Genomic DNA, 56,695 nt, shown 5'->3' on the forward strand with positions numbered 1-56,695 from the left:
GTCAAAAATCTCACCCGCTCAACAAACCCGCGATCATCACTCAACCCGAAGGTCAAATCCTCATCAGCGCCTCGTCTGCGGTGCCGGGCTTCTAGATCAGTCAAACCAACCTGTCAACCACTTTTTTAGAAGAAAATCACAAACTTAATCGAAGCTCTTTTCTTCCAACATCAACAGAACTTCCGCCCCGTCAACGCCGCCAGCCTACTCAAATCAAACATCGCTGCCCAACTCTTTCAACCAACCCCAAGGACGCATCAGCCTGCCGCTTGCGGCGCCGCCGCCCTCGTTGTGGCGCCATATAGACCCCACCAATCAAAACTGTCAACGACCAATCATGACTTTTTTCAAAATTTCTTTCCACAGGCATCTAATGAAAAGGACCGATCAAAGAGGCTCTATATAAGTGTCACTCCCGCCTCACGCGGAGAGCCAACCCATGCGGTCCGCCACGTCATTGGCAAGTGCACGCACGCGTCTGCCCATGTCTTCTATAATGTCGGGCCGCGCCTCCGCTGCCATCATCGATAGCGCAATACCGGCAATAGGATGAAACGGCCTGTCGCAGATCGCAGCGCCGATGCAGAACATGCCCTCGCGCAACTGGCCATTATCCAGCGAATAGCCCCTTGCCTTCACGTCCGCCATCTCCGCCTCCAACACTTCAAGCGAAGGGGCGCTGGCTGGGGTAATCAGTTTAGGCCATTCAGACGGCAGATGACGGGCCAGTTCCTGCGGCGACATCGCGGCCAGCATGGCCTTGCCGGTCGCGGTAAAGACAGCCGGAACCCGCATGCCGATGCGAAATGTGATACCGAGCGGTGCGGTCGAGTTGCGGCAGGACAGATAAATGACATCCGGACCTTCCAGATGTGAAAGCGTCAATGTGTGCGCGCCAAGGCCATCGGCCTCCGCCACGGCCTCATGAAACGCATCGACAATATCGCTGCCTGCCATGAACACATTGGCCCAACGCACCGATTGCGATCCCATCGTGAAGCTGCCGTCACTGTTGAGCTTCAACAGCTTGAGATGCACCAGCGTCTGGCAAAGCCCGTGCACACTGCTTTTCGGCAAGCCGGTCCGGCGCGCAAGATCGGAAAGCTTGAGCCCGTCGGCAGTTCCCTTGCCGCCTTCCTGCGCGGATTTCGCGATCTGATCGAGAATTTGCGCCGCGCGCATGACCGCCGGAACCAGTTTCTGGGAACTCTCTTCGTCGCTCGCCGTTTTCGTCATGACTTTCACCTGATCGACCGCCTGATTAACCGTTTGACTTTGGCAACGGCGGCCTGTTTAATTCAAAATACCGTAAGCTGTTCAATATATCGAACAAGCTTTCTCTGCAAGACTGGGATGGAAAACCAATATGCTCGCTTTGAAAGACCCTTCGCTGCTCAAATCGCAATGCCTTGTTGACGGGCGCTGGATAGACGCCACGGACGGCGCCAAGATCGACGTGACCAACCCGGCAGACGGTTCGGTCATCGCCACGGTTCCTTCCCTTTCTGTCGCGACCATCAAGGAAGCCATCGACGCTTCCGCCAAGGCTTTCCCGGCATGGGCCGCCAGGACGGCCAAGGAACGCGCGGCAGTCTTGCGCAAATGGTTTGACCTTATCGTTGCCAATGCGGACGACATCGCTCTTATCATGACATCCGAACAGGGCAAGCCGCTTGCTGAAGCGCGCGGCGAGGTTCTTTATGCGGCATCCTTCATTGAGTGGTTCGCTGAAGAGGCAAAGCGCGTCTATGGCGACACCATCCCTGCCCCGCAGTCCGGGCAGCGCCTGACCGTCATCCGCCAGCCGGTCGGCGTGACGGCAGCCATTACCCCCTGGAACTTCCCGGCTGCGATGATAACCCGCAAGGCAGCGCCTGCTCTTGCCGCCGGCTGCACCATGATCGTTCGCCCTGCGGATCTGACGCCACTCACTGCCCTTGCGCTCGGCGTTCTCGCCGAAAAGGCCGGCATCCCGGCAGGCGTCCTGCAGATCGTCACCGGCAAGGCCCGCGAAATCGGCGCGGAGCTGACGAGCAATGAAACCGTACGCAAGCTCTCCTTCACCGGATCGACGGAAGTTGGCCGCTTGCTGATGGCGCAGTGCGCCCCGACTATCAAGCGCATCTCGTTGGAACTCGGCGGCAACGCGCCGTTCATCGTGTTCGACGATGCCGATCTCGATGCCGCCGTTGATGGCGCCATGATTTCCAAATACCGCAATGCGGGCCAGACCTGTGTCTGCGCCAACCGCATCTATGTGCAGCGCGGAATTTACGACAAGTTTGCCGAAAAGCTCGCGGCCAAGGTCAAGGAACTCAAGGTCGGCAAGGGCACCAAACCGGGTGTCGTCATCGGCCCGATGATCGAGGCGAAAGCCATCACGAAGGTCAAGGCACATATTGACGATGCCGTTTCCAAGGGCGCGAAGCTTATCACCGGCGGCAAGGAACTGGGCGGCCTGTTCTTTGAACCCGGCGTGCTTACGGGCGTGACCCCGGACATGATCGTGGCCAAGGAAGAGACTTTTGGCCCGCTGGCTCCGCTCTTTGCCTTCGATACGGAAGAAGAAGTCATTGCCATGGCCAATGACACGATCTTCGGTCTGGCCGCTTATTTCTATACGGAGAATTTCAGCCGCGCGATTCGTGTCAGCGAAGGGCTGGAATACGGGATGGTCGGCCACAATACCGGCCTGATCTCGAACGAAGTCGCGCCTTTTGGCGGCGTGAAACAGTCGGGCCTCGGCCGTGAAGGTTCCAAATACGGCATCGAGGAATATCTCGAAACCAAATATATTTGCAGCGCCTACAAGCGCTAGCAACACTGCTTTCCATACCGTTCCCCCGAAAGCAGTATCAAAGAAGGCGGCGCGCATTGTTCGCGCCGTCTTTTTTATTTATAGACGGTCCAACCGCAAATAGGGCTTGGGCCAAGGAATTCCGGAAAATATATGCTGCGCCGCCTTTACGACTGGACGATTTCGCTTGCCGCAAGAAAATCCGCCGAATGGTGGCTTGCCATCATTGCCTTTGTGGAAAGCTCGGTCTTCCTTGTTCCCGCCGACGTCCTCTTCCTGCCTATGGCGCTTGCCCGCCCCAAACGCGCCTGGCGCTATGCTTTCATCGCGACGGTTTCTTCCGTCCTCGGGGGCATTGCGGGCTGGTATCTCGGCTATCACGCCTATGAGCAGATCGCCAAGCCGGTGCTCGAAATGTATGGCAAGCTGGACACGTTCGAGCAATTGCGCGGCACGACCAGCGCCGATGCGATCCTGCTGATGCTGATTACCTCCGGCCTCGCCCATCTGCCGCCGATCAAGGTGGTGACGATCCTGTCGGGTGCGGCCGGCATCAATATCTGGCTGTTCATTGCATCGGCCATCGTTGCGCGCGGAGCGCGTTTCTATTTTCTGGCCTGGCTGCTGCGCCGTTACGGCGAACCGATCCGCGACTTCATCGAAAAGCGCCTCGGCCTGATCGCAAGTCTCGTCGCTGTGGCCTTGATCGCGCTCTTCTTTGCTGTGAAATATCTTCATGCCTGAGCGGTTCGCCCAATCCCGGTCAAAATAAATTGCTTGGAGACAAGCCAGCTGTTTGCCTTAAGAATAAGAGAGCCTTTCCAAGGAATCCCATATGGCGTTTGCACTCAATAATCCGGTCGGCAAGGTACAGGCATGGACCGCAGGCATAATGGCCATTGGCCTTGCCGCAACCGTCGGTACGGCACTGGGCTTCGAGCATCTGGCTGGCTTCATGCCCTGCAAGCTCTGCCTCGAACAACGCACGCCTTATTATATCGGCGTCCCAGTTCTGGCGGCGGCGTGGATCTCCTGTGGCCTGAAATGGCCTGCGATCCTGACGCGCGGCCTGATCCTGATCGGCGCTCTGCTGATGACCTACGGTCTGGCGCTCGCTGCCTATCATACCGGCGTCGAGCTGAAATACTGGCCCGGCCCGATCGATTGCAGCGCCGCGACGATGAAGGTCACGCTCGATGCGGGCAACCTCCTTAGCGATCTCAATTCCACGCGCCCACCCGCATGTGACAGCGCGCCGGGCTACTTCCTCGGCCTGTCCTTTGCCGGATGGAACGTCGTCGCAAGCCTGTTCTTTGCAGCTATCGGCTACTACGGCGCTTTTGCAAAAAGTGGGAAGTGAGAGCGGGAACTGTAGGGGCTGTTTCTTCTTTTATCGCACGTGGTTATCGCAAAACCGCTGCGCATTTTTGCGCAACATGCTTTACGGCTCCAGTTCGACGTCCCAGTAAAGGAAGTCGAGCCAGCTGTCGTGCAGATGGTTGGGCGGAAAGAGGCGACCATTATTGTGCAGGTCCTGCACGGTCGGCATGACCGGCTTCTGGCGCGGCCACATATGCGCGACGGCGGGCATCATGCCGCCCTTGCGCAGATTGCATGGTGAGCAGGCGGCGACCACATTTTCCCACGTCGTCTCGCCGCCATGGCAACGCGGGGTGACGTGATCGAAGGTCAGGTCATGCGGCGAGCCGCAATACTGGCACTCGAAACGATCACGCAGGAAGACGTTGAAGCGCGTGAAAGCCGGATAGCGCGGCGGCTTCACATAATCCTTCAGGCAGATGACGCTTGGAACGCGCATCGAGAACGAGGGCGAGGATACGATGTGATCATATTCCGCCACGATATTCACGCGTTCGAGAAACACCGCCTTGATCGCATCCTGCCAGGACCAGAGCGACAGGGGATAATAGCTGAGCGGTCGGTAATCCGCATTCAGAACCAGCGCGGGCAAGCCACTGGTCGAGACGGTTCTGGGCGAGACGGCAACAGTCAAGGGCGCACCTCCTTCAGAGCAACTCCGAAAAAGGGCGAAATGGCTCTCCATGCGGAATTGCGCTTCATCGAAGCGCCGCGCGTCCATTTTGGGCGCAACAACGACGCTCCAACCTCGCGAGGACGGGACTGCAATCAGCAGAAAATCAAGCTTCTGCGAATCGAAATTCCATCATCAGCTGATGCAGATAATGTAAGCCCGACGTGACAGGATTGTGAAGCGGAAACGCATTTACGCTTCTGGAAACACGCAAGATTTACAGAAGCGGCGCGGCTTCGCGGCCCTTGATGGCGGCATAATAGGCCCAGAACAATCGCGCCGCCACGCCGCGCCACGGCGCCCAGTCTTCCGCCAGCTTGCGAAGGGCTGCAGCATCGGGCCGGGACGCATGGGCGAAGGCGTGGCCGACAGCCGTCTGCAACGCCACATCGCCAGCCGGAAATATGTCCGGATGACCGGCGGAAAACAGAAGATAGACTTCCGCCGTCCACGGGCCGATGCCCTTGATCGCCGTCATTGCGGCAATCGCTTCCTCAGCCGGCAGATCACAAAGTTCGTGCAGGTCCAGAGCACCTTCGGCAAGTGCCTGGCTCACGGCCAGAAGCGTTCTTTGCTTCGGACGCGACAGGCCGGCAAAGCGCCACGCCTCCTCCCCGCCCGCAATATAGGCTTCGGGCGTCAGCGGATCGATTGCCTGTTTCAGCCGCGCCCAGATTGCGGCAGCACTAACGGTCGAAACCTGCTGCGCGACAATGATGGAGGCGAGGCTTTCAAATCCGGGTTCGGACCGGCGCAGCGGCACCGCATGGGAGCGGGCGCGAATATCGGCGAGCCGCGTGTCAGCAAGAACCAGCGCCTCCAGTCCCGCCTCGATATCGCCCAATGTATCGATCCGCCGCATCCCATGACCTTTCATTCTCCCGGCGCACAACGTACCAATGGAATCAGATGACATTCAACTGACAATAAGCTTGCCATGACCGTACCCATCTTCCGCTTTGCTCCCAGTCCCAATGGCCAGTTGCATCTCGGTCATGCCTATTCTGCCCTCCTCAATGCGGACATGGCGGCAAGGAGCAACGGACGATTCCTGCTGCGCATGGAAGATATCGACACGGCGCGCTGCACGCCTGCGCTGGAACAGGGCATTTATGACGATCTCGGCTGGCTTGGCCTGACCTGGGAAACCCCTGTGCGCCGCCAGTCGGAACATTTTGGCGAATATCGCAACGCCCTCACCAAACTTGCCGACAAGGGCCTTGTCTATCCGGCTTTCCTTAGCCGGGGTGAGGTTCGCGAGCGGATTGGCGAAGCGCTCGCCAAGGGCGAGGAATGGCCGTCCGACCCGGACGGCACGCCGCTCTATCCGCAGGGCGAACGCGACCTGACCGAAAAGGAACAGATGGAGCGTATCGCCTCGGGCGTGCCTTATGCCTGGCGGCTCAACATGGACAAGGCGCTGGAAGCCGCAGGCGAACCGCTGGCATGGAACGACAGCGGTGCGGGTCCGGATGGCGAAACGGGAAAGATCGCTGCCGATCCGTCCCGATGGGGCGACGTGGTGATTGCGCGCAAGGACACGCCAACCAGCTATCATCTCTCCGTTGTGGTGGACGATGCCCTGCAAGGCATCACCCATGTCGTGCGCGGGCGCGATCTGTTTCACGCGACCTCCGTGCACCGGCTTCTGCAGAAGCTTCTCGGCCTGCCGGAGCCGCTCTATCACCACCACGATCTGGTGCTGGGCGACGATGGATTGAAGCTGTCAAAGAGCCGGAAGGATACGGCGCTCGCATCGCTGAGGGAGCAGGGCTTTACGCCTGACGACATTCGCGCCAAGCTCAAGCTCTGAAATGATTTTCGCCGCAGCGTCACAGATGATGTGCCCGCGCGCCGATTGACGAAAGCGCCCTGAAACGGTTGATAGGCGGCATGGAGCCGCATTGAAAAATGCGGCAGTGCATTCGTTTTTCTGAAGGAGGCCGAGCAATGAGCAATTACGTCGAAATCGAAGGTTTGCGTGTTGCCCCCGAACTGGTGGAATTTCTGGCCAATGAGGCCGCGCCCGGCACCGGCGTGGAACCGGAAAAGTTCTGGAAGGGCCTTGCCGCCATCATCCGCGATCTCGCGCCGAAGAACCGCGCCCTCCTTGCCAAGCGCGACGACCTGCAAGCCAAGATTGACGCCTGGTACAAGCAGCACCGCGACACGGGCTACAGCCAGGCTGACTATCAGCAGTTCCTGAAGGACATCGGCTATCTCCTGCCGGAAGGCGGGGAGTTCAAGGTTTCGACCGCCAATGTCGATCCGGAAATCACCCATATCGCCGGTCCGCAGCTCGTCGTTCCGGTCATGAACGCCCGCTATGCGCTGAACGCCGCCAATGCGCGCTGGGGCTCCCTCTACGATGCGCTCTATGGCACCGATGCCATTTCCGAAGCCGATGGCGCGGAAAAGGGCAAGGGCTACAATCCGAAGCGCGGCGAGAAGGTCATCGCCTGGGCAAAGAACTTCCTCGACGAAAGCGCGCCGCTCGCCGCCGGCAAGTGGGCCAATGTCGCCGGTCTCGCAATCAAGGACGGCAAGCTTGAAATCAGGCTCGCCGACGGTTCGGCAACCGCGTTGAAGGATGAAAGCCAGTTCAAGGGCTATAATGGCGATGCCGCCCGCCCGACAAACGTGCTTCTTGCCAAGAACAACATGCATGTCGATATCGTCGTCAATGCCGACCATCCGATCGGCAAGACCGATCCGGCGCATATTGCCGACATGGTTCTGGAATCGGCCATCAGCACGATCCAGGATTGCGAGGATTCGATTGCTGCCGTCGACGCCGAAGACAAGGTTGCCGTCTATCGCAACTGGCTCGGCCTGATGAACGGCAAGCTGGAAGATACGTTCGAGAAGAACGGCAAGCAGATGACGCGCCGCCTCAACGGCGATCGCACTTACAAGGCCGCCGACGGTTCCGACCTGACGCTCAAGGGCCGTTCGCTGATGCTGGTGCGCAATGTCGGCCACCTGATGACCAACCCGGCCATTCTCGACGCCGAAGGCAATGAAGTGCCGGAAGGCATCATGGATGCGGCCTTCACCAGCCTCATCGCGCTGCATGATATCGGCCCCAATGGCCGCCACATGAATTCGCGCGAAGGCTCCGTCTATATCGTCAAGCCAAAGATGCACGGTCCGGAAGAAGTGGCTTTCGCCAACGAGCTTTTCACCCGCACGGAAGAAATGCTCGGCATGGAGCCGAACACCCTCAAGATGGGTGTGATGGATGAAGAACGCCGCACGACCGTCAATCTCAAGGAAGCAATCCGCGCTGCCAAGGATCGGGTCGTCTTCATCAATACCGGCTTCCTCGACCGCACCGGCGACGAAATCCACACCTCCATGGAAGCAGGCCCGATGATCCGCAAGGGCGACATGAAGCAGGCCGCATGGATCGGCGCCTACGAACAGTGGAACGTCGATATCGGTCTGGAATGCGGCCTTTCCGGCCATGCGCAGATTGGCAAGGGCATGTGGGCGATGCCAGACATGATGGCCGCGATGCTGGAACAGAAGATCGCGCATCCGAAGGCTGGCGCCAATACCGCATGGGTGCCGTCGCCGACCGCCGCCACGCTGCATGCGACCCACTACCACCAGATCGACGTTGCCGCCGTTCAGGAAAAGCTGAAAAGCCGGCCGCGCGCCAAGCTCGACGATATCCTGTCGGTGCCGGTTGCCGTGCGCCCGAACTGGACGCCGGAAGACATCCAGAAGGAAATCGACAACAACGCTCAAGGGATTCTGGGCTATGTCGTGCGCTGGGTCGATCAGGGCGTCGGCTGCTCCAAGGTGCCGGACATCAACAATGTCGGCCTGATGGAAGACCGCGCAACGCTGCGCATTTCCGCGCAGCACATCGCCAACTGGCTCTATCACGGTGTTGTCACGGAAGCGCAGGTGATGGAAACCATGAAGCGCATGGCCGCTGTCGTCGACAAGCAGAATGAAGGCGACCCGCTTTATCGCCCGATGGCCGCCGATTTCGACAAGTCGATTGCGTTTCAGGCTGCCTGCGATCTGGTCTTCAAGGGCCGCGAGCAGCCGAACGGCTATACCGAGCCGGTCCTGCATCGTCGCCGCCTGGAGCTGAAGGCACAGGGCTGATTTTTTCCACTTGCAAGTGATGGAAAACGGCGGGAGAAAATCCCGCCGTTTTTCTGTTCAATAAGGCCCCTGAAATGCCCCTTCTTATCCGCCATGCGACGGAAGCCGATCTCCCCGCCCTGCTCGCCATTTATAATGATGCCGTCGAAAACACGCTCGCCATCTGGAACGAAACGCTTGTCGATCTGGAAAACCGGCGCGAATGGCTGAAAGCCCGCAACCACGACGGCTTTCCGGTGCTGGTCGCCGAGCGTGAAGGCCGGGTCGTCGGCTATGCCAGCTATGGCCCGTTCCGCCCGTTCGAGGGTTTCCGCCATTCCTCCGAGCTTTCGATCTATGTGGCAAGCGATGCGCGCGGCGGCGGCATCGGGCGCGCCCTTCTGTCCGAGCTGGTCGAGGAAGCGCGCGAACGCAAGGTGCATGTGCTGGTCGCAGGCATCGAGGCAGGCAATGCCGCCTCCATCGCCTTGCATCAATCGCAGGGCTTCGAGGATTGCGGCACCTTGAAACAGGTCGGCCAGAAATTCGGGCGCTGGCTCGACCTCACCTTCATGCAGAAGATTCTCTGATCGCAACAACAACGCCGCGTTCTCTTGCCTCGCGGCGTTGTTTTTGTTTATACAAGCGCATTCGCAAGGACCCGGTGAAAGCCCGGGTGGCTCTTCTGGCCGCCTATCCGCCAGACAACGCAACAACATCCCCCATTCTTTACAATCGGCCATGTTGATACGGGCATTCCTGTCCGTTTTCTATTTGCGGAAAATTCAATGACACGTCTTGCTGCCTACCGCCGCGAGTGGTTCTCCAATATTCGCGGCGATATTCTTTCCGGCATCGTTGTGGCGCTTGCGCTTATTCCCGAAGCTATCGGCTTTTCGGTCATCGCGGGCGTCGACCCCAAGGTCGGCCTCTTCGCCTCCTTCGCCATTGCCTGTGTTTCGGCCTTCACGGGCGGACGTCCCGGCATGATCTCGGCCGCGACCGCCGCAACTGCGGTGGTGATGGTCTCGCTCGTCAAGGAACACGGGCTGCAATATCTCTTTGCTGCCACGATCCTGATGGGCATTTTGCAGATCATCGCAGGCTTCCTCAAACTCGGTCGCCTGATGCGCTTCGTGTCGCGCTCGGTCATCACCGGCTTCGTCAATGCGCTGGCGATCCTCATCTTCATGGCGCAGTTGCCCGAACTTATCCATGTTCCCGTCGAGACTTATTGGATGATTGCGGGCGGTCTCGCCATCATCTATCTCTTTCCGCGCGTGACGAAGGTGATCCCCTCGCCGCTTGTCGCGATTGCAGTGCTGACCACGCTTGCCTGGACAACCGGCATGGATTTGCGCACGGTCGGCGATCTCGGCGAATTGCCCTCCGCACTGCCGGTCTTCGCATTGCCGCAAGTGCCGCTGACGCTCGAAACCTTGCAGGTCATCCTGCCCTATTCGGTCACGCTTGCGGCGGTCGGCCTGCTCGAATCGCTGATGACCGCCCAGATTGTCGATGACATGACGGATACGGCCAGCAACAAGAGCCAGGAATGCATCGGTCAAGGCACCAGCAACATCGCCTCGGCGCTGATCGGCGGCATGGGCGGCTGCGCCATGATCGGGCAGTCTGTCATCAATGTTTCCTCCGGCGGCCGCGGAAGGCTGTCGACTTTCGTTGCTGGCGCTTTCCTGCTGTTCCTGATTCTGGTTCTGGACGATCTGGTGCGCATCATCCCGATGGCAGCGCTCGTCGCGGTCATGATCATGGTCTCCATCGGCACTTTCTCATGGCGATCGATCCTCGACCTGCGCCGCAATCCGCCATCGTCATCCATCGTCATGCTGGCAACGGTTGTAACGGTCGTTTCCACTCATGATCTGGCCAAGGGTGTTCTGGTCGGCGTCCTGCTTTCGGGCGTGTTCTTCGCGGGCAAGGTCGCAAAAATGTTCCGGGTGAGCGAAGCCGTGAGCGAGGATGGACACGAGCGCGTCTACACCGTTCAGGGTCAGATTTTCTTCGCCTCGGCGCAGAACTTCATCGCTGCTTTCGATTTTTCGACGCCAGCAAAGAAGGTGACGATCGACGTCAGCCACGCGCATCTCTGGGACATCACCGCTGTCGGCGCGCTCGACAAGGTGGTGATGAAATATCGTGCCGGTGGCACGGAAGTCTCGGTCATCGGCTTTAACGAAGCAAGCGCCGACATGATCGACCGGTTCGCCGTCCATGATAAGGAAATCGGTGCCGCAAAGCTGGCGGTACACTAGAGCATGTCTCCCAAAAGTGGGAACCGGTTTTGGGACAAAGACATGCTTAAAAACAAAGAAAAAGGGCCGCTTTCGCGGCGGCCCATTTTTAATCAGTTCGGCTGTGGAACCGCGGTTGCGGTTGGTTGTGCGGTCAGGCCTATCTCGCCTTCCACCTGATCGCTGCGGGCCATCAGGTAAAGGCCAAGCCCGCAGGTCAGCGCGGCGATGAATACCAGATACCAGGCATGGGCCATCGGATTGACCGCGAGAAACGAGGTCACGATCACCGGCGTCAGCCCGCCAAAAACCGCATAGGAAACATTGTAGGAAAACGACAGGCCGGAAAAGCGCACCGGAGCCGGGAAAGCGCGCACCATCACATAGGGCACCGCGCCGACCATGCCGACCGAAAGCCCCATCACTGCATAAAGCGCGAAGAGGACGGGCAGGGAAACCGCCGCATAGGTGTAGAAGACGAAGGTCGCGACACCGAAGAAAATGCCTGCAACAGCAAAGAAGCGTCCGCTGCCGATGCGGTCCACCATGGCGCCTGCGGCAACCGTGCCGAACATCAGAAACAGCGTGCCGAAGCTTGTCGCGGCAAGCGATTGCAGCGGTGTGTAGCCGTAAAGCTTTTGCAGGAAGGTCGCCGTCATCAGCGTGGTGACGACAATGCCTGCCGACAATATCCATGTCAGCAGGACGGAAATGACGACGCCGTGCATGTGGTTGCGCAGCACCGTGCCGAGCGGCAGCTTGTCCTTCAGCAGATGGCTGTTCTTCATTTCGGTGAAGATCGGCGTTTCCGCCAGCCAGCGGCGCAGATAAACCGCGAGCAGGCCGAATATGCCGCCGATGAAGAACGGAATGCGCCATGCATAGGCGGACAGTTCTTCCGGCGTGAAAATCCAGTTGATGGCAGTCGCGATCAGCGAGCCGATCATGATGCCGAGCGTCAGGCCAGAGCACAGAAAGCCGCACGCCATGCCGACCCGGTTGGCCGGGACGTGTTCGGCCACGAAGGTCCACGCGCCCGGAACCTCGCCGCCAATGGCAGCTCCCTGCAACATGCGGAAGACGATCAGCAGGATCGGCGCGCCGACGCCAAGCGTCGCATAGGTCGGCAGGCAGGCCATGGCCAGCGTCGAGATCGACATCAGAAAAACGGAGAAGGCGAAGACCCGCTTGCGCCCGAACTTGTCGCCGAAATGCGCCAGCACGATGCCGCCCACCGGACGCACCAGATAGCCCGCCGCAAAGATGCCGAAAGTCTGGATGGTGACCAGCCAGTCCGGCATGTCGGGCGGGAAGAACAGATGGCCGATGACGCTCGCAAAGAACACGAAGATGATGAAATCATAAAACTCCAGCGCGCCGCCAAGGGCCGACAGGCCGAGCGTGCGGAAATCCTGCCGGTTGAGCGGACGCGGACTAATTTTTGCGTGGAGATCTATCGATGCCATCGATCCGGTTCTTTCTATCGCGCCGAGCCCCAAATCATCATGGATTTTCGGAAAGCGCGATGTGTGGTTTCAAGTTCAGAGCGCCCCTTGCGCGGTGCATGGCGTTCCGGTCGTTTATATGCGGGTTCACCAATCCTTTGGGTGGGTTTTAATGCGCCAAATGCAACCGTTCTGCAAGACTTGACTTCCGGGCAATAAAGTCTATTTTAGAATTATTCTAAACTAATGGATTTGATAAATGTTGAGCCGATTCTTCCGCAACGACCGCCGCCCCTTCGATTCGCTTTCCGAGCAGGAAATCCTGGCGCTGGCCATATCCTCCGAAGAGGACGATGCCCGCATTTACCTTGCTTATGCCGACGGCCTGCGCAGCGAGTTTCCGCAATCGGCGAAAATCTTCGAGCATATGGCAGCGGAAGAACATGGCCACCGCGACGCATTGATCGAACGCTACAAGGCCCGTTTCGGCGACAGGATTCCGCTGATCCGCCGCGAGCATGTGAGCGGCTATTACGACCGCAAGCCTGACTGGCTCGTGCGGCCGCTCGGCATCGACAAGGTGCGCGAGGCCGCCGCCCAAATGGAAGAGCAGGCCTATCGCTTCTATATCGAGGCCGGAAAGCGCGTGACCGATGCGGAGACCCGCAAGCTTCTCGGCGATCTGGCCTTGCAGGAAAAGAAGCACGAGGCCACCGCGGAAAGGCTCGAAAGCGAGCTCACGCCGGACGATGTGCAGGACGAGGAACGCGCGCTTGAGCGCAAGCAGTTCATCCTCACCTATGTCCAGCCCGGCCTTGCGGGCCTGATGGACGGTTCGGTCTCGACGCTTGCGCCGATCTTTGCGGCAGCCTTCGCCACGCAGGATACATGGCAGACCTTTCTGGTCGGCCTGTCGGCCTCTGTCGGCGCCGGTATTTCCATGGGCTTTACCGAAGCGATCCACGACGATGGCAAGCTCTCCGGGCGCGGATCGCCGGTCAAGCGCGGCCTGGCCTGCGGCATCATGACGACGCTTGGCGGCCTTGGCCATACATTGCCCTATCTGATCAAGGATTTCTGGACCGCGACGATCATCGCCACCGTGCTGGTCTTCTTCGAGCTCTGGGCCATCGCCTTCATTCAGAACCGCTATATGGAAACACCGTTTTTCCGCTCCGTCCTGCAAATCGTTCTCGGCGGGGGGCTGGTGCTGGCGGCAGGCATCCTGATCGGCAGCGCCTAAATCACCTCGACATCGGAAGGCAGGGAAACCGGGCCTTCAAAATCATTGATCGCAATGCGCCCCTGCCGGGAAACGGTAACGAAACTGTTTGCCGGCACCGCCATCCAGTTGGCAGCTTCGCCATCCAGCGGCTCCGACACCACGCAAATGCCCGATGACCCGCCCAGCGTCGCGGTATAAAGCGTCGGCGCAAAGGCATCGGTGGCATAGCGGACGGCGTAAAGCTGGTTGCCGTCTGAAAAGGCGGCTGTCAGCCGCAGGAATGGCGGCACGCCGGCGCGAACCGCTTCCTCGACAACCGTCGCCACCATGCGCTTCATCGCCAGAACTGGATCGCTGTCGAGACCGAATTCCAGCATCAGCAGAAAAATCAGTTCCGAATCGGTCGCGCCGTGCTTCTGGCCATAGATCGCATCGCTCAAATGGCTTTCCAGCCTGCGGCGCAAACGGTCGAAATGGCCGATCTGGCCATTATGCATGAAGCTCCAGCGACCGGAAACGAAGGGATGACAGTTGGAGCGGCTGGTAAGCCCGCCGGTCGAGGCACGCACATGCGCGAGAAACAGGCGCGAGCGTATCTGTCGCGCCAGGCTGCGCAGGTTCTGGTCGGACCAAGCGGGCAGGATATCCCGATAAAGGCCGGGTTCCTCGCGATGGCCATACCAGGCGACACCGAAACCGTCGCCATTGGTGCGCGTTTTGGCTTCATGCGCATCGTGGCTTTGCGCCACGAGCGAATGGCAGGGAGACGATATGATGTCTTCCAGATAGGTTTCAGGTCCGAGATAGGCGGCCCAACGACACATTTTTGATCCGGCGATTACCGGCCCCGGTTATGCGTCCGCTCATAAAGCTGGCGAACGATCGTGCTCGCCGTCTTCTCGAATAAAAATGGCAAAATTGCATGAACCAGCGCGGCAAGCGCCGCCACAAGCAATTTTGCCGAGAAACGTGATGCAAAAAGCATATGCTCGAAATAGGTCTCATCGACCGACGAAGGATGTTCGGTGAAGAGGCGTGTAATGCGAGTGGTCATTGGAAATACTCCCGTCAATGAGCAAGTTGTTCCCGCTTATCCGGCGCACAACGCGCCTTTCTGAAAAATCATTCTAGCAAATGCATCGGAGATGAAATCTCAAAATATCCTTGTCAAACGGGGTTTAATGGGACAATCATCCCAAGATGAAACCCTTTCTCGACGAAATTGACCGCAAAATCCTGGATGAGCTGCAAATCGACGGCACACTGTCGGTCGATTCCCTATCCGACCGCGTCCATCTTTCCCGCAATGCCTGCTGGCGGCGGATAAAACGCATGGAGGATGAAGGAATCATCAAGGCGCGTGTCGCCCTGGTCGATGCGGAAATGGTCGGCTGCGGCCTTTCCGTCTTCATTCTGGTGCGCACGTCAAGCCACGACCCGGACTGGCTGACGAAATTTCGCGCCGCCATGGGGCGCTTTCCGGAAATCGTCGGCGTTTATCGCATGACGGGCGATCTGGATTACGTGCTGAAGGCACGCGTTTCGGACGTCAAGGCCTATGACCACCTTTATCAGCGGCTGATTGCCAGCGTACCGCTCTCGGACGTTTCGGCCTCTTTCGTGATGGAAGAGATCAAGGAAACGACCGCCGTACCGCTGAAGGAATAGCGGTGCGTGCGCGGGATCAATGGCCCGCCATTTCGTGGCACAGCGCCGCACATTGCTCGCACGCCTCCACGCATTTTTCCATGCCGCCGACCTCCCGGCAGGACTGGGCGCAGGCGTCGCAAATCTTCGCGCAGGCTCCGCAAATTTCGCGATGGAGGGGCGTGCCGAGCAACATTATGTGCGCTGCCGTCCGGCAGCTCTCCACACAAGCCAACATGATGCGGTAGTGCTTCGGCTCGACATGGGTCCCGCCTTCCTCAAGGCAGTGGCTGGAGGCCGTGTCAAGGCAGACGCGGTAGCAATCGAGACAGGCGTCAATACATCTGGTCATTTCAAAGCTTGGCATTTTTCAAATCCTCATTCTTTAAGCACGCCCTCCAACAAGCGATGAATAGGTTTGTTCCATGCCCAGCGAACATTCCCGGTGCAAATTGCATGACCCTGTGCCGTACTATCATTGCAAAACGCCAAATAGGCGGTACACCTTTCTTTGGTTTTCACGTATGAGCGTCGCCAGTTTGAGCGCATCCGGAAAAGTGTAAACGTTTTTCAGACAGATGCGCGAGGAAACAATGTCTCTCGCAGGCCAACTGAACTCGCAGGAAAGGCTCCCTCATGACCGCAGCATCCTCTTCCGCGCCAACGCTCGGCATCATCCGCCTCGAACATGCCAAGGGCCTTGAACTCCCGGCCTACGAGACGTCCGGCTCGGCGGGCATGGACTTGCGTGCAGCCGTTGCCGAAGACCGCCAGATCGTTCTCCTGCCGGGACGCCGTACGCTGGTTCCGACCGGATTGATCTTCGAGATCCCGGAAGGTTTCGAGGTGCAGATTCGCCCGCGCTCCGGCCTTGCCTTCAAGAACGGCATCACCTGCCTTAACACGCCCGGCACTATCGATTCCGACTATCGTGGCGAAGTGAAGGTGCTGCTCATCAATCTCGGCGATGACGATTTCCGCATCGAACGCGGCATGCGCATCGCGCAGGCTGTTTTCGCGCCGGTCGTCCAGCCAAAGATCGAAGAGCGTGCGGAAGTGACCCACACGGCGCGCGGCGCTGGCGGCTTCGGTTCGACCGGCACGGCATAAGCGCCATATCGCAGGCAAAAGCCCGGTTCGCCGGGCTTTTTTATTGCGGTTTTTCTTACTGTGTGAGAACGGCGCGCTGGCAGAGGACCCCTGTGACCTGAACATCGGCTTGTCCGATCTTGACGCCGAGCAGATCCAGCACTCCGAAAAGCAGGCCATCCACCGTCGGCCCCAAAGGCGTGAGCAATGTGCCCAAAAGCTGGGTCAACCCACTCAGGGGTAGAGGCAAGGGCAAGAATCCGAGCAGGACAACCTCGAGATCGAGCCCCTTTACGAGCCCGACAAAAAGCGATCCGGCAAGTTGGTTGGTCCCCACGGTTTTGATCCGTTTGGCGGCAATATCGGCAGGCGTGAAGGTCACAATTTCCTGCTTGGGATTGCCGAGTGGCAATTCGACACGACCGCGAAGCTCGGCAATGTCCGCGACCAGCAATTTCACTGTGGCGATCGCTGTCTTCCTGACAACCGGCGTTTTGCTGAAATTCCTCATCAGGTCTATATCGGCATCGCCAAGATACACACCGGCCAGTCCCGGTTTGACGCCGAGTTTCACCGTGGCGCTTCCGGGGCCCTGCGGACAGCTTATGCTTTTCAGTTCGGCCTCGCCGCTCGCCACGTCGATGAAGATCGGCACGTGGACATTGGCCAGATAGGAAACAACCCCGTCATTGCCGACCTCAAGCGTCAGAAGCAGGCGTATCTGCGCGGTGCGCACCAGTGTGCCTGCTCCGCCTACGGTAAAGAACGGCGTTTTTTGCGCGGGTTCGCCAACTGCGACATCCAGTTTGAATGCCACCACTCCCGGCAGTTTCAGCCCGGTGCCAAGTTGAAGCTGATGATTGCCTCCCAGTATCGCGGCCACTGAAATCATTTGCAGGACATTGGCCGTGATATTGTAATTATTGGCCGATCCAAGCGATGCATCGGCGATCGATCCAAGCCCCAGCAATTCTCCCACCGGCAGTTTCGTGGCAAGGGCGCCTGCATTCTTGCCCAGAATACCGAGCGCCGCCTTGGCCGCCGGGTTGTTCGTCACCACTTCGGCCAGAACGGTCGCCAGCATGCCGACTGAAACATCCGTATTCAACAACTGGTCATAGGTTCCAGCCGTCAGCCCCACTTTCGGAGCAAGCTTGTCCAGAAAGCCGAGCAGGTTGACGTCGGTAGCAGCTAGGGCGTTGTAATCAGCAAGCTTCAGGTTGAGAGAGGTTCCCAGAAGCCCCCCCAGAAGGTCATTCAGCACGCTCTGGTCGGTGTTCAGGCTCAACAATCGCGAACCGATCGAAAATGCCGCTTCCGCCTTCGTCGCGGCCATGCCGGTTGCGCCAAGCGCGGGCCGGTCGATGAAGGACTGGCCGAAATAGAGATTGCCGGGGCGTGCCAGCCGGACACGAACCGCGTCCGGGTTTGCACCGCCCGCCACGAAACGGTTTTCCACCGCACGGTTCTTGTCGGGAAGATAATTGCCCTTCTCCACCCAGACCCGCGTTTTGTCGTCGGTCTTTCCATTGACGACTGACGGGTCGTAGCTGCCGCTCATCAGCACCGGATCGACGCCGTTTGCCCGCAATTGCCGCAGCACCGCATCATCGGCCTGCGAAAGAGAGGAAGCACCGGCGACGGCTGCAAGATCGGCCATGTTCTGCAACTGGCGCCGCTCCAGAAACAGCGAACTCGTGTCCACGCAAAATGCAGCCACCGCCAAAAACAGCGGAGAGACCAGCGCCGCCATCGTCGCCAGATTGCCCCCCCGCGCCCGCAGGAAACGCGATACAAAACCCCGCATGACTTATCCCCCCAACCCGTCTCAGATTCCGCCGAGCCTGATTGTCGATGCCCTTGTAATGGTCGTGTCCGGAAGCGGCAGGCCCGTCATCAGGTTCCAGATCGGCAGGTTTTCCGCATCGTACTGGATCGTCACGGTGAACTGGTTCGGGTCCGACTGGGCATTGTCCACACTCACCTGCATCTTTTCAGGATCGATCAGCGAATATTTCGCCGCGTTTTTCCGGATATAGCTGGTCGCCAGCGCGAGCCGCTCCGGCGGATCGATGCCGGCCAATGCCGTCCGCGTTGCATCAGCCGCAAGCTGCTGCACGGCGTTCGCCACGCCCAGATAGAGGCCGAATGCAATCATGCCCATCAATATCAGAAGAAAAACCGGCGCCAATATTGCAAACTCGACTGCCGCCGTACCGCTTTTATTTCGATTTAAAAAGAACAATAACGGTATTCTTCGAAACCTGTTCGTTACGAATGAAAACCTTCTCCGCCCCATAATAAGGTAAGCCATTTGCCCTCCCGTCCAAGAGCATTGAAACCTTATTCCCATGCCATTTCCAAGCAACATGCATCATGCATGCGCCGACCATCCGCCTTTGCGGACAGATCACGTTCCGAATTTCTATTTCTACTTTCAGATTGTGCTTTCCCAGCCTAATTTAACCGGTAGATAATTTACGAACACTTAATTCGACTAATAATATGTATTCACCCAATAAAACTGAAAAGAATAACCGCAAGTTGTATCTTCAAGACGGTTTTTCTTCACTTCATCACTTGCAACAGAGGCAATTGCCGACGGTGCGCGCGAACCGCCAGCCATTGTGACAACGGCAATTATTGCATGACAAATAATTAAGATGAAATCCTGAGCGGGGAAGCATAGATATCCGGATGCAACGTGCCATCCAAGCGCGCCCTGTCCCGCTTTGGTTGCATGGGGCAAAAATTTATGCGGGACACAGTGATGAACTTCCAATGGCAGGCGGTTCTAAAAGTATTGAGGGCTTGACGGTGCTTACATCTTCCGATTCGTCCAGAACCCGGCAGCGCAAGGCACGCCGCTGGTGGCTTTGGCTTCCGGTCGCGGCAATCGCGGCGGGCGCGGGCTGGTATTTTTACGGCTCGGGCGAAGCGGGCGGCCAGAAGACCAACTATCTCGCCGAAACGGTCACGCGCGGCGACATCGAAAACGCCATCACCGCCGTCGGCACGCTGAGCGCCCTGCGCAGCATCAATGTCGGCGCGCAGGTTTCTGGCCAGCTGAAAAGCGTGAAGGTCGAGGTGGGCGATCAGGTCAAGCAGGGCCAGTTGATCGCGGAAATCGACCCGTCTCCCTTCGAGAAGAAAGTGGAAATCGCCAGCGCCCAGCTCGATAATCTCAAGGCGCAGCTTTTGAGCAAACAGGCGCAGCTCACGCTGAAAAAGGCCAATGCGGCGCGCCAGCGCTCGCTTCTGGCCACGCGCGGCGTATCGCAGTCCACCGTCGATCAGGCCGATGCGGACCTCGCCATGGCCGATGCCGACGTAAAGGCGCTCGGCGCGCAGATCCGCCAGCAGGAGGCCCAGCTTGCCAGCGACAAGGTCGATCTCGGCTACACCAAGATTTACAGCCCCATGGAAGGCACGGTCGTCGATCAGGCCGCCAAGGAGGGCGAAACGCTGAATGCCGTGCAGAGCGCGCCGACCATCGTCACCGTGGCCGATCTCAAGGTGATGACCGTGGAAGCGCAGGTTTCGGAGGCGGATATCGGCAGGCTGAAGCCCGGAATGCCGGTCTATTTCACCTTGCTCGGCCAGCCGGAAAAGCGTTTCACCGGCACGCTGCGTCAGATCAAGCCGACGCCCGCCACCGAGAACAATGTCGTTCTCTATTATGCCCTGTTCGACGTTCCGAACCCGACCGGCGAACTGATGATCAATATGAGCACACAGGTCTATTTCATTCTCGACGAGGCAAAGGACGTGCTGATCGTCCCCTCCTCGGCGCTGAACTACAAGCGGGCCGACCAGAACCAAAAAGACCAGAACCGGAGAGGCAAGCCGCAGATTTCGGTGAAGGTCGTAAGCGACAATGGCGCGGTCACCGAACGCGAGGTTCAGATCGGCGTGCGCAATCGCGTGCAGACCGAGGTCAAAAGCGGCCTTGAGGAAGGCGACAAGGTCATCGTCACCAGCGCTTCCAGCGGTGCCGAAGCCGCCGCAGGGCAGCGCGGCCGCAGGCCCGGCATGCGCCTGTTCTGATGAGCCGCCCCATGACCGACAATCTCAAGTCCGGCACGCCGCTCATAAGACTGGATGATATCCGCAAGACCTATCACAATGGCGATCTCGCCGTTGAGGTGCTGCACGGCATCACGCTCGACATTCAGGCTGGCGAATTCGTCGCGATCATGGGCGCGTCCGGCTCCGGCAAATCGACGCTGATGAACATTCTGGGCTGTCTCGACAGCCCGAGCGGCGGGCAATATCTGCTCGATGGCGAGGACGTGTCGACACTGGATGCCGATGCGCTTGCAGCATTGCGCCGCCGCACTTTCGGCTTCGTCTTCCAGAGCTACAACCTCATCTCGACCTCGACGGCTCAGGAAAACGTCGAGGTTCCGGCAATTTATGCGGGCCTGCCCGCATCGGAACGCCATGCGCGCGCCGCCGAACTGCTCAACCAGCTGAAGCTTGGCGATCGCCTGGACCATCGCCCCAACCAGCTTTCCGGCGGCCAGCAGCAGCGCGTTTCCATCGCCCGCGCGCTCATGAATGGCGGGCGCATCATCCTTGCCGATGAACCGACCGGCGCGCTCGACAGCCAGAGCGGCGAGGACGTGATGGAACTTTTGCGCTCCATGCACCAGCAGGGCCATACCGTCATTGTCATCACCCACGCCCGCGAGGTGGCCGAACGCGCCGACCGGCTGATCGAAATCCGCGACGGGCAGATTCTTTCCGACACTGTAAAGCGGGCCATACCCGATACGCAGGCTCCTCTCCGCCTCCGCCAGACGCTTGACGGCAGTTCCGCCCGCATCGCCGATGTTTCGGAAGCGGTGAAGATGGCTATGCGCGCGCTGAAGGCTAATATCTTCCGCACCATCCTCACCTTGCTCGGCATCATCATCGGCGTCAGCTCGGTGGTGACGATGCTCGCCATCGGCACCGGCGCGCAAAACTCGATTCTCGACCGCATAAATGCCATGGGCACCGATCTCATTCTGGTGCGTCCATCCATGGCCGGTTTCCGTGGAACAGGCTCGATAGCGACGCTGGTTCCCGAAGACGCCACCGCAATTCTGGAACTGCCGAACATCAAGACCGCCGTGCCGGAAGTCACCGGCACGGTGACGCTGCGGCGCGGCAATGTCGATTACCAGTCGCAGGCAAACGGCACCGTTCCCGCCTTTTCCGAAGCCAAGTCGTGGAAGGTGGCGACCGGCGATTTCATCAGCCAGAGCGATATGGACAATTATGCGCCTGTCGCAGTACTCGGCAAAACCGTCGTCAACACCCTGTTCCCGGACGGCAGCAACCCGATCGGCCAGTATATCCTGATCCAGAAAATTCCGTTTCAGGTGATCGGGACGTTGGAGCCGAAGGGCGCAGGCTTTGGCGGTTCGGATCAGGACGATGTGGTTGTCGTGCCGCTTTCGACCGGCAATCTGCGGCTGTTCGGCCAGAAATATGTGCGCACCATCACCGTACAGGTCAAGGATTCGGACCTCATCAACACAACGCAGGAACAGATTCAGGACCTGCTCGACCAGCGCCACAAGAAACAGGACACGATGATAACCAACATGTCCTCCATCCGCGAGGACGCGACGGCGATGGGCAACACGATGACGCTCTTCCTGGGGTCCGTGGCGGCAATCTCGCTTCTGGTCGGCGGCATCGGCGTGATGAACATCATGCTGGTAAGCGTGACCGAGCGCACCCGCGAGATCGGCGTGCGCATGGCGACAGGCGCAAGGCGGCGCGATATATTGCTGCAATTCATCACCGAGGCGCTGACCGTTTCGGCCATTGGCGGTGCCTTCGGCGTCGTGATCGGGCTCGGCGCTGCGGCCATCGCGGGCTGGGCCGGTCTTTCGGTCGGCTATAGCGTCGGGCCGGTCATGCTGGCCTTCGCCTGCGCTTTCGCCACCGGCCTGATCTTCGGCTTCCTGCCGGCGCGCAAGGCTTCCCGCCTGCTCCCCGCTGTGGCACTGTCGTCGGAATAGAGTATTTTCGAGCCAAGGCTGTGCGCTGATGATTCTTCCCAAGCGGGCCCTGTTCGCTGCCGTCCTGATGTTTGCCGCGATTGCTGCCCTGACGCAGCCGGGCCGCGCTGAAAGCCGCAACCGCGAAACCTATGAAAACACGGACTATATCATCTGCGAGGCAAAGGCGGATGGCTTGCACCTGTTCTGGAAGAATGCGGATGGCGAGCCCTATCGCAATTTTTCAAAACTGGCCGATGCTGCCGCGAGCCGGGGCAAAACCCTGCTTTTCGCGCTCAATGCCGGAATGTATCAGCCTGATTTCGCGCCAATGGGCCTTTATGTCGAAGATGGCCGCGAGCTTCGCCCCGCAAGCAAGGCCACACCGCCGCGCGGTTCCGGCCCTGTGCCGAACTTCTACAAGAAGCCGAACGGCATCTTCTATGTCGGCGACAAGGGCGCTGGAATCCTGCCGACAGACCGTTTCATGAAACAGGGAATGAAGCCGCGACTGGCAACCCAGTCCGGCCCGATGCTGGTCATCGGCAATCGGATCAATCCGATTTTTATCCTTGGCTCAACCGACAGGACGCGACGCAGCGGCGTCGGCGTTTGTGACGGTGGCGCGATCCGCTTCGCGGTCTGCGAGGATGCGGTCAATTTCCACGACTTCGCAAAACTGTTTCGAGACCATCTTGAATGCCCGAACGCGCTGTTTCTGGATGGCGGCGGCGGCGCAGGCATTTACGTCCCGGCACTGGAGCGAAACGATATATCCTGGCATGGAGGTTATGGCCCGATGTTCGGATTTGTGGAGTAATCGCTGACAACGAAAAGGCCGGCTTCGGGACCGGCCTTTCAAATCGTATTCCTACTTGAACAGCAGCGGCAAGGTGATCGGCATACGCGCCTTGGCAATGGCTGCTGGCGGAGCAGGCACCGGCGAAGCCCGACGTGCCGCTTCCAGTGCAAGCTGGTCCACATCTGGATTGCCCGACGAACCGGCCAGACGAGCCGAAAGCACATTGCCCGAAGGATCAATCACGAAAGTAACCTGAACAAGTCCCTTGGCATTCCGCGATTTGCGCTGCAGGAAACGCACATTGCGCGCCATATGGGACTGGAGTTTCGATGTCCATTTGGCGGAACTGACACCGGCGGATGCAGAGTTTTCGCCTCTGCGATTGGCTGCGGCTCGCGCGCCGTTGTCAGCATCCATTCGCGGTGCAGCGGCCTGACGGGTTTCGGGCGCTTTTTCAGCCTTCTTTGGCTTGGGCTTTTCGGTCTTGGGCTGCTTCGGCTTTTCCGGCTTTGGCTTCTCGACCTTTTTTGGTTCCGGCTTCGGCTCCGGCTTGGGTTCTGGTTTCACTTCCGGCTTTTCAACCGGCAGCGGAACAGCAACTTCGGGCTTTTCGGCCTCGACCACATCGGGAACCACTTCTTCCGGTTCCTGAACGGCCTGTGGTTCTGGCGCTGGTTCGGGCGGCGTTACCTCTCTCGGTTCGGGCGGTGTCGGCTCCTCCTGCTGGGGTTCCGGTTGCGGGGCGGGTTCCGCCTGTTCCTGCGGCGCTTCAGCCGTTTCCGGCTGGGCTTCCTCGGCAACCTGCTCTTCCATCGGCGCTTCCGGCTCCGGCGCAAGTTCCACCACCATGGCGGCAACCTGCGTGCCGTCTGGCTGGTCTTCCTCCTGTGCCATGTGGATGGCATAGGCACCGGCGGCATGAACGGTCAGAACAAGAATGCCCGCGCCGAGCCAGCGCCCCGCATCATGCCAGAAGGAATGATGGTGAACGTCGGCTGAAGCCACCTTTATCGGGGGATGCTCGGGCGGGAGTGCATTCATTGCGCGGCTCCCTGCGGTGCCGGTGTGGGGGTGGGAGATGTGGAAGATGCGGGGGCCGCAGCCGCCGGAGCGGTCCCGGTGGCGTTTGCGCCGACGGTTTCAAGCCCCACCAGCGCGATCTTCAGATAGCCCGCTTCACGCAGGAGATTCATCACCCGCATCAGCTCGCCATAGCCGACATTCTTGTCGGCACGCAGGAAGATGCGCGCTTCCTTGTTCTTCTCCGACAGGACGTCCAGCGCCCCGCCGAGGCGCTCGCGGTCCACCACATCGTTGCCGACGCTGACGCTGAGATCTTCCTTCAGCGTCACATAAAGCGGCTTGTCGGGACGCGGCGCGGGCGCTGCCGTCGATGCAGGCAGGTCCACCTTCACGTCAACCGTCGCCAGCGGGGCCGCCACCATGAAAATGATGAGCAGAACCAGCATGACGTCGATGAACGGTGTCACATTGATCTCGTGATTGAGCTCGAGATCGTCTCCGCCGCCTTCGCGAACTTTACCAGCCATGGCGCCTACTCCGCTGCGTGCAGCGTCCCTTCACGCACACCCGCCGTTCTGAAGTCGAGGTCGCGGCTGACAAGGCGCTCGACGCCTGCCGAAGCATCGGCCAGCAGCGCACGGTAGCCGGTGATGGAACGGGCGAACACGTTATAGATCACCACGGCGGGAATAGCCGCGACGAGGCCGATAGCCGTTGCAAGCAGGGCCTCGGCAATACCCGGAGCCACGACAGCGAGGTTGGTCGTCTGGGCCTGGCTGATATTGATGAACGAGTTCATGATGCCCCAGACCGTCCCGAACAGGCCGACAAACGGCGCGACCGAACCGATGGTGGCAAGAATGCCGGTACCTTTGGACAGGCGGCGTCCCGCCTTGGCTTCGATGCGCGACAGGCGCGAGGAAACGCGTTCCTTGAGGCCCTCGCCGCCCGCGCGGGCAAGCGCCGGGCCGGAAAGCCGGACTTCATCTTCCGCGGCGCGGACCAGAACCGCACCCGGTCCCTTGGCATCTTCCAGCGCACGGGCGGCTTCGGCAAGCGTCGCCGAATGGCCGATGATTTTCAATGCCTTGCGGGCACGGCTGCGCGCTCCGGCCAGTTCGAGCGACTTGGCGACCCAGACCGTCCAGGTGGCAAGCGAAGCCAGCGCCAGACCGATCATAACCGCTTTCACCACCCAGTCTGCCGCCATGAACATGCCCCATGGCGACAGGTCATGCGGAAGGATCAAGCCATTTTCGCTTTCGACTGGCGCCGCGGCAGGCGCAGCCGTCTGGGTCTGGACCAGTTCAGGTGAAGGCGACGCAGCCGGGGCGGCGGCAGGAGCCGGATTAGCCGGGGCGGGACTGGAAGGCGCTTCCACGGCAGGGGCCGCCGGGGCATTCGTTGAAGGGTTCTCCTGCGCCAAAGCAGAAGCCGCACCCAGCAAGCCGATGACCATAGCCGCAGCCATGAAGCCTTTTCGCCAGAAACCAGTCATTTTGTTCGCCTTTTGATTGTTCAAATCCGCGCGCACATGACCAAACTCATGCAGGCCGTCGCGCCGCCTGTTGGGCTTCTTCTTAACTCCCAATAATATGATGACGCAAGTCATGTTTTGATATTGAAGGCATTTTCGTCCTGCAAAATTGGGATACGGCAAGATTTTTCGACTCGTGCCTTTTTGCCAGTTGCACATTCACGCCAAATCAGCCCTGATAGGATGACCGAAACGCTTCGGGATTGGTTTTAAAAACAAATTCCGGCGCGCGGGAGGGACATGCAGTTCCGCGCGAAGCGGAATTCTGGAGGACATGCCAATGATGCTCAAGGATATCCAGACGCTTGAACATGCGGCGCGCACCGCCATGGCAGGAAATGACGATCCGCTGCCGGTGCAGCCGCGCTCGCTAAAACCGGCACATGTCGGCCTGGCTGTCATCATGCTGGCTGGTGCGGCCTATTTATTGCTCGCCTGAATAAGGCAAAATATCAATCAAAGGTTGCTGTCGCCACATTTTTGCCATGAAAAAGACGGCAGATTCATAATTTTGACGCTCGAATAACACGGAATTTGAGCGGAACTGAAAGCGTTTCCCCTCGTTTTTTCTCCTGTTGACGGCGAGATTGGCTCTCGCCTTCGGTTTGCCTTAATTACCGACAGGAGTTTTCATGAAAAGATTTCTCGCCTCCACGGCTCTTGCCGCGCTGATCGCCCTGCCCGCTTTCGCTCAGGACCGTTCGCCGATTTTCTCCGACGAGAAACAGGAAAAGCCGATCGCCAGCGAGAATGGATATTTCGTAGCATCGCCGGGCCAGCTTCTGGTGTCGGGCTTCATCGGACAGGCGGTCTGTAACGGCCCCTCAGACAATGCCGCGACTATCGGTACGGTCAATGACATGATCCTCGGCGCCGATGGCAGCCCGCAGGCGGTGGTGATCGGGGTCGGCGGTTTTCTGGGCGTGGGCGAAAAGGATGTCGCCATCGGCTTCGACCATCTGTCATGGGTGGTTCGCGAGGACGGCAAGCGCTGGCTGATCGTGGATGCCACCAAGGAACAGCTTGAAAAGGCACCGGCCTTCGACCGCAACGCGGCTTTCGCGGCAGATGGCGCACCGCGCGCCGAGCCGCCTGCCGCCGAAAAGACGATTACCACGCAGAAGGCGGACAGGGCCGTGCCCGATGGCATGAAGCCCGTCCCGTCAGAAGGATTGAGCGCGGACAGGCTGATCGGAGCCACGGTTTTCGGCGCGGATGAAACAAAGATCGGAACGGTGGGTGATGTGCTGATGTCCGCCGACGGCCAGACCGAGGCGTTCGTGGTGGATGTCGGCGGGTTCCTTGGCATCAATTCCAAGCCTGTGGCCGTTTCCATCGCCAATCTTGATGTGGCGACCGGCAAGGACGACAAGCTCAACGTCTTCACGCAGTTCACCAAGGAGCAGCTTGAGGCGCAGCCCGCCTATTCGGAAGCAGCCTACAAGAAAGATCCGGAAGGCACGATCCTGCACGGCGAAGCCGAATAAGGTTCGCCCGATCCGCGGAAGCATTGCAGGCGATGCTTCCGCGGGTTCCTGCTGCGTCATTTACCATGCCCTGCAACAACCAGCCGGCTTTGTTGCCGCTGACGGCTTTGCATGCAACCATTGGGCTGGCAGCACGTTATCCGAACGACCAGACAAAGAATGAACAGGAGAGCCGACATGGCGCGAGCATCCGCGAAAACGAGCAAGATCGAGGAACAGATCGAGGAAGCGCTGACCGATGCCAGCGCGGAGGACCTTCAGGCGCAGGTCGAGCAGCTTAAGGAAGATATCGCCGCCATCGCGGCAACGCTTGCCAATCTCGGTTCGCAGACCGTCCGCGACGCCAAGCGCAGCGCGAAAGAGACCTACAAGAGCGCCTATATCCAGGGCGAGGACGCCATTGATGATCTGCGCAACAAGGCGCAGGACCTTGAAGCCCAGCTGACGGCAACGGTGCGGGAGCGCCCGATTGCCTCGCTCGCTACCGCACTTGGCGTCGGCTATCTGCTGGCCCTGCTCTCGCGCCGCTGAGGCGGATCATGCTGAAAGCTCTCATGCCCCTTTTGACTGCAATGGCAGGCGAGGAACTGAAATCCGTCGCGGGTCGAACGAAACGCGCGGCGATTTTCGGTGCGGCCATCGCGATCTTCGCTATCATCGCGATCACCTTTTTCTGTGTTGCCGCTTTTCTGGCGCTTGCGCAAAGCTATGGCGGTCCGCTGGCGGCGCTCATTCTCGCTGGCCTGTCGCTGATCGTGGCGCTTCTCATCCTCGCGGTCATGAAAATTCAGGCGGCAGCGGAGGAGAAAAAGCGCAAGCAGAAGATGGAGGCGGACAAGTCGGCCATGATGGCGGCGGCGGCAATCGCAACCGTCCCCGCCATCCTGAAACGCCCGATACTGGCCGCCGCCTTGCCCCTTGCGGGCATTGCTCTGGTCTCGCTGCTGTCGGACAAGAAGAAGCGTGATTAGAAATCAGTTCAGTGGACTGATCTCCCCGCGTGGGCGTTTCCCGCTTTTGGCTCGGAAATGCCCCCCGGCGAACATCACAAGGCTCGTTCGCCTGGCGGAAAGCCCCTGACTTTTGCCGCGAAAGCAATCCAATAGGCGAGTAGCAATAATGCCAAAACCGACCAGGGGAACCAACCGATAGCGGCGTGCTCGAGCAACAGGCCGCCGACGATGCCTCCACCCGCAATCGCCAGATTCCAGACTGTGACGATCATGGACTGCGCTACATCAGAAGCCTGCCCCGAAGTATTGGCGGCTGCCGTCTGAAACAGGGTGGCGGCGCCTCCGAAGGCCAATCCCCACATGCCCGTCGCCAGCCAGAACAGCAGGGGCACCTCGCCTCCGATGCCAAAAAGGAATGCAGCGGCTGCGAACAGCATGATGCTGGCAAGCACCAGCGCTCGCAGCCATCGGCCGACCAGATAACCGACAATAACGATCCCTGCGATTGCCGTTAGCCCGAACATCAGCAGAACGACGTCGAGTTTCCGCTCCAGCCCCGCAGGAACCACGAGCGGGGCGATATAGGTATAAAGGATATTGTGGGCCAGAACGAACAGCAGGGTAACCATCAGCACCGATTTGATTCCATCGATTGCCAAAGTGCCCCTGATGGAAGAGCGGTCATTGATCGCCGTGCCCGGATAACCCGGCACCTTTGCCTGAACCCACCCTATCAGAACCGCGGTGAGCACGGTCATCAGCAAAAATGTACTGCGCCAACCAATGACGGACCCCAACAGGGTTCCTGCCGGAATTCCCAGAGACAAGGCCAGTGGCGTACCCACCATCGCAACTGCGATGGCGCGCCCTTTTTGCTGGTCTGGAACCATGCGCGCCGCATATCCGGCGATCATCGCCCACAACAGCCCGGCGCAAACGCCTGCAAAGAAACGTGCCAGGAGCATGACAGCGAAGCTCCCGGTGATCGCCGTTATCGTGTTGACCACCGCGAAGCCCGCGATGGCACAAAGGAGAAGCGGCTTGCGCGGGAAATGCTGGGTAGCCGCGGTTAGCGGCATGGCCGCCACCAGCGAGCCGATGGCGTATACCGTAATGAGTTGGCCGGCAACGGAAGTAGTGACGCCCAGCTCCGCGCTCATTTGCGGAAGAAGCCCCGCTGGCAGGGCCTCTGTCAGGATGGTGATGAAACCAGCCATGGCAAGGGCAAGAAGGGCTGACATCGGAAAGCGAGCATCGTCCGCCCTTTCGCCCACCGTGCGGTGGTCCAGAGTCGAATGGGCCATGGTGTTCAACCCTTCTGTCCGCGTTTGGGCAGAACCAGATCGCCGACGCTATAGGTATGAAATTCGCTGGTTGAGACGGTGTCCAGCTTACGGAATTTTTCAACGAAAACCGGATCGGAAAAGAACTCGTCTACATTGCCTGCACCCTGAATTGCTTCGATGTTGACCACGGTCAACCCGTCGGTGCTCTTGGCAAGATTGCTCCAGAGAAACCCCGGCTTTGTCTCCGCCACGTAATGAACCACGTCCTGAATGATTTGAAACGCTTCATCCTGCTTGCCCGGTTGGGCATGAATGACGTTGACGATAAAAGTGGTTGGTTCGGGTGACGCGCAAAATCCGGCGGCGAATTTCATATCCATGTGTCTTCCTCTGATGAACCGGCATTGGCTGCCGTGAGAGGCTTGATATGGATTGCGCGATACGGGATAAACGGTCTGGTATTCCAGTAAGAGCGGAAAATTATTCCTTAATAGGATAGACATGGACAAGCTTGGTGCGTTGGGCATTTTCGTTCAGGCGGCGGAAGGCGGCAGCTTTGTAGCGGCCTCTCAGCGGCTGGGTCTCTCCAGCTCGGCGGTTGGCAAGGCAATCGCGCGTCTTGAACAGGAGATGGGGGTGCGCCTCTTCCATCGCTCGACGCGCAGCATGACGCTGACGGAGGAAGGCAGCTTTTTTCTTGATACCTGTCGGCGTATTCTGTCTGAACTGGATGTGGCACAGGCGCAACTTTCACGGTCCCGCAGCAAGCCTCATGGCCTGTTGCGCGTGAGTTTTCCGCTGACGGGTGTGCTACTGATGCCGGCGATATCGGCATTCATGAAAGCTTACCCCGAAATTACCCTGGACCTCGATTTCACCGACCGGCTGGTTGACGTGATCGAAGAAGGTTTCGATGCCGTTGTCCGCACCGGTGAAATGCGTGACACGCGATTGATGAGCCGCAAACTTGGCTCCTTCAGGCACCGGATAGTAGCCTCGCCTGAATATTTACAAAGAAAAGGCGTGCCGCTGGCGCCCGAAGACCTGCGAAGTCATCGCTGCATGCACCACCGATATGCCAATTCGGGCAAGCTGGAGCCATGGCCGCTGGCCAGGGACGGCAAAGACCTGCGTGTCACGCTGCCAACAACGACAGTGGCAAGCACACTTGAGCCGCTCATCCACCTCGCCGAGAACGGTTTTGGTATAACCTGCTTGCCCCATTTCGCAGTGGCCCAAAAGATAAAAGAGGGGAAGCTGGTATCGATACTCGACGGCTTCATGGCAGAAGCGGGTATCTTCCGTGTTCTTTGGCCGACGAGCCGTTATCTATCACCCAAGATTCGCGTCTTCGTGGACTTCATGGCTGATAATTTGTTCACGATGGAGAGGAAGTAGCCCGGCTTGAAAGCAGAGTGAAACACCGAACAGTCGTATCGCTGACAACCGGGGCAATCTGTTGAAGCTACACATCGGACGATACGCCTATTTGCCGGTCGACATCTCGCTTTCTTCGACAAGCGACGACAGGCGAACGATCACTCTCGTCCCCACACCATTATCCGTCTTGCAGTAAACCGGCTTTTCGCCGAACTGCATGCAAAGCTGCTCGATGACCAGCGTTCCGAGACCGTTCTTTTCGCCGGACTTTTGCTGATCCGCGTCAAATCCCACGCCGTCATCTTCCACGACAAGCACCGGAACAGCGTCCTCCCCCGGTTTCAGGCTGATGCGGATATGACCTTCCGCGCGACCCTTGAACGCATGTTTGATGGCATTGGTGACGAGCTCGCCCAGAATGATTCCGATTGTCGTCACGTCGCGGGCTTTGAGGTCGAGCGGGGCCAGATCGGTCGCGAACTCGATCTTTCGGTCCTGCCCGATGGCGTTGCGTATATCATCGATGACGGTGCCGAGAAAATCGTCGACACGGGCCGATTCCATGTCCTCGCCCAGACGCAGGCGCCGATGCGCCGTCGATACGGTCTGCACGCGGTCGCGGGCAGCGGCAAGGGCGGCGCGCGCATCCTCGCTGCGGGTCTGGCGCATCTGGAGCCCAAGCAGCGATGAAACCGTTGCCAGCGAATTGCCGATGCGATGGTTGGTGTCCTGCAGCAGAAGCTCGACCCGCTGGCGCTCGCGCTCGGCGATGCGGCGTTCCTCTTCCAGTTCGGCGGTGCGTTCTCTCACGCGCTGTTCCAGCAACTGCTTTTCGGAACGCAGCACGGTCTGACCCTCGAACATGGATCGCGCATAGCGCTGCACGCGGCTGAACAGCAAGAGCGCAAGCATGGCGGCGGACGCCAGCGCCACAATGGAGGTGGCCGTCATCCAGTAGCGCATGCGGTTGATCCGCTTGTTGCGCTCGAGAAGCTGCTGTTCTTCCGTGTCTATGAACTGGGTGACCGTGCTGGCAAGCTGGTCCATCAGCACCTTGCCTTCGTCGCCGCGCACTTTCTCGACCGCTGCCGCCACATTGCCCGACTGGGCAAGTTGCACCGTTTCGCGCACGTCTTCCTGCTCACGCTCAACCAGCGCGCGGATCTGCCTCACCCGCGCATCCTGCAACGGGTTCTGTCCGGTCAGCGCTTCGAGATCGGCGAGTGTCTTGTCGACGCTGAGGATCGTATCGCGATAGAGGTCGAGATAGGTTTCGTCCAGCGTCAGCAGATAGCCGCGACGGCTCATCTCTATGTTGCTGGCAAGGCGCGCAACCTTGTCGACCTGCTGGCGCAGGGCATAGTTGCGCGAAATATCGATGACCTGATGGTTGACACCGGACGACAAAAACAGCGTCAGGATCGCCGACAGCAGCACGAGGCCAAGCGACACGATAACCGCAACCGGCTTCGATGACGATTGAAGCAGTTTTTGCAACAAGGCTGATGGCAAGGACGCAACCTACAAACAACGATCACTTTGCCGACAAGAAACATCAGCAACCACTAACCTACAAGTGACTGGAGATAAAAAGCAATCGCTGCGAGCAAAAACCGGCAAAGGTTTGGGTTTTTGGCCACACAGCCCCCCAGAGGCCCTCCCCGCGCGGCGGAGAGGGAGATCAGCGATGCATCATGCGAAGCTTCTCAGGGTGGCCCGCGATGAATCCGCATCGGGACCGTAGTCGCCTTCGCCCTCGATCTTCAGGATTTCCTGCAGGCGGGTGCGCGCGCGGCTTACGCGGCTCTTGATCGTTCCGACGGCACAGCCGCAGATTTCGGCGGCTTCCTCATAGGCAAAGCCCGAGGCGCCGATCAGGATGATCGCTTCGCGCTGGTCGTCGGGCAACTGCTCCAGCGCCGCGCGGAAATCCTGCAGGTCGAGCGTGCCATATTGCGAGGGGTGCACGGCAAGCTGTTCGCTGAACACGCCATCGGTGTCCTGCACCTCGCGACCGCGCTTGCGCATTTGCGTGTAGAATTCATTGCGCAGGATGGTGAAGAGCCAGGCTTTCATGTTGGTCCCCATCTCGAAGGACTCCTGCTTGGCCCAGGCTTTCATGATCGTATCCTGAACGAGATCGTCCGCCTTGTCGTGCTGGCCGATCAGCGACACCGCGAAGGCGCGCAAACTCGGCAGCGATGACAAGAGCTCTCGCTTGAACTGTGCATTACTCTCAACCGACGGACCGGGTGCTATGTTCACGCATACTCTCCTGTTCAGCCTGATCGAGTTTTTCAAGAAGATCGAGGAAGCGATCCGGGATCATCTCATCCTGTATCGACGTGTACAGCGCCTTTAGTTTCAATCCGACTTCACAATTTGGTCCTAATATATCCCTCTGAACGCGGCGGGACGACCGAACCCCGGCTCCGTTCATATGAGGGTTTTCTTTTTCTGCCATATCTTGATCATTCCGGGCTGATTGCCCTACCCTATTAATCTAAGCCCCTGCTTGTCCGGGAAATGCGCAGCTTTCTAAAAAGTTCCCGAATATATTTTCTCTTCGCGGAACTTTTTCCAAACCGCCCCGTTTAGGTAACATAATGCTGCGCTCAAAGCATAGGCGGCACAGGGCCAGGCCCCATCCGCCAATGCGCATTCAATGAACGAAAGCGGCAGTTGAGGAGTTCCATCACCATGACGTTATCGACGCGTATCGCGCCGCACCTTCCCTATCTTCGTCGTTTTTCCCGCGCTCTTACCGGCTCGCAGGCTTCCGGCGATGCCTATGTGGCGGCGGCCCTTGAAGCACTGATCGCCGATGTGAGCATATTCCCGGAAGGTTCCTCCGACCGGATTGGTCTCTATCGCCTTTTCTGCAACCTTTATAAGACGGCCTCCGTTCGCGTGCCGGAACCCGCGTCGGAATTTGCATGGGAACAGCAGGCGGCAAGAAATCTTGGCAATATCGCGCCGCTGCCGCGCCAGGCCTTCCTGCTTGTGGCGGTGGAAGGCTTTTCCGACAAGGAAGCCGCTGAAATTCTGGAACTGGACGACGCCGAACTAAGCCGCGTCCTGTCGGTTGCCTCGACGGAAATCTCGCGGCAGGTGGCGACGCGCATCATGATCATCGAGGACGAACCGCTCATCGCCATGGATATCGAGCAGATGGTGGAAAGCCTCGGCCATGAGGTTACCGGCATCGCCCGCACCAAGGATGAGGCGCTGGCGCTCTACAAGCAGGAAAAGCCGCGCATGGTGCTGGCCGACATCCAGCTTGCCGACGGCAGCTCGGGCATCGATGCGGTCAATGAAATCCTGCAGGACGATGCCATCCCCGTCATCTTCATCACCGCTTTCCCGGAACGTCTGCTGACCGGCGAACGCCCCGAGCCGACTTTCCTCGTCACCAAGCCGTTCAATCCGGATATGGTGAAAGCACTGATCAGCCAGGCGCTCTTCTTCGAGGAAGCCTCGCAGGTCGCAGCATAGAGCATTTCCGAACCAAAAATCTGACACGGTTTTGCGTTCGGAAATGCGGAAAAACAAAGAGATAGAGCGGTTTCTATTATAGTGGAAGTGCTCTGGCGAGCGTTGAAACGGCAAGTCCCGGAAGGCTTTCTTTCGGGACTTTGGCCGCAGGGCTTCGCCCGTCTGTCAAACATCCCGGCTTACGCCCCGTCACGAGTATCTAGAGTTGTGAGCGCGCTAATTTTCCCGGCCCCACGGAACAAATACGGCTTCGATGGCGTTTCTTCTTCACCCAATAAAGAGGAGACAAAAAATGCTTTATTATGCGCTCGTATTTCTTGTGGTGGCACTTGTGGCAGGTGCGCTGGGCTTCGGTGGCATCGCCGGTGCGTCGGCTGGCATAGCGCAGATCCTGTTCTTTGTGTTCCTTGCCCTGCTCGTCATTTCGCTCATCGCCTCGGCGATCCGCAAGGCATAGACCGCACAAAAACGAAGGCTGTTTTTGACCTCCCGGAACCCCGGCCTATATTGGATTTCAGTAAAGCTGACCGCCGCATAAGCCATGCGGCGGTTTACCGGTTTAAGGATTTGGGCCCGTCAGGGGGCCGGAAGAAAAACGCTCGACCGACGCCCGCCAACCGGTCGAAGAAAACGGACGCCATGGCACGCAGATTTCCGATCGCCATTTCCGGAATTTTTGACATGTCGCCCTTGGGCGGTCCGAATATTTGTTTCATTGCATCCGCCAACGCAAAGCCGTCGGGCACTTTTGCTGGAAATGCGCTGAGTTCGGTTGCGGGATCATCGGGGCAGACATGAGCGCTGGCACAAAATTCAACGTGCAGGACACAGAACCGGACGCAGCCCGCCTGCGGGCGCTGTTGCGGGCAGTGCGCAACAGCAATGTCTGCGTGCTCTATCAAGGCCCGGACCTGGCCTATTCGTGGGGCGAGAATATCCCGCTCTACTGGCAGGAAAAATGGAAGGTGGGCGGCCAGGACTGCGACTTCATCTTCTCCGCGACCCTGCACAAGCTTGTCGGGGCCAAGCAGGCCGCGCTGGATACGGGCGAAGCGCAGAATGTGGAGATCGCCGTCAATGACGGCGACAAGCTGCGCTGGATAGAATTTCACGTCGATTGCGACCGCGACGATGCGGGCAATATTCTGGGTCTCGTGACCACCGCCATCGAAATCAGCGAGCTGAAGCGGCGCGAGCAGGTGCTGAAGACCCTGCTGCGTGAAGTAAGCCACCGCTCCAAGAACCTCCTGGCTATCGTGCAGAGCATCGCCAGCCAGACAGCGCGCTTTACCGATACCATTGATGATTTCCTTCTCAAGTTTCGCGGGCGCATCCAGTCGCTCTCCTATTCGCAGGACCTGGTGACGGATTCGAACTGGCGCGGGGCATTGTTTCGCGATCTCGTGCAGTCGCAGGTCGAAAAATATATCGACATTACCGATGAACGGGTGAGCATCGAGGGAGACAACCCCTATCTTTTTCCCGGCGCCGCGCTGCATATCGGCCTTGCGCTGCACGAACTCGTGGTCAATGCGACTTCGTTCGGCGGACTTTCCATACCCTATGGCCGGGTGAAGATTTCAGCAAAAGTTGCGCATGTGGCGAGCGGCGACGACCGGCTGGAATTCCTCTGGGAAGAAACCAATCCGGCGATGCCCGAGGTCTTCGAGCATGATCCGCGCTTCGGCAGCGCCGTGCTGCAGCGCATTGTGCCGGCCTCCGTCAACGGACACGCCAACTATCGGATCGATGGAACAGGGGCGGTTTATTCGCTCGTCATTCCCACCGAGCAGTTCGACGCCTGATGCTATTGCATTTCCAGCAAAGGCGAAGCGGTTTTGCGCGTGGTAGAGCGGTTCCAGCGATTCCTGGAAAAGAGGAACCGCTCCAAGTCGTCCTTGGGCATCAGGATATTTCGAAGACAAAAAAAGCCGCCATGGTCCGGCCTCCGGCCTGAACCACGGCGACTTGCTCTGAATTTGCGGAACGCCAGCTGCTTAACGTTTGACGGTCAGCGCGGCATTCTCGCCGCTCGCCTCGTGCGGGGAGGTTGAGGCGAACTCTGAAGACCGCGTTGTGGGGGCGGGGTCACGGCCTTCATGGGCGCTAAACGCGACAAACGAAATTTGGTTCCGTTAGTTTCTAATTTTTTTGCAATAAAGTTCGAGCCGGTGATGCACGATCTCATAACCGAGCGAACGGGCTATTTCTTCCTGCAATTTTTCGATCTTGTCGGAACGGAATTCGACCACATCGCCGGAATCCATGTCGATGATATGGTCGTGATGCGCGCCGCTGGCCTGTTCAAAACGCGAAGGCCCGCCGGCAAAGGCGTGCCGGTGAATGGCGCCGCGCTCCTCCAGAAGCTTCATCGTGCGATAAACGGTCGACAGCGAGATACTGCTGTCGATCTCCACGGCCCGGCGGAAAATCTCCAGCGCGTCGGGATGATCTTCCGTCTCGGTCAATATGTTCAGGATGATCCGGCGCGGCCGCGTGATGCGGACGCCTGCCTGACGCAGCTCCTGTTCATAATCGGGTTTCTTGTACGATTCACTCATGCGGCAATTATGCACTGTCCGGACTCCAGTTGCAAATTTTTGCAACTGGCGGCACGCCGATCTCCCCAGCCCTTATCGTGCCAGTCCTATCGCGATACCGTCGCCTTGTCGTTGAGATGATATCGCCCCCGGCCCACGCGCACGAAAAGCGCATGGCCCTCCGGCTGGTTGTCGGTACAGTTTTCGGCGAGGAAAGAGAAGTACCGCGAATATGGCCAGCCCGGAGCCACGCGACGCACATCTCTGGGCGTGAAAGGTTCGGCAAGAATGCCTTTCACCCTGACCGCATTATGGATTTGAGGATAGATATTCGACCCAATTTTCCACATGCCCGAACAATAACACCACCATACGCGGCATTCATATCCCGCAAACACGGGATGATTGCAGTTTGTTCAGGCTGGATTGAGTTGTGCTGGTACGCCCAAGGGGAATCGAACCCCTGTTTGCGCCGTGAGAGGGCGCCGTCCTGACCGCTAGACGATGGGCGCATAGAGCATAAGCCGACCGGAGTGAAACGAGGATCGACAAGCTTGTGCTTAAAATACGAAAACCGGGAGCACAGATTTGATTCAATCAAATCGAAACCGCGCTCCAGACCATATCGCTGATATAAGCGCCAAAAGGAAAAAGCGCAATCCTCGAAGACATAAACAAATGGGCGGCAATCATGCCGCCCCGATCAGTTCGCCTACTCGACATTGCCGAGCTTGATGCGGCCGATGATGCGCGACTCGCGATAATCATAGATGATGAGTTCCGTGCCGCCATCGGGCAGTAGCGTTTCCAGCGAAAGCTCATTGCCCGAAAGGCTTTGCGAAAGAAGACGGGTGCCCGGCGTCAAGTTGATCTGCGATTCGATCAGCTTCGGCGGCTCTGGCTTTGTGGGTGCCGGCGCGGCCTGTCCGGGAATATCGGACCGGGCTTCGTCGACCGGAGTTTCCGGCGCGCGATTGATCTTGTAGACAACGGCGACAAGCACCGCCATAAGACCGATCAGCATGACACCGATGGAGACGGCCAGAAGCCGGATCATTTTGCGGCGCACACGTTCCATGGCTGGATCAAGCGGGGGCTCGGCCTGTTCATCCGGGTAATAGCCCTGCTGATAGTCCTGATAGCCTGAATCCTGATGATTCTGGTATCTCGGATAGTGTGGATCCTGCATTCAACGACTCCGGTTCGAACTGCGCCGTGTTACGGCGTGTGCCGCGTGATAGAGCATTTTGCAGCCAAATGGAAACATTTGACGCCGCATAAATGCGGTAAAATCTAGAGACAGAGCAGGTCTGACGATTTCGTTAAGACAGGCCGCTCTCAATAAGGAAAGACACGAGTGAAAGAGCTTACGACCGACTCCGATGCCACAGGCAAGCGTCTCGACCAGTGGCTGGCCGCAGCATTGGGGCCGGAACTTTCGCGCAGCCGCGTGCAGTCCCTTATTGCCGAAGGTCATGTGACCATCGACGGCGCGCCCGCCCGTGAAACCAAGCAGAAGCTGCGCGAAGGCATGACAATCGCCATCGTGCTGCCTGAGCCGGAGCCAGCCGAGCCGATTGCCGAGAACATACCGCTCGATATTCTTTACGAGGACGACGATCTCATCGTGATCAACAAGCCCGCCGGGCTTGTCGTTCACCCCGGCAACGGCAACTGGACGGGAACACTGGTCAATGCCCTTATATATCATTGTGGCGATAGCTTGTCGGGCATCGGCGGAATCCGCCGTCCAGGCATCGTGCATCGTCTCGACAAGGATACAAGCGGCGTCATGGTCGTTGCCAAGAACGATCTTTCCCACCGGCATCTGAGCGAACAGTTTGCCGACCATGGCCGCACCGGCGATCTGGAGCGCGCCTATCTCGCACTTGTCTGGGGCATGACCGAGCGCCCGCAGGGCTATATCGACGCGCATCTGGGGCGCTCGCACCGCGACCGCACCAAGCAGGCCGTGGTCAATGAAGAGCGCGAAGATGCCCGCCACGCCGTCACCCATTATGCCACGGTCGAAAAGTTCGGCCCTCGCGAAGACGCGACCGCGCTCGCCTCGCTCGTCGAGTGCCGCCTCGAGACCGGACGCACCCACCAGATCCGCGTGCACATGGCGCATATCGGCCATCCGCTTGTCGGCGACATGGACTATGGCAGCGCCTACAAGACCAAGGCCAACAAGCTGCCGGAACCCTTGAAAGAAGCCGTGCGCGGTTTCCACCGCCAGGCATTGCATGCATGGCTGCTCGCTTTCACCCATCCGTCCACCGGGGAACTGATGCGTTTTGAAGCGCCGGTGCCGGAAGATATGGAGCACCTTCTGGAAAATTTCAGGAAACACTCTATATAATACTGGCAACTATCATGGTTGGCCAAAGGATGAATTGCTGATAAAAATCGGCTTTTCATTATCGAGACCGGGGGCGCGGCCACGATGAAAGCCGCTCTCACCACAATTCATTTCAGACGATTTCACGAAACCTTTGTGTTTGACCAACGTTCACATTGTAGTGACAGTTTGTTTCATGAGTTAAAGGATCGTGTTTTCGCCAAAATCATGCCTATATATGGAGGCTCGCGAGAGGGAAGTGCAGGAGGCAGCCCCCGCGACAGGTTCGCCAAACGGGAACCTGAAATCATAAAGGAGGGTGCTCTATGGCCCAGATGAATCTCCCAAGCATCACGTCCGGTGACGGTGGTCTTACCCGTTATCTGGAAGAAATCCGTCGTTTTCCCATGCTTGAGCCGCAGGAAGAATATATGCTGGCCAAGCGCTATCACGAACATACCGACCCCAAGGCCGCCCACAAGCTGGTGACGAGCCATCTGCGTCTCGTGGCCAAGATCGCCATGGGCTATCGCGGCTATGGCCTGCCGATCGGTGAAGTCATCTCTGAAGGCAATGTCGGTCTCATGCAGGCCGTCAAGCGTTTCGAGCCTGAACGGGGTTTCCGTCTTGCCACCTATGCCATGTGGTGGATCAAGGCTTCGATCCAGGAATATATCCTGCGCTCGTGGAGCCTTGTGAAGATGGGCACGACCGCCAATCAGAAGCGCCTGTTCTTCAATCTGCGCAAGATGAAGAGCAAGATTCAGGCGCTCGACGATGGCGATCTCAACCCGGATCAGGTCAAGCAGATCGCGACCAAGCTCAATGTGAGCGAGGACGAAGTGGTTTCCATGAACCGCCGTCTGTCCGGTGACGCTTCGCTGAACGCGCCGCTGCGCGCTTCGGAAGGCGAATCGGGCGAATGGCAGGACTGGCTGGTCGACGACAGCAGCAGCCAGGAGCAGATCCTGATCGAACAGGACGAGCTCGACAACCGCCGCTCCATGCTGGAACAGGCGATGGATACGCTGAACGACCGCGAACGTCGCATTTTCGAGGCCCGCCGCCTCTCCGACGATCCGATGACGCTGGAAGACCTTTCCAGCGAGTTCAGCATCAGCCGCGAGCGCGTGCGCCAGATCGAAGTGCGTGCGTTTGAAAAGGTGCAGGCGGCCGTCAAGGCCGCTGCTTTCAAGCAGCAGAAAGCGCTGAACCATGTCGAGGAAGCGCACACCTAGACAGTTGCTCTATTGATCCTTTTACTGCCGCAAAATGGATGGACCATTTTGCGGCAGAATTGTTTGGGCAGCAAAAATGGAAATCGGTTTGGCCGGAAGGTCGGTATCACCCCTTCAAAATATCGCGGGCGCTCCCCCCACAAACCGTCATGCAACCGATATAAAACCGTCAAACAACTGTAATGGATTGGCTTTAGGGACGAGGGCGTGTTTCACCCAAGCTTCAAGGTCATTCCATGAAAAAGCTCCTGCTCGCCGCAGCTCTCGCGCTTGCCGCTGCCACCGCCGCATCTGCTTCCGACTATGTTTCCTTTCTCGACTATCCGCAGAAGGAACAGGACGGGAAGGAGTTCTTCACGGCCATCGAAATCCCGCAGGGCAGCTTCACCAAATATGAAATCGACGACAAGACCGGCCACATCGTTGTCGACCGCTATCAGTCCATGCCGGTGATCTATCCGGCCAATTACGGCTCGATCACCAGCACGCTTGCCGGTGACGGCGATCCGCTCGACGCGCTGATCTATACGCGTGAGCCGATTGTTCCGGGCGCAATCATCAAGGTTCGTCCCATCGGCGTGCTCAAGATGATCGACGGCGGCGACCAGGACGACAAGATCGTTGCGGTCCCCACCACGGACATCGATCCGACCTATGACAATATCAAGGAAATCACCGATCTGCCGAAGATCGAGCAGCAGCGTCTGGAAGCCTTCTTCCGCGTCTACAAGCAGCTGCCGGAAGGCCGCAAGGTCGTTGAACTGGCTGGATTCGACAGCGCGGAAGCCGCGCAGAACGAAGTCGCCAAGGCTATCAAGGCCTTCGCCGAAAAGAAGTGATCCCGATCGCCAGCCAACAAAAAGGCCGCTCGAAGCGGCCTTTTTCGTTTCATAAGAGGGTTAATTCGTACCCAGCACGTCGTTGAACGCCTTCTCGCCCGGCACGCCCTTTTCAAGGCTGATCAGCGCGCGACGGCCATTGCGGTAGGAAATCGGAATATCGATCCACTGCAGGCGGCGCATCAGCGACAGATTGGTGTCCTGCGCGGTGCGGGCGTCGTTCAGCCATACGATGAAGAAATTGTCGCCGATCTTCGACGGCACGGCGACCAGCGGATTGCCCGCCGCCTGTTCCGTATCCTTGAAGGTAACGCGCTGCACATTGTCCACCACGCCGCCGGGGAAGCCTTCCGGCACGGTGAAGACCATTTCGATCAGATGGCTCGCCGGGATCGACTGGTCCGTATTCTTGCGGATCGTCATCTTCAGCTCGACCTTGCTGGTCGGCATCGTGACGGTTGCGCGCACGGCAGGCTGGGCAGGCTGGCCGTCTTCGGGGCTTTCCTCGATTGTCGACCACACCACATTGCCGCGTTCGACCGAATCCGACCCGGCGCCGCCGCGTTCTTCATAAAGAAGCGCCTGCTGGCCGACGGCAACGGTCTGGTTCTGTCCGGGCTGCGCGCCCGCTGGCGGATTCGTTTCGGCAGGGGCCGGGGTGGAAGCGGCGGTGGACGTGCCCTCGCCGATCCCGTTCGCGCCGCCGGCAGGCCCGCTATCCACTTCGCTGCCGTCCGGCATCAGCCGCTGCGTCAGCTTCGGCTCACCCGCAGGCTGTTGCGGCTGCTCCGGCGTCGGTTCGCCGCCGGTGGTCGCGGTGTTGCTGTCGGCTGGCGGGGTGGCGCCTTCGGGCTGTGTCGCGGCGTCGGAACCGGTGGTGGGCGCTTCGCTGCGCCCAAGGCTCGACGCCAGTTCCTGAATCTTGTCCTTGTTGGCCCAGACGGCATAGCCCGCACCGCCCAGAACCAGAACCGCAACCAGAGCCGCGATCAGGCCCTTATAGGAACGCTGTTCCTTGCGGGCCGTGCGCTCGATATATTCGCTGCGGCGGGCCTGCGCCTTCTCCTTGGCGCGGTCCAGCTTCCAGTCATCGTTGCGCTCGGCCACGAAAGCCGGTGCATCCTCATCGTCGCCGGTGCTTTCGCGGCGCTCGCCCTGCGGCGCGTGGGAAAATGCAGGCTCGTCGCCATCATGGGATGGCGCGGGGCCTTCCGCTGCACGATTCGCCTCCTGCAGAAAATCGTCCAGCGCATCCTCGACCGGCGGCTCCGGCGCGGCGGCTGGCGGCGCATAAAAGGCTTCGACTTCGGCAATGGCGTCTTCAAGGATATTGCGCTGGCGGACAGCCACAGCCTGCGAGGCATTTGCCGTGACAAGCTTCTGCTCGATCGTGGCGCGCGCTTTCGCATAAACGCGCTGGCGCAATTCAGGCGACTTGTCCGCCTGCGCGTCGATCGTCTTTTTCAGTACCGCTACAAAATCCGCCATTCCGTCTTACCCGGTTTCCGCCCGTCCAGATGAACAATAAGCACAGGATGCAATAAATGTCCCAATAATCACAATAATCAAGGGAAAGCAAAGTCTCCGGCTACGATTTAGCGAAGACTTTCAAACCGATGCGGTGAAATAGTGGCAAATCACCCTGCGACGGCGCTTTTGATACTGGGCACCGCCCATATAAACGAATTCGGAGCGGCCTTCCGGGAACGCCACTCCGAACAAGCGTTGTTTCTGAAAACGCGATCAGTCGTGGAACGGATCGGTGACGAGAATGGTGTCTTCGCGTTCCGGGCTGGTGGAGAGCATCGCCACCGGCGCGCCGATCAGTTCTTCGATGTGGCGGACATATTTGACGGCCTGCGCCGGGAGATCGTTCCACGAACGCGCGCCTGCGGTCGTTTCCGACCAGCCGGGCAGCGTTTCATAGATCGGCTTCACGCGGGCCTGCGCGCCCATGGAGGACGGCAGATAGTCGATGCGCTTGCCGTCGAGCTCATAGGCGACGCAGATCTTGATTTCGTCGAGACCGTCGAGAACGTCGAGCTTGGTCAGCGCGATGCCGGTGATGCCGGAGGTACGAACCGTCTGGCGCACGATCACGGCGTCGAACCAGCCGCAGCGGCGCTTGCGGCCCGTCACCACGCCGAACTCATGGCCCTTGGTGCCGAGGAATTCGCCGATCTCGTCGTTCAGCTCGGTCGGGAAAGGCCCCTCGCCCACGCGGGTCGTGTAAGCCTTGGTGATGCCCAGCACATAGCCGATGGCCGTCGGGCCAAGGCCCGAACCGGCGGCAGCCTGACCGGCAACCGTGTTGGAAGACGTCACGAACGGATAGGTACCGTGGTCGTTGTCGAGCAATGCACCCTGCGCGCCTTCGAACAGGATGCGGTCGCCTGCCTTGCGGCGTTCGTCGAGCACGCGCCAGACCTGATCGATATAAGGCAGGATCTGGTCGGCAACCGAGGTCAGTTCGGTCAGGATGGTTTCGACCGCGATTTCCTCAAGGCCCATGCCGCGACGCAGCAGATTGTGGTGCGCGAGCAGGCGTTCGACCTTCGGCTCCAGCGTTTCCGGCTCGGCCAGATCGATGACGCGGATGGCGCGACGGCCAACCTTGTCTTCATAGGCAGGGCCGATGCCGCGCTTGGTGGTGCCGATCTTGAGGCCCGAATTGGAGCCTTCGCGCATGGCGTCGAGATCGCGATGGATGGACAGGATGAGCGGTGCATTTTCGGCAATGCGCAGCACTTCGGGATTGATGTCGATGCCCTGCGCGCGCAGCTTCTCGACTTCGGCGACGAAATGATGCGGATCGACAACGACGCCATTGCCGATGACGCTGAGCTTGCCGCGCACGAGGCCGGATGGCAGCAGCGAAAGCTTGTAGCTGATGCCGTCGATGACCAGCGTATGACCTGCGTTATGCCCGCCCTGATAGCGCACGATGACATCGGCGCGTTCGGACAGCCAGTCAACGATCTTACCCTTGCCCTCGTCGCCCCATTGCGACCCGACGACAACCACATTTGCCATTGAAGAAACTCCTTGGCTTCTATTGAAAATCCAAGGATCGAAGCGGCCCGGTCATCGCCATCAATGGCAACGGGGTGCTGATCCCTCGTCTCTATACAGATTGAAACGGGATTGCGCGACTCTTTCGTGCAAGAAATTCGCGATTTTTGAACACGTCTCGAACGAAGGGCGCTGAGCGTCGGTCGAGATTCCGTTTATGGCGTAGCGAAAATGGTGGGATTTGAGACCCGGAGCGGAACATCCGCGAGTTTTTTAACGCACATCTGATCCGAAAACCGGTTCCCACTTTTCGGGATGTGCTCTAACCGGCGCGGACCATATAAAGCGCATCCTCCGAATAGCTTTTCAGCTTTTCCTCAAGCGCCGGGATGTCGCGGACGACAAAGCCCTTCTTTTCCCAAAAACCCTGCGAGCCGTTGACGGCAACGAGCGCCATGGTGACGAAGCCGTCACGTTCGGCCTGCAAGGCCATCAGTTCGACAACGCGGGTGGCCGCTCCGCTGGAGCGGGCTTCAGGCAGAAGCGCGATATCGTGGATGTAATAGGTGTTGGTATCGTCCGGCAGTTCGCCCAGAACGGCGTTGAGGGCCGGAACCGTATCGAGCTTCCAGGGATGGCTGACGCCATAGCCCAAAACCTCGTTCTCGCGGGCCAGCACGAAGCAGCCTGCCGGATAGAGTTTGAAGCGGTCCCGGAAGACCGCCTCATCTTCAAAGAAATCGAGATGGACAACATTGGCAACCGCAGTCACGCTCGCAATATCCTGCTCGTGCATGTGGCGCCATTCCGGCTGTACCATCTCATCAACCATTTTCTCAAACTTCTCCGACGTTGAACTCAAGCGGTGTTGCCGCCTTGATTGCCTCTTGAGCCGTCAGTTCGTCAAGTGCCGCCTGTGGAATCTGTTCATCCACATAGAGCATGGCAATCGCGTCGCCACCCGGATGGTCGCGCCCGAGCGAGAAGTTTGCAATGTTGATATTGTGCTTGCCGCAGATCGTGCCAAGCAGGCCGATCATGCCCGGAACATCCTTGTTGGTGACGTAAAGCATGTGCGGGCCGACCTCGGCATCGAGATTGATCCCCTTGATCTGGATAAAGCGCGGCTTGCCGTCCGAGAAGCAGGTGCCCGCGATGGAGCGCTCACGGAGCGTCGTCTTCACCGTCAGCTTGATATAGCCGTCGAAAATGCCGGACTTGTCGCGCTTGACTTCCGAGACGATGATGCCGCGTTCCTTCACCATGATCGGCGCGGAAACCATGTTGACATCGGCAACCTGCGGACGGATGAGACCGGCCAGAGCCGCGCTCAGGAGCGCGCGTGTGTTCATGGTGGCTGTGGCGCCATCGAACAGCACTTCCACTTCCTGAATGGGCTCGTCCGTCACCTGACCGACGAAAGCGCCGAGCACATCGGCAAGCTTCACGAATGGTTTCAGGCGCGGCGCTTCCTCCGCCGTGATCGACGGCATGTTGATGGCGTTGGAAACAGCCCCCTTGACCAGATAGTCCGACATCTGTTCGGCCACCTGAAGCGCGACATTTTCCTGCGCTTCCGCCGTCGACGCGCCAAGATGCGGCGTGCAGACGACATTGGGCAGCGAGAAAAGTTCGTTCTCCGTCGCCGGTTCCGTTTCATAGACGTCGATGCCTGCCCCTGCCACATGGCCGGATTTCAGCGCCGCCACCAGATCCTTTTCCACGATCAGGCCACCGCGCGCGCAATTGACGATGCGCACGCCCGGCTTGGTCTTGGCGAGGTTTTCCGCGTTGATGATATTCCGCGTCTTGTCGGTCAATGGCGTGTGCAGCGTGATGAAATCGGCGCGGGCGAGCAGCTCGTCCAGCTCGACCTTTTCCACGCCCAGTTCCTGCGCGCGGGCTTCCGACAGGAACGGATCGAAAGCGACCACATGCATTTTCAGGCCGATGGCGCGGGTCGCGACAATCGAACCGATATTGCCGCAGCCGACGACGCCCAGCGTCTTGCCGGTGATTTCCACGCCCATGAAGCGGTTCTTTTCCCACTTGCCTGCACGGGTGGATGTGTCGGCCTCCGGCAACTGGCGGGCGACAGCGAACATCAGCGCGATAGCGTGTTCGGCGGTGGTGATCGAATTACCGAACGGCGTGTTCATGACGATGATACCGCGGCGCGACGCCGCCGGAATATCGACATTGTCGACGCCAATACCGGCGCGGCCGACGACCTTGAGCTTCTTGGCGGCGGCGATCAGCTTTTCCGTGACCTTGGTGGCCGAACGGATCGCCAGACCGTCATATTCGCCGATGACTTCGAGAAGCTTTTCCTTGTCCTTGCCGAGATCGGGCAGGTAATCGACTTCCACGCCGCGATCCTTGAAAATCTGGACGGCAGTGGGCGAAAGCTTGTCGGATACGAGAACGCGAGGTGCCATGGAGGCCTCCTTCAAACATTTTCAGACCATGCATTTCCTGCGATGACGCAGACCGTTCTCACTCAGGAAATGCTATGAATAATGGGGGATGCGGACCGTGGCCGCCCCAACGCGGACCACGGCGTCATGCATGAAATACTCAGGCAGCCGCTTTCAGCGCAGCTTTCTGCGTTGCAAAAGCCCAATCCAGCCAATGCGTCAGCGCTTCCAGATCGGAAGCTTCCACCGTCGCACCGGCCCAGATGCGCAGGCCCGAAGGGGCGTCGCGATAGGCGCCGATATCATAGGCAACGCCTTCCTTGTCGAGCGCGGTGACGATGCACTTGGCGAAAGCGGCCTGCTCGTCGGCTGACAGGGTGGTCACTTCCGGGTCGACAATGGTGAGGCAGACAGAGGTGTTGGAGCGCGTTTCCGGCTTCACGGCCAGATTGGCGATCCACGGCGTCCTTTCCACGAAATCGTTCAGGACAGCGAAATTCGCATCGGCACGCGCAACCAGCGCATCGAGACCGCCGAGCGATTTCGCCCATTTCAACGCGTCGAGATAATCTTCCACGCAGAGCATGGACGGCGTGTTGATAGTTTCGCCGACGAAAATGCCCTCGATCAGCTTGCCGCCCTTGGTCATGCGGAAAATCTTCGGCAGCGGCCATGCAGGCTTGTAGCTTTCCAGCCGCTCGACAGCCCGCGGGCTGAGGATCAGGACGCCATGCGCGCCCTCGCCGCCCAGCACCTTCTGCCAGGAGAAGGTGACGACATCGAGTTTCGCGAAATCGAGACGCTGCGCGAAAGCGGCAGAGGTCGCATCGCAGAAGGTGAGGCCCTTGCGGTCAGCCGGAATGAAATCAGCGTTTGGCACGCGCGCGCCCGATGTGGTGCCGTTCCAGGTGAAGACCACATCGCGGTCGAAATCGACTTGGCTGAAATCGACAATCTCGCCGTAAGGCGCCTCGAAGGTGCGCACATCTTCGAGCTTGAGCTGCTTGGTCACATCCGTCACCCAGCCCGAACCAAAGCTTTCCCATGCGACCATATCGACGCCGCGCGCGCCGAGCATGGACCACAGCGCCATTTCGACAGCGCCGGTATCGGAAGCGGGCACGATGCCGATGCGGTAATCGGCAGGCACCTGCAGCACTTCCCGGGTGAGATCAATGGCCTCTTTGAGCTTGTTCTTGCCGATTTTCGCGCGGTGCGAACGGCCAAGCGCCGCATCGACCAGCGCATTCAGCGACCAGCCGGGACGTTTTGCACAGGGACCGGATGAAAAATTAGGATTAGCCGGGCGAACTGCCGGCTTCGCAATCGTCGTCATGTTGTTTCTATCCTCTCAGATAGCACGCGTCTCGTTGGGGAGACGTGGCCCACTTACCGGGATAGCCGAAAGCGCATTCTTCCTCAATACGCCATTCGTGGAATATTTTCATCAAACCCGCCCGGATTGCTCCGGGCGGATAGAATTTCGTTATCGCGTCGCCGTCTGCGTTTCGGAAGCATCATCTTCCATGCGCGCATAATAGCTCGCGATCAGCGCGCCGGAAATATTGTGCCACACGCTGAAGACCGCGCTCGGCACCGCCGCCAGCGGCGAGAAATGCGCATTGGCGAGCGCAGCGCCAAGGCCGCTGTTCTGCATGCCGACCTCGATGCTGATTGCCTTGCGCTTGGCAAGCGACAGGCCAGCGAAACGCGCCGCGAAATAGCCGAGCAGCAAGCCGAATCCGTTGTGCAGGAACACAACCGCGAAGATCAGCAGGCCGGACTGCGCGATGGCCGCCTTGTTGACCGCGACCACGGCGGCGACGATCAGCACGATGCCGATGACCGAAACCAGCGGCAGCATGGGCACCGCAGCCTTGACCAGCCCCGGCACCAGCTTCTGCAAGACGAAGCCCAGCGCCAGCGGCACGAGGATCACCTTCACGATGCTGATGAACATGCTCATCGCATCGACCGGCAGATACTGGCTGGCGAAGAACCAGACGAGGAATGGCGTGACCAGCGGCGCCAGCAGCGTGGTGACGCTGGTGCATGCAACGCTGAGCGCCACATCGCCCTTCGACAGATAGGTCATGACGTTGGAAGCCGTGCCGCCGGGGCAGCAGCCGACAAGGATCACGCCCGCCGCCACTTCCGGCGACATCGGGATGATGCGCGTCAGCAACACGGCAAGAAGCGGCATGATGATGAACTGCGCCAGCACGCCGATGGCGACATCGAAAGGCCGCTTGGCGACTTCGGCAAAATCCTTGCCGGAAATGGTCAGGCCCATGCCGAACATGATGATGCCAAGCAGCACCACGATCCATGGCGCGAAGACGCTGAATGTGGATGGCAACAGGAAGCCGAGTACGGCGAAAATAATGACCCAGACAGCAAAAGTCCGGCCTACGAAATCTGAAAATGCTGCGATTGCTTTCATGACCCTCCCCTTTTCAGGACACGCATTCGACGCGTTCTGTCACCTGTAAGGATTCGGTGCGCATATGAAAACGAAAAATTCGATGGAGCTGAAACAAATGAACTGGAAAGCGGGCCAAAAGGCCCGCTGCTATTACCAGGTCGTGAAGCGCACACCTGCGCGCAGCTGATGGGACTGGATATCCTTGTCGCTCAGGGTGATGCCTGCCGCACTCGCAATATCCGCGCCCTCGATGACGCCATAGCGATAGCCGACATCGAGCTTGACGTTGGAGGCCACATCGATGCCCACACCCGCCATCAGCGCCCAGGCAAGACGATAATCATCGTCCATCTTGTAGTCGCCATAGGCCGTATTGATGGAATAACGAACATTGGCAAAGCCGAGACCGGCGCCCAGATAAGGCGTGAAACCGGAATAATTGCCAAGATCGACATAGGCATTGGCCATTATGTCCCAGCTGCGAACGTCGACGTCCAGATCATCGAAGCCCTGCTTGGAATAGCCGAACGTCACGTCGCCGCGCAGATTATCCGTGAACTGATAGCCGATGCCGATGGAAGGCACGACATTCTTGTCCAGATCAAAGCTCTCGGACGCGCTCCCGAAAGGTGTCTCCGCCTGAAGCCTGGCCTTGGAGGAGATGTTGTAGCCTATGTCGCCGCGCAAATACCAGCCGGAGCCGACCTCTACCGGCTGCTGCGCCGGAGCGCCCGGCTCATAGCTGATCATATCGAGATCGGCGGCAAAGGACTGCGATGCGATGCAGAACCCGGCCAGCAGTGCGGCCGACGAACAGAAAGCGCGCCATTGCATGTACATGATGAAATCCCCGCTTATGAATGTATCATCATGTATGAATGAACATGGTTAAGATCACATAAATATAGGGATATGTTTACCGTATTTCTAAACGAACAAAGGCCCGGATAACCGGGCCTTTGTTCGTTTCGGGATTTGCTTTTTACTTGTAAACCGGGCCGTCCACGATGGTCGAAGCCTGCTGCGGGGCATAGGCAGGAGCCGCGCCGCCAAACATGTAGCGCAGGCCGACGCGCACATCGTGCACATTCATGCCCTTGTCGTAACCGTCACCGATCCACTGGTTGCCCTCGAACATCTTGCCGCCGTTGATATGGCGATAGCGATAGCCCGCATCGAGCTTGAGATTATGCGTGAGATCGACCGATGCACCGGCCATGAGCGCATAGGTAAAGCGCCAATTGGCAGCGCCTTCCTGCGTGCCGCCATAACGAACATCGTCGAGATCGCCCCACTTCACGCGGGTGCCGCCGATACCGGCGCCGACATAAGGCGTGAAGCCGGCGAAATTGCCCAGATCGACATAGGCATTAGCCAGAATGGAAAGTGCAGAGAAACGGCTGCGCTCGTCGGATGCGCAGTTGATATCGCCGTTACAGGCCGAACCATAGGTATGGCCGTCGAACTTGGCGCGGGTCATGTAGTCGACCGTCAGGTCGGTGCGGAAATAATCCGTCACCTGATAGCCGACGCCGCCGCCCACAAGGAACGAACCCTTCAGGTCGCCATAAAGCGTGTTGCTGCCGAAGGTCGGCGAACCGCCGCCGCAGGTATCGCAATTATCGATGGTCGCGTAATCCGCATCCTTGAACTTGGCCTTGGAGTAGCCGATATCGCCGCGCAGATACCAGCCGCCAACCGCAGGCGGAGCGACGACGACTTCCGGTACTTCCGGCACGGGCTCAAGAATATCCGCTGCCAGCGTTACAGGTGCCGTGGACATCAGGGCAACCGATGCCGCCACACCGGCAAAAAGAGTTTTCGTAAGACTTTTCATAGGTCTGCCCCATCGGAGAATCGCGCCGCAAAAGCGGCGGGTACGGATGTTTGAGGGGAAGACTATGCGGTAAAAGTTAAATACAACTTAACCTTGTTTTTTTACCATACTAATTAACACTTGCTAATATAAAGAAGGCGTTCCAGACAAAAAAAGCGCGGGACAAAACCCGCGCCATTGCTGAATTGCGCCGAAAGCGGTCAGGCCGCAGCGCTGCCTTCGGACGAGATCACATCGATGATGTCGTTGACGACCTTTTCCACCAAGCCGCGATCATCGCCTTCCGCCATGACGCGGATGAGCGGCTCCGTGCCGGACGGACGGATAACCAGGCGGCCCTGATGGCCGAGACGCTCGGTTGCTTCGTCGATTGCGCTCTTCACGCGCTTGTTTTCCAGCGGCTTGCCGCCAGCGGTGCGCACATTCTTCAGAAGCTGCGGCACCGGATCGAACTTGCGGCAGACTTCGCTGATCGGCCTGCCCTGCTCCTGCGCGACGGCAAGAATTTGCAGCGCGGAAATCAAGCCGTCGCCCGTCGTCGCGAAATCGGACAGGACGATATGGCCCGACTGCTCGCCACCGACATTGAAGCCATGTTCGCGCATATGCTCGACCACATATCGGTCGCCCACCTTGGTGCGGGCCAGCGTCAGGTGACGGTCGGCAAGGAAGCGCTCGAGACCGAGATTGGACATGACGGTCGCGACGATACCGCCGCCTTCGAGCCGGTCACTTGCCGCCCAGCTTTCGGCGATGACGGCCATCAGCTGGTCGCCGTCGATGACAGTGCCGTTTTCATCGACCAGCAATACGCGATCCGCATCGCCATCGAGCGCGATGCCCACATCGGCGCGCACTTCGTGAACCTTCTTCATCAGGCCGATGGGGTGCGTGGAACCGCAATCCTCATTGATATTGATGCCGTTCGGCTCATTATTGATGGTGATGACTTCCGCGCCCAGCTCCCACAGGGCGGCAGGGGCCACCTTGTAGCCCGCGCCATTGGCGCAATCGACCACGACGCGCAAGCCGTTCAGGTCGATGTTGCGCGGCAGCGTGCGCTTGGCAAACTCGATATAGCGATAGATGTCGCCGTCAACGCGCTTGGCGCGGCCGACATCGCCATGACTGGCGAGATAGGGGGTAAGATCGCCGTCGATCATTGCCTCGATCTTCAGTTCGATCTCGTCGGAAAGCTTGTATCCGTCCGGACCGAAAAGCTTGATGCCGTTATCGTAGAATGGATTGTGCGACGCGGATATCATGACGCCGATATCGGCGCGCAGCGACCGACAAAGCATCGCAACGGCTGGCGTCGGGATCGGGCCGAGCAGGAACACATCCATGCCAGCGGCGGTGAAACCGGCCACCAGCGCATTCTCCAGCATATAGCCCGAACGGCGCGTATCCTTGCCGATCACCACGCGCGAAGCCTGACCTTTGCGGCGGAAGATGTGACCGACCGCCATGCCGACTTTCATGGCGACTTCCGGGGTCATGGGAAAGCTGTTTGCCTGTCCGCGAATGCCATCGGTTCCGAAATATTTCCGTGTCATTTGTTTCGCCTTGCGCTGAGCCATGAAACGCTCTCTGTCTTCAAATATATGCCGCCCGAACTCACAGGCGAACAATGGCTGCCGTTTGACCGGCCAGCGGATTTCGCTGTTCTTAACGCGAAAACCCTCACGAATGCAATTTCGCCTTTGGCGGAATGTCCAACACTCCCGGACCCAAAGTCGTATGCTGATACAATATGATGCGCCGAATTCCTTAATGAGCCTTTGCGGTCAGCCCCCACAAAGCTGGATAACAAGAAAGCCGGGACAAGCCCGGCTTTCTCCATTCAGTTTCAAGAAGCCTATTGCGGCTGCGGCTCCATGCCCGGTTCGCTGCCGGGCTCGCTGCCCTTGCGCTTGCGTGGGCTTCCGGCCTTCGGCACGCCCGAACCGCGCGACGGCGTATCGTTGCCCTGATCACGCGACGGCTTGTTGCCTGCGATCAGTTCCTTGATCTCATCGCCCGAGAGCGTTTCATATTCAAGCAGGCCTTCGGCAAGCGCGACCCAGTCCTTCTTCTTCTTGGTCAGGATGCGGGTCGCCTCGGCATAGGCCTCGTCGATCAGGCGGCGTACTTCGGCATCGATGATCTGCGCGGTTTCTTCCGAAATATTCTGCGTGCGGGACACCGAATGGCCGAGGAAGACTTCCTCCTGATTGTCGCCATAGGCCACGCGGCCAAGCTTGTCGGAATAGCCCCACTGCGTCACCATCGAACGGGCAAGCTTGGTGGCCTGCTGAATGTCGGAGGAAGCACCGGACGTGATGTTTTCCTTGCCGAATTTCAGCTCTTCCGCCACGCGACCGCCCATCATGATGGCAAGACGCGACACCATCCACGTATAGGTGGCCGAATAACGGTCGCCTTCGGGAAGCTGCATCACCATGCCCAGCGCGCGGCCACGCGGAATGATCGTTGCCTTGTGCACCGGATCGGCCTTCGGCACGTTGAGCGCGACGATGGCGTGGCCTGCCTCGTGATAGGCCGTATTGGCCTTTTCTTCCGGCGTCATGGCGGAGCGGCGTTCCGCGCCCATCATGATCTTGTCCTTGGCGTCCTCGAATTCCTGCATGGTCACAAGGCGCTTGTTGCGGCGTGCGGCCATGAGGGCGGCTTCGTTGACGAGGTTGGCGAGATCGGCACCGGAGAAGCCCGGCGTTCCGCGTGCGACAACCTTGAGATCGACATTGGGTGCAAGCGGCACGTTGCGCACATGCACTTTGAGAATCTGTTCGCGCCCGACAATATCCGGGTTCGGCACAACGACCTGACGGTCGAAACGGCCCGGACGCAGCAGCGCCGGATCGAGAACATCGGGACGGTTGGTTGCCGCGATCAGGATGATCGATTCGTTGGCTTCAAAACCGTCCATCTCCACCAGAAGCTGGTTGAGCGTCTGTTCGCGTTCGTCATTGCCGCCGCCGAGACCGGCGCCGCGATGACGGCCAACCGCGTCGATTTCGTCGATGAAGATGATGCAGGGCGCATTTTTCTTGGCCTGCTCGAACATGTCGCGGACGCGGCTCGCACCAACACCGACGAACATTTCAACAAAGTCCGAACCGGAAATGGTGAAGAAAGGCACATTGGCTTCGCCCGCTACCGAACGCGCCAGCAGCGTCTTACCGGTGCCGGGAGGGCCGACGAGCAGCACGCCGCGGGGGATCTTGCCGCCCAGACGCTGGAACTTCTGCGGATCGCGCAGGAATTCGACGATTTCCTCAAGGTCCTGCTTGGCTTCGTCCACGCCGGCAACGTCCTGGAACGTCACGCGGCCATGCGCTTCGGTGAGAAGCTTCGCCTTCGACTTGCCGAAGCCCATCGCGCCGCGTGATCCGCCCTGCATCTGGCGCATGAAGAAAATCCACACGCCGAGGATCAGGATCATCGGAAGCCACGACAGGAGAATGCCGATCAGCGAGCTGGAACCGTCCGTTTCAGGGCGTGCGGTGATCGCGACACCCTTTTCTTCAAGGCGCGAGACAAGACCCGTATCGCCCGGCGAATAGGTCTGGAAGGTCGAACCATTGTCAGCAAAAGTGCCGCTAATCCGCTGGCCGGTGATCGTGACCGATTTCACGCGACCGTTGGATACGTCGTCTATAAATTGCGAATAGGAAACTTCACGGGAATTGGTGCGCTGACCTGGGCTTTGGAACAGGTTGAACAGCGCAATCAAAAGAAGAGCAATGATCGCCCAGAGGGCGAAGTTGCGATAGTTCGGATTCATATCGGGTCCAATCGATACCACGGCCATTCCGCGGGCACGGAACGATGTTTCGGTCTAACATAGGATCGAAGGATGGCCTTGCCAAGGCGCGTTTGACCCCGCATCTTCGATTCTTCGCACTCTGGTTTACAAAAAGAGCATTTCCAGCAAAAGTGCGAGGCGCCTGCGCGGGGAAATCAGTCCACTGGACTGATTTCTTATCCCGCTTCGATGCGCAGGATAATGCGTCAAAGCAAGGGTGGAGCTGTTCCTGGCGATTCTGTTGAATCGGGAACAGCTCTAGGACATTTCCGCGCAGACGCGCCCGATACGGGCCTGAACGGCCATTGCGAGCTCGAAATCGTGCCCCGGCAGCACGTGATCGAAGATCGCAAAATGCCGTTCGATATGAATGCCTTGCGGAAGATTTCCATCCGGCAGGAACGGCAAGGCAAAAAGCCCGCCATCCCGGTAAAGAGCCGGCGAAACCAGCAGGGCCTCACGTTTGCGGGAGTCGATCTCGATGTCCCGCGCCTTGAGGAAATCGGCCAGTTCCTGCCGTCCCGGTGCGGCAAGTCCGAAATCGATCGAGCCTTCGTTCAAAAAGCGGAAGCGCCCGTCCCAGATGATTGGCTTGCCCGGTTCCAGATGAAGTTTGGGCAGATTGCGTTTTTCACGGAGGAACCGGTGCGGAGAACCTTCCCCGCCCCGCTCGATCAGCGCGCCGAACACGGTCAGGCGGCGATTGTCGTCCGCTCCCGAGAGAACGCGTTCGATGCGCGAGCGCTCGCTGTCGCCCGGCAGGAAACGGCGTCCGCCGGCAATCGCCGCCAGCAGTCCGGAAAACAGCCGCCGCGCATTGTCGGGGAGCGCCGCGTAATGCTGCGGATCGACCAGCAAGGCCCCGTTCGCATCGATGCGCAGGCTCGCCGGGTCGCCGAGTGCAGCAATCAGCGCGGCATTGTCCCGCTCGCGCGCGGCTCCAGCCTCGGCAATCCGGTCGAGAACAGCCTGCCGGTCAGCCTTCGCGGCAGCGCCCAAACGAACCCGCGGACGTTCATATTCCGTGTTGGCATTGCTGGGATCATCGACCCATTCAATGCCCCGTTTCCGCAATTCATCGCGCAAGGTTTGCCGGGAAACGGAAAGCAGGGGGCGGTCGAGCTCCACCGATCCTTCCCGTCCAAGACCACCCAGCAACGAACGCGGCGACATGGCGGCAAGCCCCCGCGCCTCGGCATGGGCGCTGCGCTCCTTGCGCATCAGAAAGGTTTCGATCTGGTCGTCCTGCGTATGGCCGGTGACGATGAAGGCTGCACCCGCATCCTGCGCCGCCTGCGACAGCAGGCGATAGCGCGCCGTGCGCGCCGCCGCGGCAAGTCCGCTCGCAGGCTTCGCCTCGTCCCAGGTGAGGATACGGTGCTCAATCCCGTAGCGCTGGCAGAGCCGGCCGACATTTTCGGCCTCGGCGCTGGATTCTGCGCGCAATTGATGATCCACAGTCACGGCAATCAGCCGCGGTGGATGCTTGAGCGTGGCCATGTAATCCCGGAGAAGAAAAAGCAGCCCGAGAGAATCGCTGCCGCCCGACACAGCAGCAATCACGGCCCTGGCCTGCCCAAACCCGAATGGCTCGAACAATTTGAAAATATTGCCTGGGCTAAGCCCCACGAAATAACTCCGCAATCAAAGCATGCGAATAAAATCATGCT

Annotated in this window: 55 protein-coding genes, 1 tRNA gene and 1 other annotated feature; of the genes, 24 read left to right on the forward strand and 32 right to left on the reverse strand. The window is 59.0% G+C overall.

Going from position 1 to position 56,695, the window contains the following annotated elements; genetic code table 11:
• Positions 1–420: 420 nt before the first annotated feature.
• A complete protein-coding gene (locus F9K78_RS17630; protein ID WP_121986930.1) occupies positions 421–1,236 on the reverse strand; it encodes an IclR family transcriptional regulator in 816 nt (271 codons plus the stop codon).
• Between the two features lie 130 nt (positions 1,237–1,366).
• Between F9K78_RS17630 and F9K78_RS17635 the strand changes: the two genes are divergently transcribed.
• The 3 genes from F9K78_RS17635 to F9K78_RS17645 all read left to right on the forward strand — a co-directional run bounded on the left by F9K78_RS17635 (position 1,367) and on the right by F9K78_RS17645 (position 4,157).
• Positions 1,367–2,818, forward strand: a complete 1,452-nt coding sequence (locus tag F9K78_RS17635; RefSeq protein ID WP_151682529.1) for an NAD-dependent succinate-semialdehyde dehydrogenase — start codon at positions 1,367–1,369, stop codon at positions 2,816–2,818.
• Positions 2,819–2,950: 132 nt separating this feature from the next.
• Complete coding sequence (locus F9K78_RS17640) at positions 2,951–3,541, forward strand: YqaA family protein (protein ID WP_121986932.1); 591 nt, start codon at positions 2,951–2,953, stop codon at positions 3,539–3,541.
• Between the two features lie 91 nt (positions 3,542–3,632).
• Positions 3,633–4,157 carry a disulfide bond formation protein B gene (locus F9K78_RS17645; protein ID WP_121986933.1) on the forward strand — a complete coding sequence of 175 codons (525 nt, stop codon included), beginning with the start codon at positions 3,633–3,635 and terminating at the stop codon, positions 4,155–4,157.
• An 81-nt stretch (positions 4,158–4,238) separates the two neighbouring features.
• Here the strand turns inward: F9K78_RS17645 and F9K78_RS17650 are convergent, their stop codons facing one another.
• Both F9K78_RS17650 and F9K78_RS17655 read right to left on the reverse strand, forming a co-directional pair.
• Entirely contained in the window at positions 4,239–4,811 is a 573-nt protein-coding gene (locus F9K78_RS17650) for an HNH endonuclease (RefSeq protein WP_006473253.1), read from the reverse strand.
• A gap of 256 nt (positions 4,812–5,067) precedes the next feature.
• A complete protein-coding gene (locus F9K78_RS17655) occupies positions 5,068–5,712 on the reverse strand; it encodes a DNA-3-methyladenine glycosylase family protein (RefSeq protein ID WP_121986934.1) in 645 nt (214 codons plus the stop codon).
• A 75-nt stretch (positions 5,713–5,787) separates the two neighbouring features.
• On the opposite strand from F9K78_RS17655, the gene gluQRS reads away from it, so the two are divergent.
• The 4 genes from gluQRS to F9K78_RS17675 all read left to right on the forward strand — a co-directional run bounded on the left by gluQRS (position 5,788) and on the right by F9K78_RS17675 (position 11,224).
• Positions 5,788–6,663 carry a tRNA glutamyl-Q(34) synthetase GluQRS gene (gene gluQRS / locus F9K78_RS17660; protein ID WP_121986935.1) on the forward strand — a complete coding sequence of 292 codons (876 nt, stop codon included), beginning with the start codon at positions 5,788–5,790 and terminating at the stop codon, positions 6,661–6,663.
• A 137-nt stretch (positions 6,664–6,800) separates the two neighbouring features.
• A complete protein-coding gene (locus F9K78_RS17665; protein ID WP_121986936.1) occupies positions 6,801–8,972 on the forward strand; it encodes a malate synthase G in 2,172 nt (723 codons plus the stop codon).
• A gap of 74 nt (positions 8,973–9,046) precedes the next feature.
• Positions 9,047–9,541 (forward strand): GNAT family N-acetyltransferase, encoded by a 495-nt coding sequence (locus F9K78_RS17670; RefSeq protein ID WP_121986181.1) that lies wholly within the window; start codon positions 9,047–9,049, stop codon positions 9,539–9,541.
• Positions 9,542–9,605: 64 nt separating this feature from the next.
• Positions 9,606–9,661: a sequence feature (sul1 is cis-regulatory element that is thought to sense ions involved in sulfur or methionine metabolism; They are found in Alphaproteobacteria), on the forward strand.
• Positions 9,662–9,739: 78 nt separating this feature from the next.
• Positions 9,740–11,224, forward strand: a complete 1,485-nt coding sequence (locus tag F9K78_RS17675; RefSeq protein ID WP_121986101.1) for a SulP family inorganic anion transporter — start codon at positions 9,740–9,742, stop codon at positions 11,222–11,224.
• Positions 11,225–11,316: 92 nt separating this feature from the next.
• On the opposite strand, the gene F9K78_RS17680 is transcribed toward F9K78_RS17675, so the two are convergent.
• Entirely contained in the window at positions 11,317–12,669 is a 1,353-nt protein-coding gene (locus F9K78_RS17680) for an MFS transporter (protein WP_121986102.1), read from the reverse strand.
• A gap of 238 nt (positions 12,670–12,907) precedes the next feature.
• On the opposite strand from F9K78_RS17680, the gene mbfA reads away from it, so the two are divergent.
• Positions 12,908–13,891: an iron exporter MbfA gene (mbfA, locus tag F9K78_RS17685; RefSeq protein ID WP_121986103.1), complete on the forward strand. Its 984-nt coding sequence runs from the start codon at positions 12,908–12,910 to the stop codon at positions 13,889–13,891.
• On the opposite strand, the gene F9K78_RS17690 is transcribed toward mbfA, so the two are convergent.
• Positions 13,888–14,697 carry a class II glutamine amidotransferase gene (locus F9K78_RS17690; RefSeq protein WP_121983285.1) on the reverse strand — a complete coding sequence of 270 codons (810 nt, stop codon included), beginning with the start codon at positions 14,695–14,697 and terminating at the stop codon, positions 13,888–13,890. The genes mbfA and F9K78_RS17690 overlap by 4 nt on opposite strands.
• A gap of 14 nt (positions 14,698–14,711) precedes the next feature.
• Positions 14,712–14,927, reverse strand: a complete 216-nt coding sequence (locus F9K78_RS17695; protein ID WP_121983286.1) for a DUF6356 family protein — start codon at positions 14,925–14,927, stop codon at positions 14,712–14,714.
• 146 nt (positions 14,928–15,073) lie between these two features.
• On the opposite strand from F9K78_RS17695, the gene F9K78_RS17700 reads away from it, so the two are divergent.
• Positions 15,074–15,541, forward strand: a complete 468-nt coding sequence (locus F9K78_RS17700; protein WP_121986104.1) for an Lrp/AsnC family transcriptional regulator — start codon at positions 15,074–15,076, stop codon at positions 15,539–15,541.
• A gap of 16 nt (positions 15,542–15,557) precedes the next feature.
• Here the strand turns inward: F9K78_RS17700 and F9K78_RS17705 are convergent, their stop codons facing one another.
• Positions 15,558–15,887 carry a four-helix bundle copper-binding protein gene (locus tag F9K78_RS17705; RefSeq protein WP_121986105.1) on the reverse strand — a complete coding sequence of 110 codons (330 nt, stop codon included), beginning with the start codon at positions 15,885–15,887 and terminating at the stop codon, positions 15,558–15,560.
• 269 nt (positions 15,888–16,156) lie between these two features.
• Between F9K78_RS17705 and dut the strand changes: the two genes are divergently transcribed.
• On the forward strand, positions 16,157–16,630 hold the full coding sequence (gene dut / locus F9K78_RS17710) for a dUTP diphosphatase (RefSeq protein WP_121986106.1): 474 nt from the start codon (positions 16,157–16,159) through the stop codon (positions 16,628–16,630).
• Between the two features lie 55 nt (positions 16,631–16,685).
• On the opposite strand, the gene F9K78_RS17715 is transcribed toward dut, so the two are convergent.
• A complete protein-coding gene (locus tag F9K78_RS17715) occupies positions 16,686–18,416 on the reverse strand; it encodes a pilus assembly protein TadG-related protein (protein ID WP_121986107.1) in 1,731 nt (576 codons plus the stop codon).
• A 21-nt stretch (positions 18,417–18,437) separates the two neighbouring features.
• The gene (locus F9K78_RS17720; RefSeq protein ID WP_412842099.1) at positions 18,438–18,923 is read right to left on the reverse strand and encodes a TadE/TadG family type IV pilus assembly protein; all 486 of its coding nucleotides are present in this window, start codon (positions 18,921–18,923) and stop codon (positions 18,438–18,440) included.
• Positions 18,924–19,426: 503 nt separating this feature from the next.
• Here F9K78_RS17720 and F9K78_RS17725 point away from each other — a divergent pair.
• Genes F9K78_RS17725 through F9K78_RS17735 form a run of 3 tightly spaced genes read left to right on the forward strand, consistent with a single transcriptional unit; the run spans position 19,427 to position 23,425 of the window.
• Entirely contained in the window at positions 19,427–20,656 is a 1,230-nt protein-coding gene (locus tag F9K78_RS17725; RefSeq protein ID WP_122066796.1) for an efflux RND transporter periplasmic adaptor subunit, read from the forward strand.
• A complete protein-coding gene (locus F9K78_RS17730) occupies positions 20,656–22,626 on the forward strand; it encodes a MacB family efflux pump subunit (RefSeq protein ID WP_121986108.1) in 1,971 nt (656 codons plus the stop codon). The genes F9K78_RS17725 and F9K78_RS17730 overlap by 1 nt, the downstream gene beginning before the upstream one ends.
• 28 nt (positions 22,627–22,654) lie before the next feature.
• On the forward strand, positions 22,655–23,425 hold the full coding sequence (locus tag F9K78_RS17735) for a phosphodiester glycosidase family protein (RefSeq protein ID WP_121986109.1): 771 nt from the start codon (positions 22,655–22,657) through the stop codon (positions 23,423–23,425).
• A gap of 51 nt (positions 23,426–23,476) precedes the next feature.
• On the opposite strand, the gene F9K78_RS17740 is transcribed toward F9K78_RS17735, so the two are convergent.
• Genes F9K78_RS17740 through exbB form a run of 3 tightly spaced genes read right to left on the reverse strand, consistent with a single transcriptional unit; the run spans position 23,477 to position 25,964 of the window.
• Entirely contained in the window at positions 23,477–24,448 is a 972-nt protein-coding gene (locus F9K78_RS17740) for an energy transducer TonB family protein (protein ID WP_121986110.1), read from the reverse strand.
• The gene (gene exbD / locus F9K78_RS17745; protein WP_121983295.1) at positions 24,445–24,957 is read right to left on the reverse strand and encodes a TonB system transport protein ExbD; all 513 of its coding nucleotides are present in this window, start codon (positions 24,955–24,957) and stop codon (positions 24,445–24,447) included. Before exbD ends, F9K78_RS17740 begins: the two co-directional genes overlap by 4 nt.
• Positions 24,958–24,962: 5 nt before the next feature.
• Entirely contained in the window at positions 24,963–25,964 is a 1,002-nt protein-coding gene (gene exbB, locus F9K78_RS17750; RefSeq protein WP_121986183.1) for a tonB-system energizer ExbB, read from the reverse strand.
• A 283-nt stretch (positions 25,965–26,247) separates the two neighbouring features.
• Between exbB and F9K78_RS21950 the strand changes: the two genes are divergently transcribed.
• The 4 genes from F9K78_RS21950 (at position 26,248) to F9K78_RS17765 (ending at position 28,425) form a co-directional block, all read left to right on the forward strand.
• Complete coding sequence (locus F9K78_RS21950; RefSeq protein WP_162929810.1) at positions 26,248–26,406, forward strand: hypothetical protein; 159 nt, start codon at positions 26,248–26,250, stop codon at positions 26,404–26,406.
• A 193-nt stretch (positions 26,407–26,599) separates the two neighbouring features.
• A complete protein-coding gene (locus F9K78_RS17755) occupies positions 26,600–27,454 on the forward strand; it encodes a PRC-barrel domain-containing protein (RefSeq protein WP_121986111.1) in 855 nt (284 codons plus the stop codon).
• A gap of 177 nt (positions 27,455–27,631) precedes the next feature.
• Positions 27,632–27,985, forward strand: a complete 354-nt coding sequence (locus F9K78_RS17760; RefSeq protein ID WP_121986112.1) for an ElaB/YgaM/YqjD family protein — start codon at positions 27,632–27,634, stop codon at positions 27,983–27,985.
• Positions 27,986–27,993: 8 nt separating this feature from the next.
• Positions 27,994–28,425 carry a phage holin family protein gene (locus tag F9K78_RS17765; RefSeq protein WP_121986113.1) on the forward strand — a complete coding sequence of 144 codons (432 nt, stop codon included), beginning with the start codon at positions 27,994–27,996 and terminating at the stop codon, positions 28,423–28,425.
• Between the two features lie 74 nt (positions 28,426–28,499).
• Here the strand turns inward: F9K78_RS17765 and F9K78_RS17770 are convergent, their stop codons facing one another.
• Both F9K78_RS17770 and F9K78_RS17775 read right to left on the reverse strand, forming a co-directional pair.
• On the reverse strand, positions 28,500–29,711 hold the full coding sequence (locus F9K78_RS17770; protein WP_235925473.1) for an MFS transporter: 1,212 nt from the start codon (positions 29,709–29,711) through the stop codon (positions 28,500–28,502).
• 5 nt (positions 29,712–29,716) lie between these two features.
• Positions 29,717–30,073: an antibiotic biosynthesis monooxygenase gene (locus F9K78_RS17775; protein ID WP_121986114.1), complete on the reverse strand. Its 357-nt coding sequence runs from the start codon at positions 30,071–30,073 to the stop codon at positions 29,717–29,719.
• A 121-nt stretch (positions 30,074–30,194) separates the two neighbouring features.
• Between F9K78_RS17775 and F9K78_RS17780 the strand changes: the two genes are divergently transcribed.
• Complete coding sequence (locus F9K78_RS17780; RefSeq protein WP_121986115.1) at positions 30,195–31,091, forward strand: LysR family transcriptional regulator; 897 nt, start codon at positions 30,195–30,197, stop codon at positions 31,089–31,091.
• 87 nt (positions 31,092–31,178) lie between these two features.
• On the opposite strand, the gene F9K78_RS17785 is transcribed toward F9K78_RS17780, so the two are convergent.
• The 3 genes from F9K78_RS17785 to F9K78_RS17795 all read right to left on the reverse strand — a co-directional run bounded on the left by F9K78_RS17785 (position 31,179) and on the right by F9K78_RS17795 (position 33,537).
• A complete protein-coding gene (locus F9K78_RS17785) occupies positions 31,179–32,585 on the reverse strand; it encodes a sensor histidine kinase (RefSeq protein WP_121986116.1) in 1,407 nt (468 codons plus the stop codon).
• Positions 32,586–32,765: 180 nt separating this feature from the next.
• Complete coding sequence (locus F9K78_RS17790) at positions 32,766–33,338, reverse strand: RNA polymerase sigma factor (RefSeq protein WP_121983302.1); 573 nt, start codon at positions 33,336–33,338, stop codon at positions 32,766–32,768.
• On the reverse strand, positions 33,310–33,537 hold the full coding sequence (locus tag F9K78_RS17795) for a NepR family anti-sigma factor (protein ID WP_121986117.1): 228 nt from the start codon (positions 33,535–33,537) through the stop codon (positions 33,310–33,312). Before F9K78_RS17795 ends, F9K78_RS17790 begins: the two co-directional genes overlap by 29 nt.
• 236 nt (positions 33,538–33,773) lie before the next feature.
• Between F9K78_RS17795 and F9K78_RS17800 the strand changes: the two genes are divergently transcribed.
• The 3 genes from F9K78_RS17800 to F9K78_RS17810 all read left to right on the forward strand — a co-directional run bounded on the left by F9K78_RS17800 (position 33,774) and on the right by F9K78_RS17810 (position 36,373).
• The gene (locus F9K78_RS17800; protein WP_121983304.1) at positions 33,774–34,568 is read left to right on the forward strand and encodes a response regulator; all 795 of its coding nucleotides are present in this window, start codon (positions 33,774–33,776) and stop codon (positions 34,566–34,568) included.
• Between the two features lie 292 nt (positions 34,569–34,860).
• Positions 34,861–35,025 carry a DUF1328 domain-containing protein gene (locus F9K78_RS17805; protein ID WP_006473348.1) on the forward strand — a complete coding sequence of 55 codons (165 nt, stop codon included), beginning with the start codon at positions 34,861–34,863 and terminating at the stop codon, positions 35,023–35,025.
• A 337-nt stretch (positions 35,026–35,362) separates the two neighbouring features.
• On the forward strand, positions 35,363–36,373 hold the full coding sequence (locus F9K78_RS17810; protein WP_121983305.1) for a sensor histidine kinase: 1,011 nt from the start codon (positions 35,363–35,365) through the stop codon (positions 36,371–36,373).
• 330 nt (positions 36,374–36,703) lie between these two features.
• Here F9K78_RS17810 and F9K78_RS17815 read toward each other — a convergent pair whose 3' ends face one another.
• The 4 genes from F9K78_RS17815 to F9K78_RS17830 form a co-directional block, all read right to left on the reverse strand.
• Complete coding sequence (locus F9K78_RS17815; RefSeq protein WP_010661349.1) at positions 36,704–37,129, reverse strand: transcriptional repressor; 426 nt, start codon at positions 37,127–37,129, stop codon at positions 36,704–36,706.
• Between the two features lie 86 nt (positions 37,130–37,215).
• Complete coding sequence (locus tag F9K78_RS17820; protein WP_121983306.1) at positions 37,216–37,458, reverse strand: hypothetical protein; 243 nt, start codon at positions 37,456–37,458, stop codon at positions 37,216–37,218.
• Between the two features lie 87 nt (positions 37,459–37,545).
• Positions 37,546–37,620 (reverse strand) — tRNA-Glu (locus tag F9K78_RS17825).
• A 200-nt stretch (positions 37,621–37,820) separates the two neighbouring features.
• Positions 37,821–38,297, reverse strand: coding sequence for a hypothetical protein (locus F9K78_RS17830; RefSeq protein WP_121986118.1), 477 nt, complete (start codon positions 38,295–38,297; stop codon positions 37,821–37,823).
• A 168-nt stretch (positions 38,298–38,465) separates the two neighbouring features.
• Between F9K78_RS17830 and F9K78_RS17835 the strand changes: the two genes are divergently transcribed.
• The 3 genes from F9K78_RS17835 (at position 38,466) to F9K78_RS17845 (ending at position 41,526) form a co-directional block, all read left to right on the forward strand.
• The gene (locus tag F9K78_RS17835; protein WP_121983308.1) at positions 38,466–39,470 is read left to right on the forward strand and encodes an RluA family pseudouridine synthase; all 1,005 of its coding nucleotides are present in this window, start codon (positions 38,466–38,468) and stop codon (positions 39,468–39,470) included.
• Between the two features lie 305 nt (positions 39,471–39,775).
• Positions 39,776–40,687 carry an RNA polymerase sigma factor RpoH gene (gene rpoH, locus F9K78_RS17840; protein ID WP_121986119.1) on the forward strand — a complete coding sequence of 304 codons (912 nt, stop codon included), beginning with the start codon at positions 39,776–39,778 and terminating at the stop codon, positions 40,685–40,687.
• 236 nt (positions 40,688–40,923) lie between these two features.
• Positions 40,924–41,526, forward strand: a complete 603-nt coding sequence (locus F9K78_RS17845; protein ID WP_121983309.1) for an inorganic diphosphatase — start codon at positions 40,924–40,926, stop codon at positions 41,524–41,526.
• Positions 41,527–41,586: 60 nt separating this feature from the next.
• Here F9K78_RS17845 and F9K78_RS17850 read toward each other — a convergent pair whose 3' ends face one another.
• The 11 genes from F9K78_RS17850 to tilS form a co-directional block, all read right to left on the reverse strand.
• Positions 41,587–43,014 (reverse strand): RodZ family helix-turn-helix domain-containing protein, encoded by a 1,428-nt coding sequence (locus tag F9K78_RS17850; RefSeq protein ID WP_121986120.1) that lies wholly within the window; start codon positions 43,012–43,014, stop codon positions 41,587–41,589.
• Between the two features lie 255 nt (positions 43,015–43,269).
• Complete coding sequence (locus F9K78_RS17855; protein WP_121983311.1) at positions 43,270–44,559, reverse strand: adenylosuccinate synthase; 1,290 nt, start codon at positions 44,557–44,559, stop codon at positions 43,270–43,272.
• 301 nt (positions 44,560–44,860) lie between these two features.
• On the reverse strand, positions 44,861–45,370 hold the full coding sequence (locus F9K78_RS17860) for a GNAT family N-acetyltransferase (protein WP_121983312.1): 510 nt from the start codon (positions 45,368–45,370) through the stop codon (positions 44,861–44,863).
• 4 nt (positions 45,371–45,374) lie between these two features.
• Positions 45,375–46,976 carry a phosphoglycerate dehydrogenase gene (gene serA, locus F9K78_RS17865; protein ID WP_121986121.1) on the reverse strand — a complete coding sequence of 534 codons (1,602 nt, stop codon included), beginning with the start codon at positions 46,974–46,976 and terminating at the stop codon, positions 45,375–45,377.
• A gap of 139 nt (positions 46,977–47,115) precedes the next feature.
• Positions 47,116–48,291, reverse strand: a complete 1,176-nt coding sequence (locus F9K78_RS17870) for a phosphoserine transaminase (protein WP_151682530.1) — start codon at positions 48,289–48,291, stop codon at positions 47,116–47,118.
• A 150-nt stretch (positions 48,292–48,441) separates the two neighbouring features.
• Positions 48,442–49,398 carry a bile acid:sodium symporter family protein gene (locus F9K78_RS17875; RefSeq protein WP_121986123.1) on the reverse strand — a complete coding sequence of 319 codons (957 nt, stop codon included), beginning with the start codon at positions 49,396–49,398 and terminating at the stop codon, positions 48,442–48,444.
• A 132-nt stretch (positions 49,399–49,530) separates the two neighbouring features.
• Positions 49,531–50,220, reverse strand: a complete 690-nt coding sequence (locus F9K78_RS17880; protein ID WP_121983315.1) for an outer membrane protein — start codon at positions 50,218–50,220, stop codon at positions 49,531–49,533.
• Between the two features lie 142 nt (positions 50,221–50,362).
• The gene (locus F9K78_RS17885) at positions 50,363–51,217 is read right to left on the reverse strand and encodes an outer membrane protein (protein WP_121983316.1); all 855 of its coding nucleotides are present in this window, start codon (positions 51,215–51,217) and stop codon (positions 50,363–50,365) included.
• 200 nt (positions 51,218–51,417) lie between these two features.
• The gene (glmM, locus tag F9K78_RS17890; RefSeq protein WP_121983411.1) at positions 51,418–52,773 is read right to left on the reverse strand and encodes a phosphoglucosamine mutase; all 1,356 of its coding nucleotides are present in this window, start codon (positions 52,771–52,773) and stop codon (positions 51,418–51,420) included.
• Positions 52,774–53,075: 302 nt separating this feature from the next.
• A complete protein-coding gene (gene ftsH / locus F9K78_RS17895) occupies positions 53,076–55,004 on the reverse strand; it encodes an ATP-dependent zinc metalloprotease FtsH (RefSeq protein WP_121986185.1) in 1,929 nt (642 codons plus the stop codon).
• 279 nt (positions 55,005–55,283) lie between these two features.
• Positions 55,284–56,654 (reverse strand): tRNA lysidine(34) synthetase TilS, encoded by a 1,371-nt coding sequence (gene tilS, locus F9K78_RS17900; RefSeq protein ID WP_121986124.1) that lies wholly within the window; start codon positions 56,652–56,654, stop codon positions 55,284–55,286.
• Positions 56,655–56,695: the final 41 nt, after the last annotated feature.

The sequence above is a fragment of the Brucella pseudintermedia genome (genome assembly GCF_008932435.1).
Classification (GTDB): domain Bacteria; phylum Pseudomonadota; class Alphaproteobacteria; order Rhizobiales; family Rhizobiaceae; genus Brucella; species Brucella pseudintermedia.

Coding starts and splice junctions, on each gene's coding strand:
- ftsH (WP_121986185.1), bottom strand. CDS start 55,004: ATGAATCCGAACTATCGCAACTTCGCCCTCTGGGCGATCATTGCTCTT.
- F9K78_RS17850 (WP_121986120.1), bottom strand. CDS start 43,014: ATGGCGGATTTTGTAGCGGTACTGAAAAAGACGATCGACGCGCAGGCG.
- F9K78_RS17805 (WP_006473348.1), top strand. CDS start 34,861: ATGCTTTATTATGCGCTCGTATTTCTTGTGGTGGCACTTGTGGCAGGT.
- gluQRS (WP_121986935.1), top strand. CDS start 5,788: ATGACCGTACCCATCTTCCGCTTTGCTCCCAGTCCCAATGGCCAGTTG.
- glmM (WP_121983411.1), bottom strand. CDS start 52,773: ATGACACGGAAATATTTCGGAACCGATGGCATTCGCGGACAGGCAAAC.
- exbD (WP_121983295.1), bottom strand. CDS start 24,957: ATGGCTGGTAAAGTTCGCGAAGGCGGCGGAGACGATCTCGAGCTCAAT.
- F9K78_RS17775 (WP_121986114.1), bottom strand. CDS start 30,073: ATGGATATGAAATTCGCCGCCGGATTTTGCGCGTCACCCGAACCAACC.
- F9K78_RS17820 (WP_121983306.1), bottom strand. CDS start 37,458: ATGTGGAAAATTGGGTCGAATATCTATCCTCAAATCCATAATGCGGTC.
- F9K78_RS17795 (WP_121986117.1), bottom strand. CDS start 33,537: ATGGCAGAAAAAGAAAACCCTCATATGAACGGAGCCGGGGTTCGGTCG.
- F9K78_RS17680 (WP_121986102.1), bottom strand. CDS start 12,669: ATGGCATCGATAGATCTCCACGCAAAAATTAGTCCGCGTCCGCTCAAC.
- serA (WP_121986121.1), bottom strand. CDS start 46,976: ATGGCACCTCGCGTTCTCGTATCCGACAAGCTTTCGCCCACTGCCGTC.
- F9K78_RS17830 (WP_121986118.1), bottom strand. CDS start 38,297: ATGCAGGATCCACACTATCCGAGATACCAGAATCATCAGGATTCAGGC.
- F9K78_RS17780 (WP_121986115.1), top strand. CDS start 30,195: ATGGACAAGCTTGGTGCGTTGGGCATTTTCGTTCAGGCGGCGGAAGGC.
- F9K78_RS17635 (WP_151682529.1), top strand. CDS start 1,367: ATGCTCGCTTTGAAAGACCCTTCGCTGCTCAAATCGCAATGCCTTGTT.
- dut (WP_121986106.1), top strand. CDS start 16,157: ATGACCGCAGCATCCTCTTCCGCGCCAACGCTCGGCATCATCCGCCTC.
- F9K78_RS17695 (WP_121983286.1), bottom strand. CDS start 14,927: ATGACCACTCGCATTACACGCCTCTTCACCGAACATCCTTCGTCGGTC.
- F9K78_RS17765 (WP_121986113.1), top strand. CDS start 27,994: ATGCTGAAAGCTCTCATGCCCCTTTTGACTGCAATGGCAGGCGAGGAA.
- F9K78_RS17675 (WP_121986101.1), top strand. CDS start 9,740: ATGACACGTCTTGCTGCCTACCGCCGCGAGTGGTTCTCCAATATTCGC.
- F9K78_RS17640 (WP_121986932.1), top strand. CDS start 2,951: ATGCTGCGCCGCCTTTACGACTGGACGATTTCGCTTGCCGCAAGAAAA.
- F9K78_RS17875 (WP_121986123.1), bottom strand. CDS start 49,398: ATGAAAGCAATCGCAGCATTTTCAGATTTCGTAGGCCGGACTTTTGCT.
- F9K78_RS17715 (WP_121986107.1), bottom strand. CDS start 18,416: ATGCGGGGTTTTGTATCGCGTTTCCTGCGGGCGCGGGGGGGCAATCTG.
- F9K78_RS17770 (WP_235925473.1), bottom strand. CDS start 29,711: ATGGCCCATTCGACTCTGGACCACCGCACGGTGGGCGAAAGGGCGGAC.
- F9K78_RS17870 (WP_151682530.1), bottom strand. CDS start 48,291: ATGACGACGATTGCGAAGCCGGCAGTTCGCCCGGCTAATCCTAATTTT.
- F9K78_RS21950 (WP_162929810.1), top strand. CDS start 26,248: ATGATGCTCAAGGATATCCAGACGCTTGAACATGCGGCGCGCACCGCC.
- F9K78_RS17760 (WP_121986112.1), top strand. CDS start 27,632: ATGGCGCGAGCATCCGCGAAAACGAGCAAGATCGAGGAACAGATCGAG.
- F9K78_RS17845 (WP_121983309.1), top strand. CDS start 40,924: ATGAAAAAGCTCCTGCTCGCCGCAGCTCTCGCGCTTGCCGCTGCCACC.
- F9K78_RS17800 (WP_121983304.1), top strand. CDS start 33,774: ATGACGTTATCGACGCGTATCGCGCCGCACCTTCCCTATCTTCGTCGT.
- F9K78_RS17665 (WP_121986936.1), top strand. CDS start 6,801: ATGAGCAATTACGTCGAAATCGAAGGTTTGCGTGTTGCCCCCGAACTG.
- F9K78_RS17645 (WP_121986933.1), top strand. CDS start 3,633: ATGGCGTTTGCACTCAATAATCCGGTCGGCAAGGTACAGGCATGGACC.
- mbfA (WP_121986103.1), top strand. CDS start 12,908: ATGTTGAGCCGATTCTTCCGCAACGACCGCCGCCCCTTCGATTCGCTT.
- F9K78_RS17730 (WP_121986108.1), top strand. CDS start 20,656: ATGAGCCGCCCCATGACCGACAATCTCAAGTCCGGCACGCCGCTCATA.
- F9K78_RS17885 (WP_121983316.1), bottom strand. CDS start 51,217: ATGAAAAGTCTTACGAAAACTCTTTTTGCCGGTGTGGCGGCATCGGTT.
- F9K78_RS17810 (WP_121983305.1), top strand. CDS start 35,363: ATGAGCGCTGGCACAAAATTCAACGTGCAGGACACAGAACCGGACGCA.
- rpoH (WP_121986119.1), top strand. CDS start 39,776: ATGGCCCAGATGAATCTCCCAAGCATCACGTCCGGTGACGGTGGTCTT.
- F9K78_RS17655 (WP_121986934.1), bottom strand. CDS start 5,712: ATGCGGCGGATCGATACATTGGGCGATATCGAGGCGGGACTGGAGGCG.
- F9K78_RS17670 (WP_121986181.1), top strand. CDS start 9,047: ATGCCCCTTCTTATCCGCCATGCGACGGAAGCCGATCTCCCCGCCCTG.
- F9K78_RS17720 (WP_412842099.1), bottom strand. CDS start 18,923: ATGGCTTACCTTATTATGGGGCGGAGAAGGTTTTCATTCGTAACGAAC.
- F9K78_RS17735 (WP_121986109.1), top strand. CDS start 22,655: ATGATTCTTCCCAAGCGGGCCCTGTTCGCTGCCGTCCTGATGTTTGCC.
- F9K78_RS17690 (WP_121983285.1), bottom strand. CDS start 14,697: ATGTGTCGTTGGGCCGCCTATCTCGGACCTGAAACCTATCTGGAAGAC.
- F9K78_RS17880 (WP_121983315.1), bottom strand. CDS start 50,220: ATGTACATGCAATGGCGCGCTTTCTGTTCGTCGGCCGCACTGCTGGCC.
- F9K78_RS17630 (WP_121986930.1), bottom strand. CDS start 1,236: ATGACGAAAACGGCGAGCGACGAAGAGAGTTCCCAGAAACTGGTTCCG.
- F9K78_RS17705 (WP_121986105.1), bottom strand. CDS start 15,887: ATGCCAAGCTTTGAAATGACCAGATGTATTGACGCCTGTCTCGATTGC.
- F9K78_RS17855 (WP_121983311.1), bottom strand. CDS start 44,559: ATGGCAAATGTGGTTGTCGTCGGGTCGCAATGGGGCGACGAGGGCAAG.
- F9K78_RS17740 (WP_121986110.1), bottom strand. CDS start 24,448: ATGAATGCACTCCCGCCCGAGCATCCCCCGATAAAGGTGGCTTCAGCC.
- F9K78_RS17860 (WP_121983312.1), bottom strand. CDS start 45,370: ATGGTTGATGAGATGGTACAGCCGGAATGGCGCCACATGCACGAGCAG.
- F9K78_RS17755 (WP_121986111.1), top strand. CDS start 26,600: ATGAAAAGATTTCTCGCCTCCACGGCTCTTGCCGCGCTGATCGCCCTG.
- F9K78_RS17700 (WP_121986104.1), top strand. CDS start 15,074: ATGAAACCCTTTCTCGACGAAATTGACCGCAAAATCCTGGATGAGCTG.
- F9K78_RS17815 (WP_010661349.1), bottom strand. CDS start 37,129: ATGAGTGAATCGTACAAGAAACCCGATTATGAACAGGAGCTGCGTCAG.